Annotated in this window: 55 protein-coding genes (1 of these 55 cut by a window edge); 34 read left to right on the forward strand and 21 right to left on the reverse strand. The window is 37.8% G+C overall.

The features are described from left to right. Positions 1-139: 139 nt before the first annotated feature. Both asnB and KO495_RS03495 read right to left on the reverse strand, forming a co-directional pair. Complete coding sequence (gene asnB, locus KO495_RS03490; protein ID WP_215979008.1) at positions 140-1,804, reverse strand: asparagine synthase B; 1,665 nt, start codon at positions 1,802-1,804, stop codon at positions 140-142. Between the two features lie 420 nt (positions 1,805-2,224). After that, entirely contained in the window at positions 2,225-2,902 is a 678-nt protein-coding gene (locus KO495_RS03495) for an MOSC domain-containing protein (protein WP_354668359.1), read from the reverse strand. Between the two features lie 129 nt (positions 2,903-3,031). Between KO495_RS03495 and KO495_RS03500 the strand changes: the two genes are divergently transcribed. Genes KO495_RS03500 through KO495_RS03510 form a run of 3 tightly spaced genes read left to right on the forward strand, consistent with a single transcriptional unit; the run spans position 3,032 to position 4,068 of the window. After that, the gene (locus KO495_RS03500; protein ID WP_215979009.1) at positions 3,032-3,304 is read left to right on the forward strand and encodes a hypothetical protein; all 273 of its coding nucleotides are present in this window, start codon (positions 3,032-3,034) and stop codon (positions 3,302-3,304) included. A gap of 44 nt (positions 3,305-3,348) precedes the next feature. Beyond that, entirely contained in the window at positions 3,349-3,720 is a 372-nt protein-coding gene (locus KO495_RS03505; protein WP_215979010.1) for a DUF2750 domain-containing protein, read from the forward strand. A 21-nt stretch (positions 3,721-3,741) separates the two neighbouring features. Then, the gene (locus tag KO495_RS03510) at positions 3,742-4,068 is read left to right on the forward strand and encodes a hypothetical protein (protein ID WP_215979011.1); all 327 of its coding nucleotides are present in this window, start codon (positions 3,742-3,744) and stop codon (positions 4,066-4,068) included. 131 nt (positions 4,069-4,199) lie between these two features. Here the strand turns inward: KO495_RS03510 and KO495_RS03515 are convergent, their stop codons facing one another. Beyond that, a complete protein-coding gene (locus KO495_RS03515; RefSeq protein ID WP_215979012.1) occupies positions 4,200-5,048 on the reverse strand; it encodes a PEP-CTERM sorting domain-containing protein in 849 nt (282 codons plus the stop codon). Between the two features lie 547 nt (positions 5,049-5,595). On the opposite strand from KO495_RS03515, the gene purE reads away from it, so the two are divergent. The 3 genes from purE to hppD all read left to right on the forward strand — a co-directional run bounded on the left by purE (position 5,596) and on the right by hppD (position 8,713). After that, complete coding sequence (gene purE, locus KO495_RS03520) at positions 5,596-6,087, forward strand: 5-(carboxyamino)imidazole ribonucleotide mutase (protein WP_215979013.1); 492 nt, start codon at positions 5,596-5,598, stop codon at positions 6,085-6,087. Beyond that, positions 6,087-7,196, forward strand: coding sequence for a 5-(carboxyamino)imidazole ribonucleotide synthase (locus KO495_RS03525; protein WP_215979014.1), 1,110 nt, complete (start codon positions 6,087-6,089; stop codon positions 7,194-7,196). Before purE ends, KO495_RS03525 begins: the two co-directional genes overlap by 1 nt. A gap of 461 nt (positions 7,197-7,657) precedes the next feature. Next, positions 7,658-8,713, forward strand: coding sequence for a 4-hydroxyphenylpyruvate dioxygenase (gene hppD / locus KO495_RS03530; RefSeq protein WP_215979015.1), 1,056 nt, complete (start codon positions 7,658-7,660; stop codon positions 8,711-8,713). A 110-nt stretch (positions 8,714-8,823) separates the two neighbouring features. On the opposite strand, the gene can is transcribed toward hppD, so the two are convergent. Further along, a complete protein-coding gene (gene can, locus KO495_RS03535; protein ID WP_215979016.1) occupies positions 8,824-9,423 on the reverse strand; it encodes a carbonate dehydratase in 600 nt (199 codons plus the stop codon). A gap of 197 nt (positions 9,424-9,620) precedes the next feature. On the opposite strand from can, the gene ppiC reads away from it, so the two are divergent. Next, positions 9,621-9,899 (forward strand): peptidylprolyl isomerase PpiC, encoded by a 279-nt coding sequence (gene ppiC / locus KO495_RS03540; RefSeq protein ID WP_215979017.1) that lies wholly within the window; start codon positions 9,621-9,623, stop codon positions 9,897-9,899. Between the two features lie 33 nt (positions 9,900-9,932). On the opposite strand, the gene KO495_RS03545 is transcribed toward ppiC, so the two are convergent. After that, positions 9,933-10,100: a DUF2897 family protein gene (locus KO495_RS03545; protein ID WP_215979018.1), complete on the reverse strand. Its 168-nt coding sequence runs from the start codon at positions 10,098-10,100 to the stop codon at positions 9,933-9,935. A 389-nt stretch (positions 10,101-10,489) separates the two neighbouring features. Between KO495_RS03545 and KO495_RS03550 the strand changes: the two genes are divergently transcribed. After that, on the forward strand, positions 10,490-12,037 hold the full coding sequence (locus tag KO495_RS03550) for a methyl-accepting chemotaxis protein (protein ID WP_215979019.1): 1,548 nt from the start codon (positions 10,490-10,492) through the stop codon (positions 12,035-12,037). Positions 12,038-12,187: 150 nt separating this feature from the next. Here the strand turns inward: KO495_RS03550 and KO495_RS03555 are convergent, their stop codons facing one another. After that, positions 12,188-12,817: a PilZ domain-containing protein gene (locus KO495_RS03555; protein WP_215979020.1), complete on the reverse strand. Its 630-nt coding sequence runs from the start codon at positions 12,815-12,817 to the stop codon at positions 12,188-12,190. 218 nt (positions 12,818-13,035) lie between these two features. On the opposite strand from KO495_RS03555, the gene KO495_RS03560 reads away from it, so the two are divergent. From KO495_RS03560 to KO495_RS03575, 4 genes are all read left to right on the forward strand, one after another. Further along, the gene (locus tag KO495_RS03560; RefSeq protein ID WP_215979021.1) at positions 13,036-14,379 is read left to right on the forward strand and encodes a lipoprotein-releasing ABC transporter permease subunit; all 1,344 of its coding nucleotides are present in this window, start codon (positions 13,036-13,038) and stop codon (positions 14,377-14,379) included. A 127-nt stretch (positions 14,380-14,506) separates the two neighbouring features. Next, positions 14,507-15,253 carry a lipoprotein-releasing ABC transporter ATP-binding protein LolD gene (gene lolD, locus KO495_RS03565; protein ID WP_215979022.1) on the forward strand — a complete coding sequence of 249 codons (747 nt, stop codon included), beginning with the start codon at positions 14,507-14,509 and terminating at the stop codon, positions 15,251-15,253. After that, positions 15,246-16,517 (forward strand): lipoprotein-releasing ABC transporter permease subunit LolE, encoded by a 1,272-nt coding sequence (gene lolE, locus KO495_RS03570; RefSeq protein WP_215979023.1) that lies wholly within the window; start codon positions 15,246-15,248, stop codon positions 16,515-16,517. Before lolD ends, lolE begins: the two co-directional genes overlap by 8 nt. A 607-nt stretch (positions 16,518-17,124) precedes the next feature. Further along, positions 17,125-17,592, forward strand: a complete 468-nt coding sequence (locus KO495_RS03575; protein ID WP_252738783.1) for a GNAT family N-acetyltransferase — start codon at positions 17,125-17,127, stop codon at positions 17,590-17,592. A gap of 99 nt (positions 17,593-17,691) precedes the next feature. Here the strand turns inward: KO495_RS03575 and KO495_RS03580 are convergent, their stop codons facing one another. Together KO495_RS03580 and KO495_RS03585 are read right to left on the reverse strand one after the other, a co-directional pair. After that, positions 17,692-19,140, reverse strand: a complete 1,449-nt coding sequence (locus KO495_RS03580; protein WP_215979024.1) for a M20/M25/M40 family metallo-hydrolase — start codon at positions 19,138-19,140, stop codon at positions 17,692-17,694. Between the two features lie 85 nt (positions 19,141-19,225). After that, positions 19,226-19,759 carry a YaeQ family protein gene (locus KO495_RS03585; RefSeq protein ID WP_215979025.1) on the reverse strand — a complete coding sequence of 178 codons (534 nt, stop codon included), beginning with the start codon at positions 19,757-19,759 and terminating at the stop codon, positions 19,226-19,228. Between the two features lie 175 nt (positions 19,760-19,934). Here KO495_RS03585 and KO495_RS03590 point away from each other — a divergent pair, with 175 nt between their 5' ends. Continuing rightward, positions 19,935-21,056, forward strand: coding sequence for an alanine--glyoxylate aminotransferase family protein (locus tag KO495_RS03590; protein WP_215979026.1), 1,122 nt, complete (start codon positions 19,935-19,937; stop codon positions 21,054-21,056). A gap of 108 nt (positions 21,057-21,164) precedes the next feature. Here the strand turns inward: KO495_RS03590 and KO495_RS03595 are convergent, their stop codons facing one another. Continuing rightward, positions 21,165-21,584, reverse strand: coding sequence for a VOC family protein (locus tag KO495_RS03595; protein WP_215979027.1), 420 nt, complete (start codon positions 21,582-21,584; stop codon positions 21,165-21,167). A gap of 525 nt (positions 21,585-22,109) precedes the next feature. On the opposite strand from KO495_RS03595, the gene napE reads away from it, so the two are divergent. From napE to KO495_RS03625, 6 genes are all read left to right on the forward strand, one after another. Beyond that, the gene (gene napE / locus KO495_RS03600) at positions 22,110-22,271 is read left to right on the forward strand and encodes a periplasmic nitrate reductase, NapE protein (protein WP_215979028.1); all 162 of its coding nucleotides are present in this window, start codon (positions 22,110-22,112) and stop codon (positions 22,269-22,271) included. Positions 22,272-22,274: 3 nt separating this feature from the next. Continuing rightward, entirely contained in the window at positions 22,275-22,913 is a 639-nt protein-coding gene (locus KO495_RS03605) for a ferredoxin-type protein NapF (protein WP_215979029.1), read from the forward strand. A 67-nt stretch (positions 22,914-22,980) separates the two neighbouring features. Next, complete coding sequence (locus KO495_RS03610) at positions 22,981-23,253, forward strand: chaperone NapD (RefSeq protein WP_215979030.1); 273 nt, start codon at positions 22,981-22,983, stop codon at positions 23,251-23,253. 158 nt (positions 23,254-23,411) lie between these two features. After that, positions 23,412-25,910, forward strand: coding sequence for a nitrate reductase catalytic subunit NapA (gene napA, locus KO495_RS03615; protein WP_215979031.1), 2,499 nt, complete (start codon positions 23,412-23,414; stop codon positions 25,908-25,910). Between the two features lie 9 nt (positions 25,911-25,919). Continuing rightward, positions 25,920-26,423 (forward strand): nitrate reductase cytochrome c-type subunit, encoded by a 504-nt coding sequence (locus KO495_RS03620; protein WP_215979032.1) that lies wholly within the window; start codon positions 25,920-25,922, stop codon positions 26,421-26,423. An 8-nt stretch (positions 26,424-26,431) separates the two neighbouring features. Next, positions 26,432-27,019 carry a cytochrome c3 family protein gene (locus KO495_RS03625; RefSeq protein WP_215979033.1) on the forward strand — a complete coding sequence of 196 codons (588 nt, stop codon included), beginning with the start codon at positions 26,432-26,434 and terminating at the stop codon, positions 27,017-27,019. A gap of 91 nt (positions 27,020-27,110) precedes the next feature. Here the strand turns inward: KO495_RS03625 and KO495_RS03630 are convergent, their stop codons facing one another. From KO495_RS03630 to KO495_RS03670, 9 genes are all read right to left on the reverse strand, one after another. Next, entirely contained in the window at positions 27,111-27,560 is a 450-nt protein-coding gene (locus tag KO495_RS03630) for a GNAT family N-acetyltransferase (protein ID WP_215979034.1), read from the reverse strand. A gap of 5 nt (positions 27,561-27,565) precedes the next feature. After that, positions 27,566-28,225: an endonuclease III gene (gene nth / locus KO495_RS03635; protein WP_215979035.1), complete on the reverse strand. Its 660-nt coding sequence runs from the start codon at positions 28,223-28,225 to the stop codon at positions 27,566-27,568. Positions 28,226-28,272: 47 nt separating this feature from the next. Next, positions 28,273-28,974, reverse strand: a complete 702-nt coding sequence (locus KO495_RS03640; RefSeq protein ID WP_215979073.1) for an electron transport complex subunit E — start codon at positions 28,972-28,974, stop codon at positions 28,273-28,275. A 94-nt stretch (positions 28,975-29,068) separates the two neighbouring features. Next, a complete protein-coding gene (rsxG, locus tag KO495_RS03645; RefSeq protein ID WP_215979036.1) occupies positions 29,069-29,818 on the reverse strand; it encodes an electron transport complex subunit RsxG in 750 nt (249 codons plus the stop codon). Between the two features lie 7 nt (positions 29,819-29,825). Next, complete coding sequence (rsxD, locus tag KO495_RS03650; RefSeq protein WP_215979037.1) at positions 29,826-30,881, reverse strand: electron transport complex subunit RsxD; 1,056 nt, start codon at positions 30,879-30,881, stop codon at positions 29,826-29,828. A gap of 3 nt (positions 30,882-30,884) precedes the next feature. Then, the gene (rsxC, locus tag KO495_RS03655; RefSeq protein WP_215979038.1) at positions 30,885-33,212 is read right to left on the reverse strand and encodes an electron transport complex subunit RsxC; all 2,328 of its coding nucleotides are present in this window, start codon (positions 33,210-33,212) and stop codon (positions 30,885-30,887) included. Between the two features lie 9 nt (positions 33,213-33,221). Further along, complete coding sequence (gene rsxB, locus KO495_RS03660; protein WP_215979039.1) at positions 33,222-33,776, reverse strand: electron transport complex subunit RsxB; 555 nt, start codon at positions 33,774-33,776, stop codon at positions 33,222-33,224. A 1-nt stretch (position 33,777) separates the two neighbouring features. Continuing rightward, the gene (rsxA, locus tag KO495_RS03665) at positions 33,778-34,359 is read right to left on the reverse strand and encodes an electron transport complex subunit RsxA (RefSeq protein ID WP_215979040.1); all 582 of its coding nucleotides are present in this window, start codon (positions 34,357-34,359) and stop codon (positions 33,778-33,780) included. A gap of 172 nt (positions 34,360-34,531) precedes the next feature. After that, positions 34,532-36,460 (reverse strand): GGDEF domain-containing protein, encoded by a 1,929-nt coding sequence (locus tag KO495_RS03670; protein WP_215979041.1) that lies wholly within the window; start codon positions 36,458-36,460, stop codon positions 34,532-34,534. A gap of 602 nt (positions 36,461-37,062) precedes the next feature. Here KO495_RS03670 and rimP point away from each other — a divergent pair. The 9 genes from rimP to KO495_RS03715 all read left to right on the forward strand — a co-directional run bounded on the left by rimP (position 37,063) and on the right by KO495_RS03715 (position 48,849). Then, on the forward strand, positions 37,063-37,518 hold the full coding sequence (gene rimP / locus KO495_RS03675; RefSeq protein ID WP_215979042.1) for a ribosome maturation factor RimP: 456 nt from the start codon (positions 37,063-37,065) through the stop codon (positions 37,516-37,518). 21 nt (positions 37,519-37,539) lie between these two features. Beyond that, positions 37,540-39,036 (forward strand): transcription termination factor NusA, encoded by a 1,497-nt coding sequence (gene nusA / locus KO495_RS03680; RefSeq protein WP_215979043.1) that lies wholly within the window; start codon positions 37,540-37,542, stop codon positions 39,034-39,036. Between the two features lie 21 nt (positions 39,037-39,057). Continuing rightward, positions 39,058-41,739 (forward strand): translation initiation factor IF-2, encoded by a 2,682-nt coding sequence (gene infB / locus KO495_RS03685; protein WP_215979044.1) that lies wholly within the window; start codon positions 39,058-39,060, stop codon positions 41,737-41,739. Positions 41,740-41,890: 151 nt separating this feature from the next. Next, on the forward strand, positions 41,891-42,295 hold the full coding sequence (gene rbfA, locus KO495_RS03690) for a 30S ribosome-binding factor RbfA (RefSeq protein WP_215979045.1): 405 nt from the start codon (positions 41,891-41,893) through the stop codon (positions 42,293-42,295). A 3-nt stretch (positions 42,296-42,298) separates the two neighbouring features. Continuing rightward, positions 42,299-43,246 carry a tRNA pseudouridine(55) synthase TruB gene (truB, locus tag KO495_RS03695; RefSeq protein WP_215979046.1) on the forward strand — a complete coding sequence of 316 codons (948 nt, stop codon included), beginning with the start codon at positions 42,299-42,301 and terminating at the stop codon, positions 43,244-43,246. Between the two features lie 220 nt (positions 43,247-43,466). Beyond that, positions 43,467-43,736, forward strand: coding sequence for a 30S ribosomal protein S15 (rpsO, locus tag KO495_RS03700; RefSeq protein ID WP_215979047.1), 270 nt, complete (start codon positions 43,467-43,469; stop codon positions 43,734-43,736). Positions 43,737-44,107: 371 nt separating this feature from the next. Continuing rightward, positions 44,108-46,225: a polyribonucleotide nucleotidyltransferase gene (gene pnp, locus KO495_RS03705; protein WP_215979048.1), complete on the forward strand. Its 2,118-nt coding sequence runs from the start codon at positions 44,108-44,110 to the stop codon at positions 46,223-46,225. A gap of 107 nt (positions 46,226-46,332) precedes the next feature. Next, positions 46,333-47,268, forward strand: a complete 936-nt coding sequence (gene nlpI / locus KO495_RS03710) for a lipoprotein NlpI (RefSeq protein ID WP_215979049.1) — start codon at positions 46,333-46,335, stop codon at positions 47,266-47,268. Positions 47,269-47,319: 51 nt separating this feature from the next. Then, positions 47,320-48,849 carry a hypothetical protein gene (locus tag KO495_RS03715; RefSeq protein WP_215979050.1) on the forward strand — a complete coding sequence of 510 codons (1,530 nt, stop codon included), beginning with the start codon at positions 47,320-47,322 and terminating at the stop codon, positions 48,847-48,849. Between the two features lie 26 nt (positions 48,850-48,875). On the opposite strand, the gene KO495_RS03720 is transcribed toward KO495_RS03715, so the two are convergent. After that, positions 48,876-49,169: a hypothetical protein gene (locus KO495_RS03720; RefSeq protein ID WP_215979051.1), complete on the reverse strand. Its 294-nt coding sequence runs from the start codon at positions 49,167-49,169 to the stop codon at positions 48,876-48,878. Positions 49,170-49,362: 193 nt separating this feature from the next. Here KO495_RS03720 and KO495_RS03725 point away from each other — a divergent pair, with 193 nt between their 5' ends. After that, a complete protein-coding gene (locus KO495_RS03725; RefSeq protein ID WP_215979052.1) occupies positions 49,363-51,057 on the forward strand; it encodes a SufS family cysteine desulfurase in 1,695 nt (564 codons plus the stop codon). 47 nt (positions 51,058-51,104) lie between these two features. Here the strand turns inward: KO495_RS03725 and tcdA are convergent, their stop codons facing one another. Beyond that, positions 51,105-51,914 carry a tRNA cyclic N6-threonylcarbamoyladenosine(37) synthase TcdA gene (gene tcdA, locus KO495_RS03730; RefSeq protein ID WP_215979053.1) on the reverse strand — a complete coding sequence of 270 codons (810 nt, stop codon included), beginning with the start codon at positions 51,912-51,914 and terminating at the stop codon, positions 51,105-51,107. Between the two features lie 298 nt (positions 51,915-52,212). After that, a complete protein-coding gene (locus KO495_RS03735; protein ID WP_215979054.1) occupies positions 52,213-53,499 on the reverse strand; it encodes a citrate synthase in 1,287 nt (428 codons plus the stop codon). Between the two features lie 547 nt (positions 53,500-54,046). Here KO495_RS03735 and sdhC point away from each other — a divergent pair. The 5 genes from sdhC to KO495_RS03760 all read left to right on the forward strand — a co-directional run. After that, positions 54,047-54,421: a succinate dehydrogenase, cytochrome b556 subunit gene (sdhC, locus tag KO495_RS03740; protein WP_215979055.1), complete on the forward strand. Its 375-nt coding sequence runs from the start codon at positions 54,047-54,049 to the stop codon at positions 54,419-54,421. Further along, on the forward strand, positions 54,415-54,762 hold the full coding sequence (sdhD, locus tag KO495_RS03745) for a succinate dehydrogenase, hydrophobic membrane anchor protein (protein ID WP_215979056.1): 348 nt from the start codon (positions 54,415-54,417) through the stop codon (positions 54,760-54,762). The genes sdhC and sdhD overlap by 7 nt, the downstream gene beginning before the upstream one ends. Beyond that, a complete protein-coding gene (gene sdhA, locus KO495_RS03750; protein ID WP_215979057.1) occupies positions 54,763-56,529 on the forward strand; it encodes a succinate dehydrogenase flavoprotein subunit in 1,767 nt (588 codons plus the stop codon). Positions 56,530-56,540: 11 nt separating this feature from the next. Continuing rightward, positions 56,541-57,248, forward strand: coding sequence for a succinate dehydrogenase iron-sulfur subunit (locus tag KO495_RS03755; RefSeq protein ID WP_215979058.1), 708 nt, complete (start codon positions 56,541-56,543; stop codon positions 57,246-57,248). A gap of 184 nt (positions 57,249-57,432) precedes the next feature. Beyond that, positions 57,433-57,671, forward strand: partial view of a 2-oxoglutarate dehydrogenase E1 component gene (locus KO495_RS03760; RefSeq protein ID WP_215979059.1) — the beginning only. 2,566 nt of this gene lie beyond the right edge of the window; 239 of the gene's 2,805 nt are visible here — the first part of the coding sequence; it begins with the start codon at positions 57,433-57,435; its stop codon lies beyond the right edge, outside the window.

Consider the following 57,671-nt stretch of genomic DNA (forward strand, 5'->3'; position numbering starts at 1 on the left):
AAGAAGTTAGGAAAAGTAACTGCTAGAGAAACATTTATTAAGCCGAGCTCAGGTTAATTAAGCTAAAATTGAGTTGAAAAAAAACCACTACGTAATGAAGTAGTGGTTTCTATATTTGATTTATAACTGAAATTAAGTATTAGTAACTTTCGTTATGAACACTTAATACTGCACGGCCTGAAGGGTCAGCGTTATTTTGGAAACTTTCGTCCCATGCAAGTGCTTCTTGGGTACTACAAGCAACTGATTTTCCGCCAATCACACAATCTGCAGCAGAAGGCACAGGGAATTTTTCTTCAAAAATACAACGGTAGAAATAAGCTTCTTTACTATCTGGAGTATTTACAGGGAATCTAAATTCTGCACTTTCAAGTTGTTGATCGGTAACTTGTGATTCAACATGCGCTTTTAAACCGTCAATCCATGAGTAACCAACACCATCAGAAAACTGCTCTTTTTGACGCCATAAGATTTCTTTTGGTAAATAGCCTTCAAACGACTCACGTAAAATCGCTTTTTCCATTTTACCATTACCGCACATTTTATCTTCAGGGTTGATGCGCATCGCAACATCCATAAAGTTTTTATCTAAAAATGGTACGCGTGCTTCAATACCCCACGCCGACATAGATTTATTGGCACGTAAACAGTCAAACTTATGTAATCGGTCTAATTTACGGTTAAGCTCTTCATGAAACTCTTGCGCGTTTGGCGCTTTATGGAAGTATAAGTAACCACCAAAAATTTCATCTGCGCCTTCACCTGAAAGTACCATTTTAATGCCCATTGCCTTAATTTTTCGCGCCATTAAGTACATTGGGGTAGAAGCACGGATGGTTGTTACATCATACGTTTCTAAGTGATAAATCACTTCTTTTAATGCATCAATACCTTCTTGCTCGGTAAAAATAACACTGTGATGAATAGTGCCAATACTATCTGCAACCGTTTGTGCTGCAATTAAATCAGGCGAGCCAGCAAGACCACAAGCAAAAGAGTGCACTTTTGGCCACCAGGCTTCGGCTAAGTCATTATCTTCAATACGACGTGCGGCAAACTTTTGGGTAATAGCTGAAATTAATGATGAGTCTAAACCGCCTGAAAGCAATACACCATAAGGAACGTCAGTCATTAAGTGGCTTTTTACTGACTCTTCTAACGCTTCGCGAATTTTAGTGGTGCTGGTAGTATTATCTTTAATAGCACCATACTCTTGCCAGTTACGTTTGTAATAACGTTGTAATTCACCAACACGGCTGTCTAAAATATGCCCAGGAGGAAATTCGCTTACCGTTTTACAAATAGGCATTAACGCTTTCATTTCAGAGGCAACATAAAAGTTACCATCGCTATCATAGCCTGTATATAAAGGAATAATGCCAATATGATCGCGGGCAATTAAATAGCTGTTATCTGTTTCGTTATATAGAATAAACGCGAACATGCCTTGTAGCTTATCAACAAACTCAACACCAAACTCTTCATAAAGCGGTAAAATAACTTCGCAATCTGATGCGGTTTGAAAGCTGTAATCAACGTTCAAGCCTTTAGCTAAGGTTTTATGGTTATAAATTTCACCATTAACCGCTAAAACATGGGTTTTGTTTTCATTGTATAGAGGCTGTGCACCGTGCTCGGTATCAACAATCGAAAGACGCTCATGAACTAAAATAGCGTTATCGTTATTGTAAATGCCAGACCAATCTGGACCGCGGTGACGTAAAAGACGTGAACATTCTAACGCTGAAGGACGAAGTGCATCAGCACTTGTTTTTATATCTAATATACCAAAGATCGAACACATTGAAGCGCTACTCCTTTAATTTTAATTGGGTTTAACTCAATATGAGTTAATTGAATTTTTATGCAGGAAATTATTGCTATGAAGGGTATTATCTTGCTTTAACCTGATTTATTCACTTACTTCAATTGAAAATCAATCAAAAATACGAATAAATATGCAATAGAGTCACTTTGACAGTTTTGAAATAAAAAGCAATAGCAAAAACTAAAGTTTTTACACTAAATATTAATTTGACGTTTTTTAGGGTACTTCTAAGGCCATTATTTGGCTAGTAATTCGTAACAGCTTTTCTCGTTGCTTAGATAAAAAGGTGTAATAACTAAACTCGATATTTTGGTTGTTAGCTTGCTTTAAGGCAATGGCATGCGACAGATGTTTTTTACGGTGATACCTGCCAAGTTAGCTCAAGCTCATATTCAACTATTCGCCCTGCAATCGAAATTGCCAACTTTCAACCACCTTGTTGGTCAGTCGCGCAGCCACTTTATTTTGCCAGCTGGCAGAAAGTGTTTGTTGTTGACTTAACTTTTCTAAGCCTTTTTGATTAAGAGGATCACCGAAGAAAATCTTGCATACCTCATCAACAGTCATAGGGTTATTCACGCGCTTTATCAAAATCAAGGGGTCATTAACACTGACAATACCAGGGGTAACCACTCTATATAACCAGCCGCAGCGATGGTTCTCTTGCATTTTTTCTGAGAATCTCTCAATGCCCCAACGTTTATTGAGCTTAAAGCAAGGGGAGCGAGGTTGGCTTACTTCAATAACGGCATCCCCCCATTGATATTGGTCACCTAAACATACTGATTGCTCTGTCATACCGAAAGTACTGATATTCTCTCCCATTCCTGGCGCTTGCCAATTAATGGTATTACCGTAAATCTCTCGCCAATAAACATAATGCTCAGCAGGATATTGATGTAAAGCACGCTCTAAGCCGCCGTGGTGAGTTTTATCTGCACACTCATCACCAGCTAACCCTGTGAACGATAAATAAAGTGGCGTTAATGCGGCTTGTTTATTTATAGCGCTTTGCATATTGTAACATTGACTGACTACGCCACAATAAAGTGCATTAATTGAATGTGATAACACAATAGTCCTTCATATAAATAGAGTACTCAAACAAGCTTGTAAAATTGTTATAAGTTTAACAATCGTAAAGCTAATATCGTATAATCAACAATATACCGTGACCTTTATAAGTTTAACAACAGACATTTTATGAATAAAAATATATTACCTCCGTTTATTGGTGTTTTCGCAAGCTGGTTAGTTATTTGGCAGTTACATCGCTATTTATTAGTTGATAATTGCTTAGATATAAGGGGAAGTTTTCAATATAGTACAGGACAATGTTTACTTGATAATGGCGTTGTGCAGAGCGATGGTTTAACCTCCGTAATGCTAGTGACCTATTTTGCGGTAGGTTTTATTGTGGCGTTATTTGTCGCTACATGTGTTCGTAAACTTATTGCTTCTCGCGGTGATAAATAGCGTATAATTGTTGAATAAATTTTAAGAGTCTATTGAGTGTAAGTATGAGTGATATAAATAACAGTACAGAAACAATGAATGCGTTTTTACAACAAGTAAAGCCAACGCAAGTTTTTTGGGCGCTACAAGATAAAGCCAGTGAAGATTGGGTGGTATTAGACTCACCTAGTTTTGAAAATACTGATGTCATGCCATTATGGTCGACAGCAAACTTAGCTCAAGAGCATTGTATTGAAGAATGGTCTGACTACGTGCCTTGTGAAATTTCGGTGGCAGAGTGGTTAGAGTTTTGGGTTGAAGACTTAAATGAAGACGGGGTAATTGTTGGCGTTAATTGGCAAGGTGATGAGCAATACCTTGAAATGGAACTAGCAGAGTTTACCCAAGGGCTTGCGAGCATCGAGTCTTTTAAATAACGCGTAATACAAGGGAGTATCATGAACCAAAATATACAACAATTGGCTGAAGAGGTCGCTAAAGCTAATGATGCTTTTTACGCTAAATATCAGCATGTAGATACTTTGATGGGAATTATGGATAAAACACTCCGTCAACAGGGGATATCGGCTGATGCTATTACCATTGACTGTGTTGCGTTAGATAAAAAAATTGTTTTATTAGTTCATGATAATCAACCCGAAGTGGTTGATGTTGCATTAGGAAATAAAGCAGGAGAGATATTTTCTTCGTCTAAATATGAAAGGGAGCAGCTTGATATAGCTACTATTTTAGCGATTATGCAAACTAATTTTATTAACGCGTAGCCGCTCTTTTTCATACTTTATATTTTACTCTATACCGTTAATTTCAAAATGAAAACGCCGTTCATTGATGTCCATGAACGGCGTTTTTAACCCGTTACAGTCCTGTAACTTTCTACTTGTAGCATCACTATTTAATGATGAGTACGTTTTATACGCATTAAGCCAAGTAAAGCTAAGCCAAACATTGCAATAGTTGCTGGCTCTGGAATATTACGGCTTTGTAAACCAACAACAATATTATCAAATTCACCGGCAACACCAGTACTGGTTACCATGAATGAGTCAAAAGCAAAATCTTCAAACTTAATATTAATATATAAGTTTGATTCTAGGCCATTTTGATTACCTGGTGTACCTCCGCTTTGAGCAAGTAATGTTGAACCCAGTAAAGTTTCACTGGTGTTTGTACTTGAATCAAAAAAGGTAAAATTATTATAAGCATCAATAGAGCCCCAATAAAAACCTAAATAATCAATTTTATCACCACCGGTTAAAAAGCCTCTATAGTCAACAGTTACCGTATTACCTGTACCTTCACCAGGGGTAAAACCAAAACATGTTTTATCGCCAATAGTGGCGTGATTCCCTCCTGGAGGAGCACCTACACCGTGATCGTTACTTGTTCCGTCACCTTTAACACCTAAATTACCGGTAACACTGATTGAGCCAGAAGAGTTTACTCCACAACCTGCGGAGACTGCGTTTCCAATTTCATCTAACCCGCTCCAGTTAAAGCTTTTATCTTGGGGGAAGCCTTCAAAGCCGATCATTTTCGTGGCGGCATCAAAAGTTTCTATTAAGTATCCATTGGTTGGATCGATTTTGTTCGAGGCATCTACAAACGAGCTAGTTAAACCTGAGCCGTCTGTTGCCACTTGTCCACCGGTTGTAATGATTAAACCAGCGACTCCTTGATTCGCTGCTAACAGCAACGTTGTCCCTAATAGTGCTGATAAATATTTATTTTTTAGAAAAGCCATATCTATTCCTTAAAAGTATCAAACATATAGGTCATTACCAATAATGCATATACTATTCCTAAAAGTAATTAGTCACGAAAAACAAGCTATTAGTGACTTATGAGAATAGGGCTACCTTCTCGAGTGTAAAATAAACTGACAGCCTGATTGTTGAATAAAGCTGTCTGGCGTCAGCGTAAAGCAGAGCAATAATGTTAATATTGTTAGTTGCTGTTTTAAGTGTTTTATTGGCTATATGACAAGAAAGAAAGCTGCTATAATATCGCCTTGTTTTTTTGAACGCTTCAGTAAAATTTATTCTTTAACTGCTTTTAAATAAGCTATTCATTACTGAAACGTATAAAAATCAACGTGTTTATTGATAATATTTATCAGTATAATACTGCTATATTATTGGCTCATTAGTTTTTATTTAATATGAGTTCTTGCTATTTAATGAATATATTACCGATACAGTAAGTGAGCGTTAAATAGTTTTCCTGTAAATGTAACCGTTGATGCACCAATTTATACGTCATAACTCAATGACTAACGAGGTAATTAAAATATGAGTCAAGTAAATAAAAAAATGAAAGTTGCAATTATCATGGGGTCTCAATCAGATTGGCCTGTTATGGAAAATGCAACGACTGTGCTTAATGCTTTAGATATTCCTTATAAAGCTATGGTTGTTTCTGCACACCGTACACCAAAAAGACTTGTAGAGTTTGCCGAAAATGCAGAAAACGAATATAGCTTAATTATTGCTGGCGCAGGTGGCGCAGCTCACTTACCGGGCATGGCAGCATCAATGACTTGGTTACCCGTTATTGGCGTACCAGTAATGAGTAAAGCACTTAAAGGAATGGACAGCTTATTATCTATTGTACAAATGCCAAAAGGTGTTGCCGTGGCAACACAAGCAATTGGTGAAGCTGGTGCATTCAACGCAGGCCTTATTGCTGCACAAATGTTAGCGATGGGTAATGAAGATTTACAAGTAAAATTAAAAGCATGGCGTCAAGCACAAACAGATAGCGTAGCATGGGAGACAGTGTAATGCGCATTGCTATTGTGGGATGCGGCCAACTGTCTAGAATGATGGCGCTTGCAGGTATTCCATTTGGTATTGAATTTAGCTTTATCAACGATAGTGACAATGACGACACTCGTTGTGTTGACGGTTTAGGCTCTGTTGTGAAGTTAAGTGATTACTGGCAAGTTGGCCAAGATGCACAAGCATTATTTGATGCATTAGGAAAGCCCGATACAGTTTCTGTTGAAAAAGAGCAACTCGATATCCAAATATTACAAGCGTTAGCACCTTATACGCGTGTTAATCCATGTGTTGATGCTGTATTGGCTTGTCAGCACCGTAATAAAGAAAAATCACTATTAGCACGCTTAGGTATCCCTTCTTCACCATCACTTTATTGTGTTAGTGCCAAAGAAGCGATGGAGAAGCTTAAACTTCCTATGGTGGCTAAATCATGTAGTGATGGTTATGACGGTAAAAACCAATGGGTATTAAAAACACCCGCAGACGTTGAGCATTTTGATAGTTTAAACATGCAAGATTATATTATTGAAGCATGGATAAAATTTGAAAGAGAAGTGTCGATCGTTTCGGCCCGCGGTTTAAACGGTGCTATTATGCATTATGACATTACAGAAAATGAACACCAAAATGGCATATTGAAAAAATCCATTGCACCAGCTGCTAATGTGAGCGCAGCGTTAACGAAAAAAGCGCAATCGTACATGGAAAGCCTGTTAACTGAACTTGATTATGTTGGCGTTATGGCGATGGAATGTTTTGTACTCAATGATGAGTTAATCATTAATGAGTTAGCGCCACGTGTTCATAATAGTGGTCATTGGACTCAAATAGGCAGTGTTACCTGTCAGTTTGAAAACCATGTTAGAGCGCTTGCTGGCATTGAGTTAGGTAGCACACAAATACTCGGTAGTGTTGGTATGCTTAACTTAATTGGCACCGATATTCCTTCAGTTAATGAAATGTCACAAGCACTATGCGGCAACTCAAAGCTATATTGGTATAATAAAGTACCGCGCCCAGGGAGAAAGTTAGGTCACATTAACTTTTTAGCTGCAGACGCTGAAACACTAAGCCAAGCTATGCAACCGTTAGCTAAAGTAGTTTTATAAAAATACCATCGTTATTACATTAATAGCGGATTGAATGGGTAAGATAACAACGCACTGTTGTTATCTTACCCATTTTTTATGTCTGTTCCTTTCACCTGAGGGGCTTTTTATTTTTACTTTTTAATTTTTAATTTTTAATTCCCTAAACTCGATTTACAGAAGCCATTTCAATAAATTTCTATTTCCTATACAAGAGCTGACGATAAATTTTTAGCAACGAATTATCGTGACATTTTCTTATTCGTTTGTGTCTCATCATAGCCTGTAAAATATTTGTTACATCAAATTTTCAACCACTGTTTAGCTTAGACTAGTTTACGTTATTATTTAGCCAATATTATTGTACATAATTTTTTACGTCTGCGTTTTTAGCCTTATTCTGCTTAGCCTTTCGTTAAAGTGAATTCAACTAGATAATGGATTTATTACAACAACAACACGTTGACAGAAGAGAGATTATAATGACGGATAGTAAAAACCCTTTACAGCTTTGTGGTATTGAATTTACTGAATACGCTAGCCCAGATTCAGATTTTATGGAAAAAGCCTTTTATGGTTTTGGTTTTTCTAAAACTAAAAAATTCAAAGGTCGTGACATTGATTACTTCAATCAAAACGATATTCACTTTTTATTAAATAAAGAGAAAGCGGGTTTTTCAAAAGAGTTTGCTAAAAGTCATGGACCTGCTATTTGTTCAATGGGCTGGCGCGTTAAAGATGCTGAATTTGCATTTAATGAAGCGGTAAAGCGCGGTGCCAAATCGGCAGAGAATGAACCAAATAAACTGCCATATCCAGCTATTTTTGGTATTGGTGACAGCTTAATTTACTTTGTAGATAACTTTGCTGATATTGGTAAAAACAAAGGTTTAATTTACGAAGATGACTTTGAAGCACATGCTGAGCCAGTAATTAATGAAGACAAAGGCTTTTTAGCCGTAGATCACATGACCAATAATGTACATCAAGGTACTATGCATAAGTGGGCTGACTTCTATAAAGAAGTATTTGGTTTTACTGAAGTACGTTACTTTGACATTAAAGGTGTTAAAACCGCCTTGATTTCTTATGCGTTACAATCACCATGTGGCAAATTCTGTATTCCAATCAATGAAGGTAAGGGCAGTAAAGATAATCAAATTGATGAATACCTAGACGAGTATAACGGCCCAGGTGTTCAGCATTTAGCTTTCCTTACCGATGATTTAGTTGCTTCGTTAGATAAAATTGACCGTTCAATTATCGACACCTTGAATATCGTACCAGAATATTACGATGAAATTTTTGACCGCGTACCTTGGGTTAAAGAAGACAAAGATAAAATTCGTGAGCACCAAATATTAATTGATAGCCAAAGTGAAAACTCGTATTTATTACAAATATTTACGAAGAATTTATTTGGTCCTATTTTTATTGAAATGATTCAGCGTGTAGATGATCAAGGCTTTGGTGAAGGTAACTTCTCAACATTGTTTAAGTCGATTGAGTTAAATCAAATGGAGCGTGGCGTTTTATAGTTTGCCGTAGCCATTGTTTAATGTGTTAATAAAAAACCAGCATAATTGCTGGTTTTTTATTAATTTTTAATTCGCTTAAGTCTCTGCTAAAAAACTATGTATTTATAGTTTTACTTACCGTTAGATGATACTTTCAAGTCCTTTAATATGCCATCGTGTAAGTTATACACGACACCATGAACGGTAATATCTTGATTTGCACGCCATGCATTTTGTAAGGTCATGGTATTACTGACATTAGCAACTTGCTCAATAACATTTAGCTCACACAAGCGATCGACACGCTCTTTCTCGTCGGTTACCGCATCCATCTCTTGTTTATGAAAACGATAAACATCTTGTAAGTGACGTAGCCAGTTATCAATAAGGCCGTAGCTTTTGTCGTTAAGTGAAGCAATAACCCCGCCACAACCGTAATGGCCACAAACAATAATATGTTGTACTTTTAATATATCAACAGCAAATTGAATAACCGATAAACAATTAAGATCCGTATGAATCACTTGATTAGCTATATTGCGGTGTACAAATACCTCACCAGGTTGCATACCTAATAAATCATTAGCTGGCACACGGGAGTCTGAGCAGCCAATCCATAAATATTTAGGGGATTGTTGTTTGGACAGGTTTTCAAAAAAATCTGGGTTATCTTCCGTGATTTGTGCAGCCCATTTTTTATTGTTTTCAAATAAATGAGAAATATTGGTCATGTATGATTATACCTATACTAATGCCGAAGGAGGGGTAAGCCGTTAATTTACGCCATAGTAATGCGAAGTAAGTCATAAGTAAAAGTAATATTCGTACTAAGCGTAATCGTAGTATACTTACTAATAGTATAGTGTTGGCTGTGCCATCATCGATACTTATTAATTTTCAAGTTTTCAGGTTCAGTAAAGAGGAATATATGGCTACGGCGTGCGCATTACATATTTTAGTAAAAACAGAGAAACAAGCCTTAGCTTTAAAAGCGCAACTTGATGGCGGTGCTGACTTCTCGACATTAGCAAAGAAACACTCCACCTGCCCATCTAAAAAAAAGGGCGGTGATTTAGGTGAATTTCGTCGTGGTCAAATGGTAAAAGCTTTTGATGACGTTGTATTTAAAAAGCCAATACTTAAAGTACACGGACCGGTAAAAACAAAATTTGGTTTTCATTTAATTAAAACTATTTATCGTAATTAAATGACTAGCAGCTATGTAATTATTGATAGCTGCTTATTGTTCTTTTTTCTCTTCTTTATCTAGCATTTCATTACGCTTCTTAATGTCGGCTAATTGCTCTCGCGTTAAATTAAATTTTTTAGCCGATTTTCTAATTAAGAAAATCCCGCCAAGAATGCTGCCAAATATGAGTACTGTGATTATAATTTCTACGTATGACATAAACCCTCTGTTTATTTATGATCTGTTTGGTAATATAAAACTATTTTTATATTTTATATGCTAAAATTTCTTTTTTAAATTAGTGCGTTAGTATGTGTTCTTTGTAATAAGTATCTAACGATGCTTTCAACGAGAAATGTTTGTTTAACAATGCTTCTAAGTTATTTATTATATGTTATTAGTTGCTTATTAAATATATAACAAAGCAATTTTTCAATTGTGGTTATTAGGTTAAGCCTAATATAAAAATACTTTTTTAGGTTGTTTTTTAGTGCTCAATAGATATTTTTTTTAATAAAAACTCTTTCCTAGACTACACTTAGCTTCAACACCTATTTTTCATTAATTATTATCTTTTATACATTACCATTATGGGAGAGTAAGGCACTATGGCACGGAATAATCAAACATTAATAGATGAGGAAGTCTCGTTTTCTGAAAATGAACAGCTTATTTCGGTTACTGATACTCGCGGTGTTATTCTTTACGCGAATGAAAATTTTTGTCGGGTTGCAGGTTACACTCAGGAAGAGCTTTATCATAAAAATCATAATATTGTCCGTCATCCAGACATGCCTAAAGCCGCTTTTAAAGATTTGTGGGAAGAATTGAAAGCAGGAAATCATTGGCAAGGTATGGTGAAAAACCGTTGTAAAGATGGCCGTTATTATTGGGTTAGCGCTTATGTTACGCCAATGTTTGAAAATGGTGTCCTAAAAGGTTATCAGTCAGTGCGAGTTAAACCATCACAAGCATTAAAGAAAAAAGCAGAAGAAACCTATAAAGCATTAAACAATAATCAAAAGTCGATATCTGAAGCACAGAAGAATGTGATTAAAAAGTCTATTTCTTTTGCATCACTCCTTTTCATTATAACGAGTGCCTTTTTAATGGCAGGTGCTTTTTGGGGGGCAGCAACATTACTGGCAGTTGTTGTTTTATATTTATCATTATTTGATGAATTAGTGGTATTGCCTCGTTACGTAAATAAACAAAAACAAAAATATACTAGTATTTGTCGTCATGTCTATACGGACGGTGGCGCTCAGTCTGTACTTGAGTTTCAAGAAATTCTTTATCAAGCGCGCATTAGAACTATTTTGGGGAGAATGGATGATTCGTTGAGTGTTATTTCTAATGTTATTAGTAATCTAGGGCAGGCTATTATAGATACAAATGACAAAATGAATAACCAAAACCATGAAACTACGCAAATAGCGACGTCTATGAATGAAATGTCGACAACGATTGCCGATGTTAGTGAAAATGTTGTGCAAACCGCCGATAGAGTAGAGCAAATATATCAACAATGTGCGACTTCAAAGACGTTAATTTCTAGTTCAGTCAATGATATTTCAACGTTGCAAAATGATGTCACATCAGCCCATGATTTGGCCGAAGAGTTAGTAAATATTGTTGCTTCAATTAATGCGCAAATGACAGAAATACAGGGTATTGCTGATCAAACTAATTTACTGGCGTTAAATGCGGCAATTGAGGCTGCGCGTGCCGGTGAACAAGGTAGAGGGTTTGCTGTTGTCGCTGATGAAGTGAGAGCGTTAAGTGGAAGAACGCATAGCGTATCTGAAGGTATTAAAGACTCTGTGCATCAAGTAACCGCAAAACTTGCCGATGTTTCTGGGTTAATGCAAGGCAATATTAAAACCAGTCAAGGTTGCGTTGACTCAGGTGAAGCTGCTCATAATTCAGCGGAAGAGATATTTCAGCAGATGTTGTCTATTTCTGATTTAACTACGCAAGTCTCTACCGCATCGGAAGAACAAAGTGTGGTCGCTGAAGAAATTAACCGTAATGTTCAGCGTGTTGCTGAATTAGCACAGGAGTTAGTCGACTCAGATATACTTTCAACAAATATCGCTGCGTTAAATAAAGAGTCGGGTCAATTAACCGAATTGTCGAATACATTTACTCGTTAGTTGATGATATAAAACCAACGAAGGGTATACCTAAATTTATATGGATTTAAAACTTTGTTTAAATGAAAGCCTGCAAAACTCTGTTGCAGGCTTTTTTATTGATTTATATAGCTTTTGTTAAGATTTCCCTATGTTCATTGTGGCATTCTGTTAGTTACTACGCTCTTGGTTTCTGTGTTGAGCTAATTTTTGTAATTGCTTAGCTTGTTCATGTAAACTGATACGTACTAATGCTTCTCGGTCTTCTTCTCGAATGAAATGAAAAATTGCCTTGTGCTGGTAAGAGCTCTCTGCTGTATTTTCTTGGGCTGCACTGTCATCCGTTTCACTTGCCTCAATGACTTCTGCATAACAGTATAACGCGCAGTTATTATCTAAAAGGAAAAGTTTAACCTCTAACATTTGACCAATAGCAAAACATGCTGTTGCATTAAACTTTATACCACCACCACCAAATTCTATGCCTTGATACCTGTATTGCTCTTTATCTTGCTGACTGAGTATATAGGTGACCAATAGGTCAATTTTTTTTGCTTGTAGGTTTAAAAAATCAACCAGTTGAGCACTCACGCTGTTTAACGCTTGTAAAGGGCGTAAAGCACTTTGGTCAACCGTTGTTACATCGCTTGCTAACTTAAAAGGGGTTGGCATATTACTAAGAAAGTCATCAAAACTACTTACATCGGTTGTTAGCGGGTGAATGTTTAGCGTGAAGTTGTGCGCTATGGCGAAAAACTCGTGGTATTGCGCTAATTTTTGCTCAAGTGTTTTAGTGTTCATAGGTTAATTATTAGCTCAGAGTAAAAGGATACTGCCGCTCAAACCTGTGCCAGCAGTTATAACTATAGAGTGACTACAATAAAATAAAAGTAGTGAATTAATAGCGAATTTAAAATATATCACTTAATGATATCTTACACTAATTAACTCAAAAAAATGTAGTTGATATGGTATGCTGCTTTATCTTATTTATTCGCGAATAAACTTAATTAACCTCAATGTTTCAACCTATTAGTATCTTTATTGGGCTTCGCTATAGCCGAAGCCGTAGTCGAACCGGCTTTGTTTCTTTTATTACCTTCTTTTCTATTGTTGGTATTTTATTAGGTGTTACTTCATTAATTACCGTGGTATCGGTGATGAACGGCTTTGAAGGAGAACTTAAGAAGCGCATTTTAGGCATAGTGCCTCACGTTGTTATTAATGATGTTGATAAAGTACAGTCATTTTATGCTGCCAATGAAAATAATACTCAAGCCAAAGCGTTATCAAACACTTCGCCATCATGGCAACCCTTAAGACAAGGCTTATTAGAGTTCCCTCATGTGCTACACGTTAGTCCATTCCTTGAAAGTGAAGCCTTAATTCAGTCTCCATCAGGGTTACAAGGTGTATTAATGCAAGGCATTGAACCTATTTATGAGCAAAATAATATCATTAATCAAGATATGGTTATTGGCTCACTCAACAGTTTAAGCGATCAGCCTTACACCATTGTTGTTGGGCAATCATTAGCGCGGCAACTTAAAGTGACTTTAGGTGATGAAGTTAGGTTAGTTTTGCCAAATAAGAGCGTTTTTACGCCAATGGGTCGTATACCAGTACAGCGTGTTTTTACCATTGGAGGTATTTTTAATGTCGGTTCACAAGTTGATGAAAGCATGGTTTATGTTAGTAATAAATATGGCGCTAAACTGCTAAGGCGTAAGGGCGACGGTATTGATAAACTGCGCTTATATTTAGACGATGCCTTTCATGCTAATACGGTCGTAAAACAGTTATTACTTGCGCAGCAGGCACCAAATAATAAACAGACACCAGTCATGCCACAACACCACCTAGCGAACACTTTGCCGCAAGAAATAACCTTTAGCGTATGGAGTGAAAGCCAAGGTGTATTATTTTCTGCGGTGAATATGGAAAAAAACATGATGTGGCTAATGTTAAGTTTAATTGTTGCTGTGGCAGCATTTAATATAGTTTCAGCGCTTGTGATGGTGGTTATTGATAAGCAGGGTGAAATAGCAATATTACAAACATTAGGCTTTACCCGCGCAGGTGTGGTTAAAATATTTATTACACAAGGTATGGTGAATGGTTTATGGGGTATTATTCTCGGCAGTGTTTTTGGGGTATTACTGACGCTGAATTTAAATAGCATTATTACAATGCTTGGCGTTAATTTATTAGGTGTTGGCGTGCAACATTTACCCGTAGAGTTAGTTTTAAGTGATGTGTTTACTATTGTTTTATCTGCACTGGCGATGAGCTTTATTGCAACACTATATCCTGCTTATAAAGCATCAACCACGCTACCTGCTGAAGTGTTGCGTAATGAATAGTTACTTTGTGAATGGTTATTTAATGAGTAATTATCATACTCCACCCAGTAAGAACAAAGTACCATTGTGCTTACTTATGCCATTATTAAGTTGTTCTCCGTTATTGTTACCCGTTAAGGTTTAAAAAATGAGTAAAGTATTACGTTGTTGCCAGTTAACTAAGTCGTATAAACAAGGCGATATTGAAACTAAAGTGTTAGATAACTTAGCCTTAGAGGTTGAAAAAGGTGAGTTACTCGCTATCGTTGGTAGCTCAGGTTGCGGTAAAAGTACTTTTTTACACCTTGCTGGCGCACTTGATGTGCCTAGCTCAGGGCAAGTATTGATTAATGATATTAATATTCATCAATTGTCAGATAAAGAACGGGCAAAATTTAGAAATCAACACATTGGCTTTATTTACCAATTTCATCATTTAATGATGGAGTTTAGTGCGTTAGAGAATGTTGCTATGCCGCTATTAATCCGTGGTGACAAACCCAAAAAAGCACAACAAGCTGCTAGCCAAATGTTAGCGCAGGTAGGGCTGGCACATCGTGAGCAACATCGCCCATCACAACTGTCAGGTGGTGAACGGCAACGTGTTGCTATTGCTAGGGCTTTAGTTACACAACCTTCATTAATTTTGGCGGATGAGCCTACCGGTAATTTAGACAGTGAAACTGCAGAACAAATCTATCAACTAATACGCAAATTAAATCATGAGATTGGTACGAGTTTTGTTGTAGTAACCCATGATCTAGCTTTAGCAAAGCGCATGGACCGACAAGTAACATTAAGCCATGGCAGTTTGGCTGTGAGTGATGACAAAAGTGTCCTTAGTGATGTTATCAAAACTACTAGTGTCTCTGGAGATAGTTCAGTCAATGTTTAACTCGTTAAGTTTGTTTTTAGGCTGGCGATATATTCGTAGTCGCCATGGCAATGGCTTTTCTGCATTTATTTCTGCCTCGTCAACGATTGGAATTGCTTTAGGGGTAATGGTTCTTATTGTGGTGCTAAGTGCGATGAATGGCTTTGAGCGAGAATTATCACAAAAGCTATTGTCGATAGTACCTCATGCTGAGTTGGTTAGTGTAAATAAACCCATTAATAACTGGCCGAAGAGTATTAAATCGTTACAAAATCAAGAGCACATTATTAGTGCCGCCCCAGTGATTAAGATGACAGGAATGCTACAACATGACTTACACCTAAAAGCGATTGAACTCCGTGGTGTTAATACCTTATTAGAGACACAAGTGTCGAGTATTGAGGATTATATTGTTGCAGGGGATTGGCATGGACTGAGCGATAACCAAGCATATGTGTCCAATACAATAGTCTTAGGTAGCGGCGTTGCTAAAAAGCTTAATGTTACTGTAGGCGATAGTATACAGCTATTATTACCTGCGCCTAAACAAGCTAATGATGTAAAGCAGGTATTTACCGCACCAGTTACAAAAACCGTGACAGTCGTTGCTATTTTTAAGTTTGGCGGCACTATTGATGAAGCATTAGCATATATTTCGTTAGAGCAAGCGAGTGCATTAATGGGCTACCAAGAAGGGCAAGCACAAGGGATCCGTTTACGTGTTGACGATGTTTTTGAAGCGCCAGCAATTGCACGTAGTGTTGCCTATAACTTTAACCATTATGTTTATATAAACGACTGGACCCGAACCCAAGGACACATATTTAATGATATTCAACTAGTGCGACTCGTAATGTTCATTGTACTGATTTTGGTGATTGCTGTTGCCAGCTTTAATATTGTTTCGACACTGATTATGGCAGTGAATGAAAGAAAAGGGGATATTGCTATTCTAAAAACCATGGGGGCAAGTGCGCCAGTGATAATGTTTTCTTTTATCATTCAAGGCTTGTTCAATGGCATACTTGGTTCATTAGTCGGTGGTGCTTTAGGTGTTTACCTTGCTTTAAACCTAACTGATTTAATCTCCTCTATTGAGAACTTCTTTGGAACAACTTTCCTTTCAGGTGATGTTTATTTTATTAATCACTTACCAAGTGTATTGCACCTGTCAGATGTTTATATCACTATGTTAACAGCATTGATAATGAGTTTTTTGGCTACTATATACCCTGCATGGCGAGCAACAAAAGTTGAACCTGCGCAAGTGTTAGGGCAGCTATAAATGAGATAAGGATTAAAAAGATTTTTATTTCATTTGTTACTTTGTTTTGAATAAATTGAAGACAAAAAAAAGCCCGCAAAATATGCGGGCTAACTTAAAAATAAGTTATAGAAGGAAGTTAAATTTCCAAAGAACATGTCAGAGAGAATAAATAGTAAGCTATAAATTCAAGTAATCTTGTTAGTAATTTCTCTATGGGAGTTAAGAAATTATTGCGCTAACTCAGAAAACAAAGCTATCTTAATAATTAAGTACCAGCTTCACAAACTAAAAAAAATATACTTTCGCATTAGAAAAACTAATGTAACTTTTTTAATGTTTCTTTGTTTGTGGTGGCTAAATAACTATTCATAAATAATTATTAATTACGAGTATTTAAGCAAAATAGAGGCATATTTATTTTTAGTTGAACAATTGTGCCATGATGATTTACTTATTAAGTAAAAAAATTATTTTCATATTATCAATTGTTTTTACTTTTATTGTGTGATTTTTGAATTAAATGTTGTTTTTTAACTCGAATTTAAAAGAAAATGACATTATTATTTTTTAGTTATTGTTAAATGTTCTAATCACCTGTTTCCCCAATAAGTATTATTATCGAAAAATGAAGTTTACCGTAAGCTTTAGAAAAGCGACCCATGATGACATTGATTTTTTATTATCGTTAAGAAAACGATCAATGACTAAGCACTTACTTGTTGCTGGCATTAAAATGACTAATGACCAACATATGGAGCGAATTAAAGAATTCTATGCTCAAAGCCATATTATTTTAGTTGATCGCAAGCCGGTCGGTTTATTAAAGCTTGGGGTGGTTGCATTAAATGATATGGAGAAAAGTTTACACATTCGACAGTTGCAAATTATGCCAGCATTTCAAGGGAAGGGAATAGGTAGTGCGGCATTAGATGTGGTGAAAAAGCGCGCGCTGCAATTATGTTTACCGATCACCTTAAATGTTTTATTGAAAAACCCCGCGAGAGCGCTATATCTTCGCCATGGCTTCCAAGTGGTCAGTCAGAATAAATTAGAATATCAACTGCGTTGCTCACTTGAAGTCATCGCCGCGTAAAAATACACTGACGATAGCTTTAAGTGATAAATTAAGATAATAAATGCTAGCTAAGCTGTGAACATTTTAGCTAGCAATGGCAGAGTAAAACCCTTACTTTTAAAAAATAAGTCCTTTGCCTTTAACTAGATTAGTATCTATACGGCTTGGTGTGATTTTTCCGGTTACTAAAGGCGTTGTTGCCGTAGCCAAGGTTTTTATAACTTGCTGCATAGAGTTTAAATCAAGGCTATTAATATCATCGGTTACTTGATGATAATGCTGGTCTTTGTCAAGTTGGGTGCTACTAAAGCTATGCGCTGGTACACCTAACCTAGCTAAAGTTGCATTATCAGAGCGGTAAAATAGGTTTTGCTCTGGGTAAGGGTCGGCATAAATCTCCTTACTCTGTTCTTTTAAGGCTATATTTAACTGCTCGCCTAAGGTTGAACGCTCCATTCCTGTCATCCAAACAGTACCAGCACCGAATTTAGCCGGCTTACCGATCATTTCAATGTTAATCATTGCGGTAATATCGCTCGGGTTAAGTTGAGCGGAGAAATATTTAGAGCCAAAGCCGCCAATTTCCTCGGCGCTAAACGCAGCAAACATTAATGTTCTTTCATTGTTATTTACTTGCTTGAAATGGTTGGCTAAATTAATAATAGCTGATACGCCAGAAGCATCATCATCTGCGCCATTATATATCTGCTGTCCCATACTTTGATGTGAGCTTTCGTCGCTGTGATTGCTTTTATGCTCATCAGGGCTAATACCGCCTAAATGATCATAATGAGCCGAATAAAGTACAATTTCATCAGGTAATGACTTACCTGGTAAGACACCAATCACGTTACTAATTTTAGTCGTGTTGACGTTAGTTGTTCCACTGATAGATAAGCTGTTTATCGTGGTGGTATCGGTTACTGCACCAACAATTATGCCACCGCTAGTGCTTTCGTTTTCATTAATAAGTTTGTTGAGCCCACGTGCAAAATAAGCTTGGTAGCGCTTAAAGGTTTTTTCATGACTAGGGTCTACTAATACTAAATGCTGACCTCCTTGTTGATTAATATTGCCTAAAATCGTTCGCAGGTTATCGTCTTTTTTAATGACGTGAATGGTAAGGTTGGCGGTATTTTCATTCCAAGTAAAGTCACTAACGGTACTTGCCATAGTTAATACATCAGCGCTAAGTGTGTTGTTATTGATGACAACGGTTAAAGATGCAGGTGTTATTGATTTTATTTGGTAATATTGTTGGAAATTATCGGTATTGTTTGCTGGCACTAAACCAACTTGCTGATAACGCTGAGCGATATATTGCGCTGCTTTTTCAATATCTTTTGAAAAGTTACCACGGCCATTAAGCTCGTCGCTCGCTAAATACGTAACGTCTTTAGTAATTTGGGTAAGGTTAATGGTGTTATCTAACGAGGTTTCTGTCGCTTGAAGTGCTTGAGTTTGCTTATCGCTTTTCTCTTCGTTAACACAGCCAGTTAATGAAATACTAAGCGCTATCGCTAAAGACAAACGTTTTATATTATTATTGTTAAATGAAGGTGACATAAATGGGCCTTTATTTGATTTCAGGTTAGTTTAGGTAAACGCGCTATAGTACACATAACTCTTTTGAGTGAAAAGCTTAGCGACTTTATTGTAATTTAATTGTTTCAACCAGTACGGTTTCATCGCCTGAAGAAAGCCATAATTGACCGTCTTGTATACTGCATTGAAATTCCATGGTACGACTTAGTAGTTTAACTAACGCATCACAAGTTTCAGCAGTGAACTGTTCAATGCTTAAACGATCAAATTTTTTCAGATTGCTTTGTGCTTGCCCCCACCATGTTGAGGCGCTTGCTCCATAACAATAGAGTTTGACTTGCTTAGCTTGATTTGATGCCTTTTTTAAACGCTTTTCATCAAGCTGACCTAGCTCAATCCACAGCGCTATTTCATCACTGTAATTTACTTGCTTAATGGCGGCTTCATCTTCATCACTTAATCCTTTGCCAAATTGTAGATCTGGGTGTGCATTTAAAATGTACGCGATTAATCTTACCATTAAGCGTTGCTCGGTTTCAGATGGATGCTGAGCAATGGTTAACTGAATACTGTCGTAATAATTACGATCCATATCGGCTAAGTCAATGTTTGCTTTGTATATCGTTGCTTTAAGTGCCATGAGTTTTTTAATAGAAGGTGTTTATAATTGGCAATAGTAGCAGTTAGTCTGCCGCTTGCCATTACATTTATCAAATGAATAGCTAGGATAAGAGTAATTTATTTAGTTTATAAACAGCTCAATGCTAGAGTGGATGTTACTATGATTATTTATTGTTAAATATTTTGAGGATTATATGTCTATTTCATCTTTTTTCCCGCCACAACGTACTTTAATGGGGCCTGGTCCGTCAGATGTTAATCCTCGGGTTTTATCCGCACTCGCACGACCCACAGTAGGGCATTTAGATCCAACCTTTATTGGTATGATGGATGAAGTTAAAACGTTGATTCAGTATGCCTTTCAAACAAAAAACACTTACACCATGGCAATTTCTGCGCCTGGCTCTGCGGGAATGGAAGCGTGTTTTGTTAATTTATTGACCCCGAACGATACTGTCGTTGTCTGTAAAAATGGTGTTTTTGGTGCACGCATGGTTGAAAATGTTACGCGTATTGGCGCTAAAGCAATTGTTATTGAGGGCGAGTGGGGCAGGGCTGTTAATCCACAGCAGCTCGAAGATACTTTAAAACAAAACCCTCAAGCGAGCGTTGTTGCTTTTGTGCATGCTGAAACCTCAACTGGCGCACTTTCTGATGCTCAAGCTCTATGTAGTATTGCTAAACAGTATGATTGTTTAACGATTGTTGATGCTGTTACTTCATTAGCAGGTGTTGAATTACGTGTTGATGATTGGGGAATTGATGCTGTTTATTCAGGCAGTCAAAAATGTTTATCGTGTGTGCCTGGCTTGTCACCAATCAGTTTTAGTGAGCAGGCAGCAGAGCTGATTAAAAAACGTAATGCGCCCGTTCAAAGTTGGTTTTTAGATCAATCGTTAGTAATGGACTATTGGTCAGGTCAAGGTAAGCGTAGTTACCATCATACCGCGCCAGTAAACTCTCTTTATGCCTTACATGAGTCGTTAGTAATATTACAAAATGAAGGGTTAGAACAAAGCTGGCAACGTCACCGTACTATGCATAATAAATTAGCGGGTGGTTTAGAACAGTTAGGTATTAATTTTATAGTACCTAAAGAGGAGCGTTTACCACAGCTAAACGCAGTATATATTCCTGAAGGTGTTGATGATGCTGCGGTGAGACATACATTATTAAATGATTATAATTTAGAAATAGGAGCTGGTCTTGGTGCTTTTGCGGGTAAAGCATGGCGTATCGGTTTAATGGGTTATGCTGCGCGTAATGAGAATGTAACCTTGTGCTTAGCGGCACTAAAAGATACCTTACCTGCATAATACCTAATCTTCTGCACTTAAATACTGTTCAAATAATTAAAACTATATACACGCACTATGTATAAATAAATGTAGTGCGTGTATTGTTAACAAATTATTAGCTTGGCTTTACCAAGTGCCAATATTCTCCATTTCGGCCCAAGGTGATTGAACAGGCAGCGCCCCGCCTTTTTGTAGCAGTTCAATTGAGATCCCGTCAGGAGACTTAATAAATGCCATGTAGCCACAACGTGGTGGTCTATTAATAACGACACCCTCATCTTGTAGCTTTTGGCAAAGCTGATAAATATCATCTACTTGAAATGCTAAATGACCAAAGCTTCTACCCGTTGGATATTCTTCTGCAGAATCCCAATTGTAGGTAAGCTCAACTTCTGGTGCACCTATTTCTGTTGCTAAATACACTAGCGTAAACTTTCCGTCAGGATACTCACTGCGTTTAGTTTCAATAAGACCGAGTTTATTAATATAAAAATCAAGAGAGGCATCTAAATCTTTCACTCTCACCATAGCATGTAAAAATTTCATTGTTTTTCCTTACGTAGGACAGAAGACAGGGGCTGCTGCCAATTAATCGCACTATTCTTATTTAAAAGAGAGGTAAAAATACACGTTAAAGTTAGCTAATTAATTGCAGCACTAACCCTCGTTGCTTTATAACAATAATTGACTTTTTTCGCTAGCGTTAGTAGATACATTTGAAGGAGTAATAGTAAGTTATGCTCGTATCTAACAAACTATAGAGTTACCTATTATAATTCTCTATTTATTAGTTGAGCTGTGATAGCGACATAGCAGCCTAATAAAAAGGTGAAAAATAAGAAGAAAAACTTTATTTTGTGTTATTTTTTGCTTAGATTATAGACACACTTAAATAAGTCCTGAATAAATGTTAAATAAGTGTGCCTTATATAATATGTATTGATCTAGGTCAACAAACAGAAACAGACAACAAACTAGTATTAGCTTCATTATTTTGATTTTAAATACTGTTACTGTAAGTACGGTGTTTATAAATATAGCTTATCTCATCATAAACCGTAGAGAGCCAATATGAATAAAGCAATATCACCTGAGCAACAGCAAAAACATGAACGAAATACCTTTATCTTTTTAGCGGTATTTTTAGCACCTATTTTATCCGTTATTATTGTCGCAGGCTTTGGCTTTGCGGTGTGGATCTCTCAAATATTCTTAGGTCCTCCGAGCGCATAATCGTTGTTCTCTTTTAAAAGAAACAAGTCAGATAAGCCTGAACGTTTGGTTGATCCTGCTCGGCGTCGTTTATTTAAAGGGCGTGTAAAAACCGAGTCAGTATTACGGCTACCTTGGGCTATTAATGATAAAGCCTTTACAGAGAGTTGCACTCAATGTGGCGATTGCATTGATGCGTGCGAAACAAACATTATTGTTAAAGATGAATTTGGCTTTCCTAAAGTTGATTTTACATTAGGCGAATGTACTTTTTGTGATTTGTGCATAACTCATTGCCAACAGCCATTATTTGTTAGTAGCTTTGCTCAGCAAGAGAGTTTACCTGCACAACTCAATAGCCAGCCACAGCATATAAACCCTTTGGTCACTCGTATTCATGATCCACAAATAGCAAGTACTGCTATTGAACCGCACAGAGATAAACCTTGGCCGGCAACGTTAGAGATAACCGATAAATGTTTAGCTAAAAACAATATTTATTGTCAAAGCTGCCGTGATGAATGTGAGCCTAACGCCATAAAGTTTGTTTATCTCAATTCAAGTATTCCAGAGCCTACTATTAACGAAACTGATTGTACTCAGTGTGGTGCTTGTATCTCAATCTGTCCACAAGAGTCATTGGTGTTGGATTTTAACGTATGATTTTTATACAGAACACATACTGTGTAGTGAATATTATAAACACAGTGAATTAAGACGAAGAGGGAATATGACAGACAATATAAATACGCCCACCGATGAATATCATGTTGCAAGCTTAGTTGCTTATTGTATGCAAGATCAAATAGGCGAAGTAACCCAAGCCATTAATGCTATTGAAGGGGCTGAAATTCATGCAACCAGTGTGGAAGGAAAAATTGTCCTAACTTTAGAGGGAGAGAGCCATAAAACTATTGGTAAAAAAATGGACCAATTAAGAATACATCAAGGGTTAATTAATTTATCTCCTGTTTATCATCAAGTTCTTGATGAAGGTCAATAAAAAATACTGGTAAAGGCATAAACTAGGATTAAATTTAACGTTAACACTACTGTGAACTTAACTGTAAGCGCCAATAATTTATAAAAATAATAGTGGCTTGGAAATTTATCAAGCTAAAACCATTAAATTGAATCGAAGAGCAAAGGAAAGGTGACCCAATGACCATTAATCGCCGAGAGTTTATTAAAGCTAATGCCGTTGCCGCGGCGGCGGCTGTCGCAGGTGTATCTGTACCTGCGATGGCATCAAATTTCATTACCAGTTCAGACCTTACTAAGCTGAAATGGGACAAAGCCCCGTGTCGTTTTTGTGGTACTGGTTGTAGCGTTAATGTCGGTGTAATGGATGGCAAGGTTGTTGCGACTCACGGTGATATCAAGTCGCCCGTGAATAAAGGCCTTAACTGTGTTAAGGGCTACTTTCTTTCTAAAATAATGTATGGGAAAGATAGACTTACCACACCTTTATTACGTATGACTAATGGGAAATACGATAAAGAAGGTGAGTTTACACCCATTACTTGGGAGCAAGCATTTAATGTTATGGCTGAAAAAGCCAAAGACGCTTTACAAAAAAACGGTCCGGAAGCATTAGGTATGTTTGGGTCTGGACAGTGGACAGTGCAAGAAGGCTATGCTGCGGTTAAGTTAATGAAAGCAGGCTTTAGAACAAATAATATTGACCCAAATGCACGCCACTGTATGGCATCGGCGGTTGGCGGCTTTATGCGTACCTTTGGTATTGATGAGCCTATGGGATGCTACGATGATTTAGAGGCGGCAGATGCATTTGTATTATGGGGTTCTAATATGGCAGAAATGCACCCTATTTTATGGACTCGTTTAACCGATCGTCGTTTAAGTGCACCACATGTAAAAGTGGCCGTTTTATCGACTTTTGAACATCGTAGCTTTGATTTAGCTGATAATGGTATGGTATTTACGCCGCAAACCGATTTAGCTATTTTAAATTATATTGCCAATTATATTATTGAAACCGGTCGTGTAAATAAAGATTTTGTGAATAAACACACTAACTTTAAGTTAGGTGAAACTGATATTGGTTACGGTTTACGCCCTGAACACCCTTTAGAGCAAAAAGCTAAAAACAATGGTAAAACTGCGGGCAGCTCAACATCGATTAGTTTTGATGAATACGCGAAATTTGTTAGCACCTATACCGCAGAATATACGGCTAAGTTATCAGGTGTACCCGAACATAAATTGAAAGCGCTTGCTGAGCTCTATGCAGACCCTAAAATTAAAGTAACATCATTTTGGACGATGGGCTTTAACCAACATACTCGTGGAGTGTGGGCTAATAACTTAGTTTATAACATTCACTTGTTAACAGGAAAAATATCCACGCCAGGTAACAGTCCATTTTCATTAACGGGTCAGCCTTCAGCTTGTGGTACCGCACGTGAAGTTGGTACATTCTCTCACCGTTTACCAGCTGATATGGTTGTAGCAAACCCTAAGCACCGTGCAACCGCTGAAAAAATTTGGAACCTACCTGAAGGCACTGTGCCTGCTAAACCAGGTTATCATGCTGCACTGCAAAATCGTATGTTGAAAGATGGCAAATTAAATTTCTATTGGGTGCAATGTAATAACAATATGCAAGCAGCAGCTAATATTAACGAAGAAGGCTATCCTGGTTATCGTAACCCGAAAAACTTTATAGTTGTTTCTGATCCATACCCAACGGTAACAGCACAAGCGGCAGATTTGATTTTACCGGCAGCTATGTGGGTAGAAAAAGAAGGGGTTTATGGTAATGCCGAACGTCGAACACAATCTTGGTATCAAATGGTAGAAGCGCCAGAAGGGGCTAAGTCTGATTTATGGCAGTTAGTTGAATTTTCAAAACGCTTCAATATTGAAGAGGTTTGGTCAGAAGAGTTAATTGCTAAAAAACCAGAAGTACGAGGTAAAACATTATTTGATGTGCTTTACAAAGAATCATCTGTTGGTAAATTTTCATTAGATGAAATCCCAGAAGATAGATTAAACCATGAATCACGTGAATTTGGTTTTTATATTCAAAAAGGTTTATTTGAAGAGTACGCTAGTTTTGGTCGAGGTCATGCTCACGATTTAGCGCCGTATGACAGATATCATCAGGAGCGCGGCTTACGTTGGCCTGTTGTTGATGGTAAAGAAACACAATGGCGCTTTAAAGAAGGTACAGACCCATACGCTAAAGCGGGCAGTGGTTGGGATTTTTATGGTCACAAAGACGGTCGCGCGGTTATTTTTGCTCTACCTTATGAGCCACCAGCTGAATCTCCAGATGAAGAATACGACTTATGGTTATCTACAGGCCGTGTATTAGAACATTGGCACTCTGGCTCAATGACACAGCGTGTTCCTGAGCTTTATAAAGCAATGCCTGATGCTTTGGTTTATATGCACCCTGATGATGCTAAAGCACGTAATATGCGCCGAGGAGATTTAGTGAAATTAATTTCTCGCCGCGGTGAAGTGCAAACTCGTGTTGAAACGCGTGGCCGTAATAAACCGCCTAAAGGTTTAGTATATATGCCTTGGTTTGATGCTAGCCGTTTAGTAAATAAAGTTACTTTAGATGCTACCGACCCGTTATCTAAGCAAACGGATTTCAAAAAATGTGCTATTAAAATTGTGAAAGTGTAGGAGTCTGTTATGAAAAAATTTAACTTAATAACCATGAGTAGTTTATTAATAATGACTTTGGCGCCGTTATTTTATGTAAGCACAGCGATAAGTGCAGATAAAGATACCATAAATACTGTGGCAACATTACGAGATCACACTAAGGTTGATGAACAAAAAACACCCAATACAATACCTCAAGTGATGAACAAGGATATAAAACAAACTCGTAACTATCCTATGCAACCGCCGGTTATCCCCCATACAACGCGCAGTTATGAGGTGAATACAAATAGTAATAAGTGTATGTCGTGTCACTCACGTCATCGCACTGAAAAATCACAAGCACCTATGGTAAGTGTTACTCATTATATGGATCGCGACGGTAACTTCTTAGCTGAGGTGTCGCCACGTCGTTATTTCTGTAACCAATGTCATGTCACGCAAGTTGATGCTAAGCCGTTAGTTGAAAATACTTTTACTGATATGCATAGCTTAATGAAAAATAAAGTTACTTCAGCTGAGAAAGATTAGGAGCACTAATGAAAAAATTATTTCTAATTGGTTGGCGCACCTTAAAAAAACCTAGCGCTTATTATAGTTTAGGTACTTTAGTAGTTGGAGGCTTCATCGCAGGTATTATTTTTTGGGGTGGTTTTAACACCGCTTTAGAAGTGACAAATACGGAAGAGTTTTGTATCTCTTGTCATGAAATGGAAAATAATGTTTATGAAGAGCTCAAAACGACCATTCACTTTACCAATCGATCTGGAGTACGTGCAACATGCCCTGATTGTCATGTTCCACATAATTGGACTGATAAAATAGCCCGTAAAATGAAAGCTTCAAAAGAGGTATGGGGTGCTATTTTTGGTACTATTAATACGCGAGAGAAGTTTTTAGTGCATCGTAGACGGTTAGCTGAAAACGAATGGGAGCGCTTAAAAGCCAACGACTCATTAGAGTGTCGTAATTGTCATAATTTTGATTATATGGATTTTACCGAGCAAAGTGAACGTGCAGCAGTACAACACTCTGGTGCTCTAGCATCAGGTGAAAAAACTTGTATTGACTGCCATAAAGGTATTGCGCATCATTTACCTGATATGAAAGGCGTCGAAGGCTGGTAAAATAGCATTCACATTATGATTAAAAACCTAACATTGTTAGGTTTTTTTTTGCTCATTATTTGCCGCGCTATTTCACTAGCCTACACTCGGGTTATAAACCTAATACAAGAGCAACTAAACAAGGCTGCGTTTTTAAATATGTTTGATAACGAGTATAAACAGCAGGGCTTAATTTTAATTTCATCTCTTTTTCACATACTTGAATCATATTTTCGCTTAAATATAAGGGCGCGAGTATTGGCTGTGTAAAGCAAACCAATGGTTGGTGACTATTCTGTACATGTTGAAGTAATAAACGCGCAATACCTTGGCGCTGATGTGATTTAGCGACAACTAAGCCATGTAAAAAGTATTGTTCATTGGTAGGTGTTAATTGAGAAATAATAACGCAAGCAATAATCACATTTTCACTTTTGATTAAGTAAGCTTGATCCAATCCGATAAACCGTGCTGAATACTGCTGGGATTTATAAAAGCGTAATATCGCTTTTTTATCGGACTTTAGCGCTTTGGTAATGCTTAAATCGTTAATGTAGCTCACTTGTGCTATTCAGTTTTCTCTTTGAAATCACATAAATCTTCAATAATACACGAGCCACATTTCGGTTTACGCGCCGTACAAGTATAGCGACCATGTAAAATAAACCAGTGGTGTAAATTGAACATAAATTCTTTTTTATTGGGGGTGTTTTTTATGATGGCTTGTTCGGTTTGTTCAACGGTTTTCCCTTTGGCATAGCCTGTACGATTAGCTAGTCGTTGTATGTGGGTATCAACAGCGAGAAAATAGTTACCTTCATTATCTTTGAGCCAACCAAAGGCAGTATTAAGTACTACGTTTGCGGTTTTACGGCCGACGCCAGGAAGCGCTTCTAAAGCGGCTCTATTTTCAGGTACTTCACCGCCGTGTAAGTCGACTAACATTTGGCAGGTTTTTATGGTGTTTTGCGCTTTGGTGTTAAATAAGCCTATCGTTTTTATATACGACTTTAATCCATCTAAACCTAAGTCGAGAATGGCTTGTGGTGTATTAGCAACAGGGTAGAGCTTGTCTGTTGCTTTATTAACACCAACATCTGTTGCTTGTGCAGAAAGTAGTACAGCAATCAATAACTCAAAGGGAGTGCTGAAGTTCAGTTCTGTTGTTGGTGTTGGGTTATCATCGCGCAAGCGAGTTAGCATTTCTACACGGGTATTTCTATTCATAATATTGTTATTGGCTCTCTATCAAATCAGCGTTATTTATATCACTATTAAGAATCAAAATTAACACGTACTCGTTCAATGGTGCCGTCATGGGTATTAACTTGCGCTTTTTTCATTTTTGCATCGATAGCATTTTTAATGGCAATTAAAAAGCCCATCGCAATAAAAGCCCCTGGAGGTAAAATGGCGAGTAAGAATTGGCTATCAAACTGCATAACTTCAATACGCAAACTACTCGCCCAATCACCTAACAGTAAATGCGCGCCATCAAATAATGTTCCTTGTCCTAAAATCTCCCTTATTGCCCCTAAAACAACCAACACTAAAGCAAAGCCAATACCCATCATAAAGCCATCAAAAGCCGCTTGTTTTATTGGATTTTTAGAGGCGTAGGCTTCTGCTCGACCAATAATGGCGCAGTTAGTGACAATGAGCGGTAGAAAAATCCCTAAAGATTGGTAAAGACCGAAGGTATATGCATTCATCAGTAATTGTACACAGGTGACAAAGGCAGCAATAATTAGTACAAAAATTGGAATACGTATTTCTTTTGGTACCCAGTGACGTATAGCCGATACGGTTACATTGGAGCAAATGAGTACTAATAGTGTTGCTAGCCCTAAACCTAGTGCATTAGCGACTGTGCCGGTAACGGCAAGTAAAGGACATAAGCCTAATAACTGTACTAAGCCTGGGTTGTTTTTCCATAAGCCTTGAATAGCTAATTCTTTATATTCAGCATTAAGCATTGCTTTTTTTTCACTACTTTGACTTGCATTAGCCGTATCATCATTGATAGCGGTTTCATTAATTGCTTGAGCAGAGGCATTATTGTTGGGAGTTTTAGTGCTCATTAGTCACCTCTGTATTTTGGGCATTGCCATGGGAAGTGTTTTCTACGTTACTTGTTTTTTCAATATTACCTGATGGTGAGGCTAGTTTGCAGGTATTAGGCTGCGTCAGTAAGCTCTGCTGATTATTTTTAAAGTAGCTGAGCGTATTTTTAATACCATGTACTACGGCTCGTGGTGTAATTGTTGCGCCAGTAAATTGGTCAAACATACCGCCGTCTTTAACGACGCTCCAGCGCTTATCATCATTAGATATTAAGGTTTTACCATTAAATTTAGTGATCCAGTCATGTTTGGCTATTTCTATTTTATCGCCTAGTCCAGGTGTTTCTTGATGTTTTAATATGCGAACACCGCTAATCGTGGCATCAATATTAATACCGACAATAAAGTCAATATTACCGTTATAGCCATTCGGCGCAGTGCTGGTCATTGCTAAGGCTACAATTTTATTATTTTTGCGAGCAACATATGCTGTTTTGACATCGTTAGTGCCCAGGAAAGGTGAACTTACGCTAATACAGTCGTTTGCTATGTCGTTATCGTAACGTGATGGTTCAATAATCGCATGTAGTGTATTAAGGAGTTGCTGTTGCTCTTGGGCTTTAATTTTATCTTGGGTAAGTTCATTTACCAGCGCAACTAGACCCGTACAAGCAATAGCAAATAACGTTAATATTTTGCTGTTGTTAGACACGGCTACTGTAGTTGCTGAAACAGTTTTTGTTTTTTTATTTGACATAGTAGCGTTATCCTTTGGTATGACCATAGGTGCGAGGTCGTGTGTATTGGTCAATTAAAGGGGCAGCCATGTTACATAATAAAATAGCAAAGGCGACGCCGTCAGGGTAACCACCAAAAGTTCTAATTAAATAAACGAGTAAGCCAGCCAATAAGCCGACAATAATACGGCCTTTGATGCTGGTTGCGCCAGTTACAGGATCAGTCAGAATAAAAAATGCGCCAATCATCGTGGCCCCCGAGAGCCAATGAAACATTGTTGATGGGCTACTATCTGGGTTGATGCTGTAAGCAATAAATGAACAGATAAATATTCCTGCTAAAAAGCTGACAGGCGTTTGCCAAGGAATCATTTTTTTAATGATTAAGTAAATACCGCCGATGACAAATCCAGCGTTAATCCATTCCCAACCTAGCGCAAAGTTATCGCCAAATACATTTGCTGTCATGCTCTCATAAACGGTTAAACCAAGCGTTGTGTTGGTTTTTAATGTATCAAGTGGCGTTGCCATGGTGATGCCATCAATACCTGTACGTATTTGCTCAACTGAATAGCCCTCTAAGGTAAAGCCTGTGAAAATAGCGGAAAGTGTATTAGATAAATTAAGCTCAATATTAAGTAAGCTTAACGGCGGTTGCCATGTGGTCATTTGAAGAGGAAATGAAATAAGTAAAACGACATAACCTGTCATCGCAGGGTTAAAAGGGTTATGGCCCAAACCACCGTATAGTTGTTTAGCAATACCAATAGCAAAAATAACACCGATAACGGTAATCCACCATGGCGCTAGAGCAGGTAAGCATATACCTAGTAATACTGCGGTGAGTATGGCACTTCCGTCAAAAAGCTCTTTGCTTATGGGCTTGTTACGTAACGCTAAAATAGTAAACTCACACAGCAAGGCGGTAAGTATTGCTAAACCAATATGTATTAAGTTTCCCCAACCAAAAAAGTACCACTGAGCGAAAATGCCGGGAATTGCGGCATAAATAACGTGTCGCATCAGTTGTGATGTTTCGCTCTGAATGTGGTTATGTGGCGAGCTTGCTATCCAAAAGGCCATAAATTATGTTAACTCTTTTTGTGTATTGTTATTAGCGTTGTTACTGGTATTTTCGTTAGCCGATTTAGCTAATTTTTTCGCTTTTGCTTTAGCAATCGCAGCGGCTATTTTTGCTTTCTTATCATCAGCTTGATTTTGAGTCTTATTGCTGGAGTCAGTATTACTTGGGTCAGTATTACTTGAGCCGATGTTGTCGCTAATATTTGGCTCATGACTCGGCTTTATTGCCGCTTTTTTTTCTGATTTAGTTAAAGTCGTGTTATTAGCGTCAACGTCAGCATTCCCCGATGTAACTTCTAAATCAGTAGATTGATTTGCTTGAGTTGACTTGGCTAATTTCTTCGCTTTTGCCTTAGCGATTGCTGCAGCTATTTTCGCTTTTTTATCGTCTGCTTGACTATTATCCGATTGAGTAGCAGGGATCGGTGCTTCTGTTGACGCTTCATCGGTTGATTGAGTTATTGATGGCGCACTTTTAGCTTCTTTTTTCGCTTTTGCTTTGGCAATTTCAGCAGCAATCTTTGCTTTCTTATCATCAGGCTTTGAGGCAACACTTTTTGTATTGTCAGCGGTTGACTCAATCGCACTGTCTTGAGGTGGTTTATCCTCGGTAGTGTTTGCATTATTGCCACGGTCCTTCGTTTGATTTTTCTGCTCTCGCTTGGCTTTAGCACGGGCGATCGCGGCAGCAACTTGCGATTTTTGCGTATTATCTTCAACGTTGTTTTCACTTTTGCTACTCTCTGGAGCAGCGGCCGTTGTTGTTCCTGCTTTTTTGGCTTTAACACGTGCTAAAGCAGCAGCTACAGCAGATTTAGCATTCGCAGCTTCTGGCGTTGCTTTATTCATTGCCGCTTTTCGAGCCGCTGCAGCTTTTTTCTGTTTTTCTTCTCGGGCTATTTTTTCTTTTTCAAGTCTTAACTTTCTTGCTTCAAAGCGTACTTTGGCTTTTTCAGCCTTAATATCAAGAATCTGCTGCTGACGTATTTCTGCTTTAGCTATACGGTAATACTGTACTAAAGGAATTTGGCTTGGGCATACATAAGCACAAGCGCCACAATCTATACAGTCACGTAAATTAAGCTTCTCTAACTGCGGATAGTCTTTTGCTTTGGCACTCCATTGCAGCTCTTGTGGTAATAATTGACTAGGGCAAACTACCGCACACTCGCCACAGCGAATGCATTCAACTTCCTTACTTTGGCGGTCAAATGCGCTAGGCATTTCCTGCTTGCTGGGAATTAAAATACAATTACTGGTTTTAATAATAGGTACTTGCTCAGACAATACACCAAAGCCCATCATAGGGCCGCCCATAATAACCGGTTGTTTACCGCTTTCTAATGGTTGTGCTGAAAATTGACTGAGCAAAAAGTCAATGGTAGTGCCTAATAGAACCCAAGCATTTTGCGGCGTATCTAAAGCTTGTCCAGTTACGGTAACAACACGCTCAATTAGCGGTGTATCATTTATTACCGCTTGACTAATCGCAAAACAAGTAGCGACATTTTGCATAATAATACCGCAATTTATGGGAAGGCTACCGCTAGGTACTTCTTTGCCAGTTAATACTTTTATTAACTGCTTCTCGCCACCTGTAGGGTACTTGGTTGGTACCACACAAACATGAATATGTGCTAAGCCCTTTGTTGCTATCTCCATTGCTTTAATGGCGTTTGGTTTGTTATCTTCAATGGCAATCAAGATGTTTTTTGGTGCTATTACTTGTTTTAGTATATTAATACCATCAACTATTGCCTGACTTTGCTCAGTCATCAATAAATCATCGGCTGTTATATAAGGCTCACACTCAGCGCCATTAATAATGAGGAAATCAATATTAGCCGCTGAGTTTGTTTTTATGTGCGTAGGAAAGCCCGCACCGCCCATACCGGAAATGCCGGCATCAGCAATTTTTTTAATTATTTCACTTGAGGAAAGCTGCTGGTAATCTTGATTTTTATTACGCTTTATCCAAGTATCTTTACCGTCAACATCGATAAATAAGCACAGCTCACTTAAGCCTGAAGGGTGAGCAATAACAGATTTTTTAATGGCCGTGATTATACCGCTGGTTGGAGCATGTATCGGCAATGCCATAGGATTAGACGCTAACGTTAAAGGCTGACCTTTGAGTACTTTGTCACCCACGTTAACGAGTAAATCACCTTCACCACCAATATGTTGCTGTAACGGCACAATAAGCTGCTTTGGTAAAGGTAGTGTTCTAATGGCTTTAGTTGCGGTTAATGCTTTTTGTTCAGGTGGATGAATGCCGCCATGAAATGACCAAAATTTTCCAGAGGTGATTCGTTCAAGAATAGATTGCACGCTGATCTCCTAATCTATTTGTTTGACGGGGATACTATTGATATCCCATTGCCAATTTTGCGTCGTCTCAGGGATAACACGCATTTCTATACAATCTACGGGGCAGGGAGCAACACATAAGTCACAACCCGTACACTCATCAATAATAATGGTATGCATTTGTTTGGCTGCGCCAATAATGGCATCAACAGGGCAGGCTTGAATACATTTAGTACAACCAATACAGTCTTCTTCAATAATGAAGGCAACTTTAGGGCGGTTATCTTGCTCATGACTTTCATCAAGCGGTTGTACTTCAACCCCCATTAAATCGGCAATTTTTTTAATGGTATCTTCACCACCCGGAGCACACTTATTAATGGCTTCACCGTCAGCTACTGCTTGTGCATAGGGTTTACAACCAGGGTAACCACATTGTCCACATTGTGTTTGTGGTAAAAGTGCGTCGAGTTGATCAACAATAGGATCCGCTTCTACTTTAAAACGAATGGAGGCAAAACCAAGAAGTGCACCGAATAATGCTGCTATAACGCCAACAACAGCAATGGCGATAAGAATACTCATGTTAAATTTTTACCAAACCAGAAAAGCCCATAAAGGCGAGTGACATTAAACCAGCAGTAATCATTGCAATAGCCGCGCCTTTAAAAGGAGAAGGAACATCGGCATTCGCTAATTTTTCACGCATTGCTGAAAACATAACTAAAACTAAAGAAAAGCCTGCTGCGGCGCCAAAACCATAAACAATAGACTCAAAAAAGCTATGTTGTAACCTTAGGTTAAGTAGTGCAACCCCTAATACGGCACAGTTAGTGGTTATTAAGGGTAAAAATATACCTAATAAACGGTATAAGTTTGCGCTGGTTTTATGTACTACCATTTCTGTAAATTGTACGACAACGGCAATCACTAAAATAAAACTAATGGTTGTTAAGTATTCTAAGTTCAGCGGAATTAATAAATAGGCAGTCACCAAGTAGCTTAATAAAGAGGCGATGGTCATCACGAACATAGTTGCAAATGACATGCCGATAGCTGTTTCGGTGCGTGAAGATACACCCATAAATGGACAAAGGCCGAGAAACTGTACCAAGACAAAGTTATTAACAAGTACAGTACCAACAAGTAGTAGTAGATAATCAGTCATTTACTTCAAAGGTCATTAAGTTGGTGAATAATATGGGCGACATTATCCTTTGTTATGACTGATTTAACAACACACTAAGTAAAGGCTTTTCATATTTTTTATAGGTAATGTTGTTGTGATAAATAGGTTAAAATAAATAATACATTTTAACCTATTATTTTTTGATGATTATTTATTCTAACGGCGTTGGTTTTCCAACATAGAAACCTTGGCAACCATCAATAAATAGTTTTTCTAAAGTGTGCTTTTCTTCTTGACTCTCAACACTTTCAGCTAAAACATTAATACCTAAGCGATGTGCTAAATCAACCATTAAACGTAAAAAGTATTGGTTGTTTTTATCATCGTCAATATCATGGGTATAAGAGCTATCCATTTTGATGTAATCGGGGGTTAAATCTCTAAAAAATTTAAATGAGGTCATGCCTAACCCAAAGCGCTCAACAGTTACCCGAGAACCAACACGGTGTAACATATCGACAAAACGTTTACTATTTTTTATATTTTGCTGTAACCCCACTTCCGTTATTTCAAACACTAAACGCGGAGCTGCCAGTGGCTCACGTAATAATTTACGCTCTAACCAAATCATAAAATGCTCATCATTTATACTACGAGCGCTAATATTTATACCAAAACTCTGATCTAACATGTTTTTATCAATAATTTCTGATATTACGGTATCAATAATTAATTTATCAACGGCAATGATTTTATCAAGTTTTTCGGCCATAGCGATAAAAGAAGCGGTGGGTAACATGTCATCATGTATATTAAGAAAACGAGCTAACACTTCACCATAGACTTTACTATTACGACCACTAGGTTGTATTGGCTGTAATAATAGTCGTATGCGTTGTCCTTCAATGACACTATCAATTTCCTGACGCCAATTTTGATTGCCATGATTAGTGTTATCGTTAGTGAATATTCCCGAATCTTTTTGAGAGAACCATGCGTTTGTTTGGTGTGTTTGCGCAACGCTAACACCCGTATCTGCTAGCGCTAAGAGCTCGCCTAATGGTTTACTTTTATCAAAAAACACTAAGCCAGTAAAAGCGACAGATTCAAGATCGCTAATTTGTTGGTATTCATTAAACTTGGTTGTGAGCAGTGTTGCGTATTCTTCTGCTGCTTTAAGCTGTTCATTAGGTAGAATAGTGGCAAAGTCAGAGCTGTTTAATCTAAAGAGCTTACCTAATGGGTGAGAAACAAGGGCATTTTTCATGATTTTAGCTACTTTGCTAATATAATCATCGCCTGCGTTATAACCTTGTACTTGGTTAATTGTTTGTAATTCAGAACAACGGGTAATAAGTAATACACCAAACTTAACAGGGCTTTCTTTTACCACTTGCTCTTCATAGAATTGCACAAACATATTGCGATTATCCAAACCCGTTAAACTATCTTGATTTGCTTTGGTCTCTAACATTGAATGGTTTTGTAACTGTGCGGTCATTAATGACTTTATTTCAGCGATGCCTTTCTGCAATGCTGGTATTTTTAGTAAAATATTATTTTTCGTGTCGGTGGTTAGTGCATCATTAGTATTTAAGGTTGATAAGTCATGCTTGATTTGGTCGCTGATAATGTTAAATAATTTGGTTTGAATAACATATTGGCGCCAAGTACTAATTAAAACAAATGAAACTGTTAATAGTGTTAAAGCGATAGCAATATTTATTAATAAGGTAAGTTGTTCTTGGTTATTGATTTGATAAGTAATAATAACTCTTTGTTTTTGTAATAATAGCGTTAAATTTTTTTCTTTTGGTATGTAGATAGTAGCTTTCTTTATGCTATTTGGATCACTATATGAAAAAAGTTCAGTATTTTTATGTTTAATCTTTAAGGATAAAAAGGGAGTTGTTTGTCTTAATAAATTTCCAAGTTCATTTGCAAAATCTATAGAAATAGGCTGTTCTTCATTTAATTGAAGGCTCATCACATGAGAAATATTTTGAATGACACGTTCTTGTTGTTTATCGTCAATACTAACAAAAGTTGGCAAAAAGTAAAACGCGATAACTGCAACAGTACCGAGAAAAACCAATGCTAAAAAGATGTTATTAATTAGTAACCTAGAAAATTTATGCATGATGAAATTGAATGCTCCATTTAAACACTATCAAAATTTATACTTGCATAACTTAACTATCGCTTACCTAGAATCCCCCATGATAAATAATAGGGTTGCTCATAGAACTACATACGCGATAAAACAGTTGAATAGTACGCAATTTATACACATTATAGTAACTATACTAACATATTGTAAAATAGATATTAATTTATGAATATTGCTTTTCATAATTTAACCTTCATTTCAGGTTAAATACCTTCCTCGATATAACTTAAGCTGCTTGCACTTCTATATGCTTAGATATATAATCATGCCAAATTAATTTTAGCAAAACATCACTGGGTAGTTATTACAAAGTACTTGTTACAGGTAATAGTTATAGTTTTGCTTATATCTCAATTAATAACCAGAGTTAATAATTTTTATAATTAGTAACTTTAGGGCTGACAGTGAAATAAGCCCCGAATTGGGGTTTTTTTGTTTATTTAGTTTGTATTTTATACTATTTAAACAAATTACAGCAAAAATACGCTGGGCTATATGCCCTTTTTTTATATCTAAATTTTTATATTTATTAATAGTTTAAATGAAAATATAAAAATAATAGGAGAAAACGATTGGCTAAATTTGAACAAAAACTTACTGACATGTTAAGACCCGCGGTTGAAGAAACAGGTAAGTCTTTATTAGGCGTTGAATTTATCAGTGCGGGTAATAATTCCATTTTACGTTTGTTTATTGACCACGAAAATGGCATTGATGTAGATGATTGTGCAGAAGTTAGTCGTCAAGTTAGCGCTATTCTCGATGTAGAAGACCCTATTAGTAGTGAATACAATCTTGAAGTTTCTTCACCAGGTGTAGATAAACCGCTATTCGAAAAAGCACATTTTGAAGCGGTAATCGGTGAAACTGTCAATGTTAAATTATCGATGCCATTAAATGGCCGTCGTAAGTTTAAAGGCCCATTAGTGGCCATTGAAAATGATACCTTAATAATAGAAGTTGATAGCATAGATTATGAAATTGTTATCAGTAACGTAGACAAAGCAAACCTTGTCGCTAAATTTTAAAATAATTAAAGGCTAAGTAGCATGAGTAAGGAAATATTACTGGTTGTTGATGCTGTTTCAAATGAAAAGGCACTCCCTCGAGAAAGTATCTTTGAAGCGATGGAAACTGCTTTAGAGACAGCCACCAAGAAAAAATATGAAGGCGATATTGTGGTACGTGTTTCAATTGACCGTATTAGCGGTGAATTCGACACTTTCCGTCGTTGGTTAGTTGTTGATGATACTGTTGAAGCAATGGAAAACCCATATGCCGAAATTAGTTTAGCTGCTGCTCAATATGATAACCCTGAGTTAAATCCAGGTGATTATATGGAAGAGCAAATTGAATCAGTTAAATTTGACCGTGTAACAACACAAACTGCAAAACAAGTTATCGTACAAAAAATTCGTGAAGCAGAGCGCGGATTAATTGTTGATGCATATCAAGATCAATTAGGTGAAATTGTTACTGGTGTTGTTAAAAAAGCAAGCCGTGATAGTGTTATTATTGACTTAGGTAATAATGCCGAAGCAATTATTTACCGCGATGATATGTTACCACGCGAAACTTTTCGTCCAGGCGATCGTGTTCGTGGCTTATTATATGAAATTAAACCAGAAGCACGTGGCGCACAATTATTTGTCAGCCGTACTAAACCAGAAATGTTAGTTGAACTTTTCCGCGTTGAAGTACCTGAAATTGGCGAAGAAATGCTTGAGATTAAAGGCGCAGCTCGCGATCCTGGTTCACGCGCTAAAATTGCAGTGAAAAGCAATGACAAACGCATTGACCCTGTGGGTGCTTGTGTTGGTATGCGAGGTTCACGTGTACAGGCCGTATCAAGTGAGTTAGGCGGTGAACGTGTAGATATCGTGTTATATGATGATAATGTTGCACAATACGTGATTAACGCAATGGCTCCAGCTGAAGTTGCTTCAATTATTGTTGATGAAGACAAAGGCACGATGGATATTGCTGTTGAAGAAGGCAACTTAGCGATGGCCATTGGCCGTAGCGGTCAAAACATTCGTTTAGCAAGCCAATTAACGGGTTGGGAACTAAACGTAATGACGGTTGCTGACATGAAAGAGAAGCACCAAGCAGAAAATGATAAAGTATTAAACTTATTCATTGAGAAACTAGATCTTGATGAAGACTTCGCAACATTATTAGCGGAAGAAGGTTTTACTTCACTAGAAGAAATCGCTTATGTTCCAACGGCTGAAATGCTAGAAATTGACGGCTTGACTGAAGAAGTCATCGAAGAGCTACGTGAACGTGCTAAAGAAGCGTTAACAACACAAGCGTTAGCAAGTGAAGAAACATTAGAAGGTGCAGAGCCAGCTGATGACTTATTAAACCTTGAAGGTTTAGACCGTCATTTAGCTTATGTTTTAGCAAGTCGTGGTGTTCGTACGCTAGAAGACTTAGCTGAGCAAGGTGTTGATGAAATAAGCGATATTGAAGAATTAGATGAAGCCAAAGCGGGTGAGCTAATTATGGCAGCGCGTAATATTTGTTGGTTTAACGAAGAATAATAACACCGGAGAATTATATATATGGCAGAAATAACTGTAGCAGAACTTGCCAACGAGATCGGCACACCGGTGGAACGTTTAGTAAGTCAGTTAGCTGACTCTGGCGTGAATAAATCGGCTACCGACTCTATATCGCAAGATGAAAAAGAGGCCTTATTAGGTCACTTGAAAAAACAACATGGTGATGACTCTGAGTCTAAACCCAATAAATTAACGCTTAACCGTAAAACCAAGTCTACGTTGACTATGGGTCACGGCAGCAAAGCAAAATCGGTTAATGTAGAAGTACGTAAAAAACGCACTTATGTTAAACGTAGCGATGTTGAAGAGCAAAAGCTAGCCGAAGAAGCGGCGGCAGCTGAAGCGAAAGCTAAAGCAGAGGCCGAAGCATTAGCGCAAGCAAAAGCAGAAGCAGCAGCAAAAGAAGCTGAAAATGCACGAGCAGCCGCAGCGGCAAAAGCAGAAGCAGAAGCAGAGCGTAAAGCCGCAGCAAAAGCAGAAGCAGCAGCGAAAGCTAAACAAGCAGCAGTAGAGAAGGCAAAAGTTATCGAAAAAGCACCAATTAAAGTTGAAGAAAGCGAAGAAGCGAAAAAACTTCGTTTAATTCAAGAAAAAGAATTAGCCGCCAAAGCAGAAGCCGAAGCAAAAGCAGCAGCAGAAGCCGCGAAAAAATTAGCGGAAGAAAATGAAGCTCGCTGGAAAGAGCAAGAAGCCGAACGTAAAGCGAAAGAAAAAGAAGTCGTACATTTAACTTCATCTAAATATGCACAAGAAGCTGAAGATAAAGTTGATGCTGCAGATGAAGGCGCTGGTCGTCGTCGCAAGAAAAAAAGTGGCAACGATAAAAGTGCTAACTTTGGTCGTAATGCTAAGGGACGTAAGCAAACCTTATCAGCGCCACAAAGTTTAAAACACGGCTTTACCAAACCGGTTGAAACGAAAGTGCAAGACATTCGCATTGGTGAAACTATTTCAGTTGCTGAATTAGCTAATAAAATGGCTAAAAAAGGCGCTGAAGTTGTTAAAGCTATGTTTAAAATGGGTGCAATGGCAACCATTAACCAAGTTATTGACCAAGAAACAGCGGCACTTGTTGCTGAAGAAATGGGCTTTGATGTTGTTTTAGTGAAAGAAAATGCGCTAGAAGAAGCAGTATTAGCTGATCGTGGTAATGCAGGTCCAGCGGGTGAAGCGGTAACACGTGCACCAGTAGTAACTATTATGGGTCACGTTGACCACGGTAAAACATCATTACTTGACCACATTCGTGAAGCAAAAGTTGCTTCAGGTGAAGCGGGCGGTATTACCCAACACATCGGTGCTTATCACGTAGAAACGGGTCATGGTATGATCACTTTCTTAGATACTCCAGGTCACGCGGCGTTTACTGCAATGCGTTCACGTGGTGCTAAAGCTACCGATATCGTTATTATCGTTGTTGCAGCCGATGATGGTGTTATGCCACAAACCATTGAAGCAATTCAACATGCTAAAGCTTCTGATGCGCCAATTATCATTGCTGTTAACAAAATGGATAAAGAGTCTGCTGACCCAGATCGTGTTAAGAGTGAATTATCACAACATGACGTTTTATCTGAAGAGTGGGGCGGAGACGTTCAATTCTGTCACGTATCAGCAAAAACTGGTTTAGGTATTGACGAGTTACTCGATTCAATATTATTACAATCAGAAGTTTTAGAGTTAACGGCTGTTGTTGATAAAATGGCAAGCGGTGTTGTTGTTGAGTCTAAGTTAGACAAAGGTCGTGGCCCTGTTGCAACGGTACTTGTTCAAGAAGGTACTTTAAACCAAGGTGACATTGTACTTTGTGGTTTAGAATACGGTCGTGTTCGTGCTATGCGTGATGAAAATGGTAAACAGATTCAATCAGCAGGCCCTTCAATTCCAGTAGAAATCCTTGGTTTAAGTGGTGTTCCACAATCAGGTGATGAAGCAACTGTTGTAAAAGATGAGAAAAAAGCACGTGAAGTTGCGCTTTATCGTCAAGGTAAATTCCGTGATGTTAAACTTGCTCGTCAACAGAAGTCTAAACTTGAAAACATGTTTGCTAACATGGCTGAAGGTGAAGTATCTGAAGTAAATGTTGTTCTTAAATCGGACGTTCAAGGCTCACTTGAAGCGATTACTGATTCATTACTGAAACTTTCAACTGATGAAGTTAAAGTGAAAATCATTGGCTCTGGTGTTGGTGGTATTACTGAAACTGACGCAACGTTAGCAGCAGCGTCTAATGCGATTGTTGTTGGTTTTAACGTTCGTGCTGATGTAGCTGCGCGTAAAGTGATTGACTCAGAAAATATTGATTTACGTTACTACAGTGTAATTTACGCCTTAATTGACGAAGTTAAAGCGGCAATGAGCGGTATGTTAGCGCCAGAGTTTAAACAAGAGATTATTGGTCTTGCTCAAGTACGTGACGTATTTAAATCACCTAAAATTGGTGCTATTGCTGGTTGTATGGTTACTGAAGGTACAATCAAACGTAGTGCGCCAATTCGTGTTTTACGTGAAAACGTAGTTATTTACGAAGGTGAACTTGAATCACTTCGTCGCTTTAAAGACGACGTTCAAGAAGTACGTAACGGTACTGAGTGTGGTATCGGTGTTAAGAACTACAATGATGTTCGCGTTGGCGATCAAATTGAAGTATTCGAAACAGTTGAAGTACAACGTACATTATAATTTTGAGTAAGGGTCATGATTTTACTGATTTAATAAGTCATGACTTTATCTTTAAATTATAAGAAATATTTTTAAATGGGGGCTTAGCCTCCATTTTTGGCTATAAAATTTGTATCAACGAAATTTATTGCCATATTATTAGGAGTATACGATGGCTAGAGAATATGCCCGTACAGACCGAGTAGGTCAACAAATCCAAAAAGAAATTGCGGTGATCTTAATGCGTGAAATTAAAGATCCCCGTTTAAGCATGACAACGGTTTCAGCGGTTGAAGTAACGCGCGACTTAGCTTATGCAAAAATTTTTGTTACTTTTATTCAAGATAGCCCAGAAGAAATAAAAGCATCGATAGAAGTATTAACCGAAGCCGAAGGCTATATCCGCTCTTTACTTGCTAAAAGATTACGTGCACGCATTATGCCGCACTTACGCTTTGTTTATGATCAATCAATGGCTGAAGGTGTTCGTATGAGCGCTCTAGTTGATCAAGCGGTTGCAAGTGATAAAAATAGTGATAATGAAGATGATATTACTGAAAGTGAGCAGGACAAATAAGGCATGGCAAAACGTAGAAAAGGCCGCGCTATTAATGGCGTATTACTCTTAGATAAACCGTATGAAATGTCATCTAACCATGCACTACAAGCGGTTAAAAGACTCTATTTTGCACAAAAAGCAGGACATACAGGCGCATTAGATCCACTTGCTACCGGTATGTTACCTATTTGTTTAGGCGAAGGTACTAAATTTTCTCAATATTTACTCGATACCGATAAAACTTATCAAGTTACCGCAAAGTTAGGGGTTCGTACCACAACCAGTGATGCCGACGGTGAAGTGGTTAGCGAGAAACCTGTGAGTGTTTCAAAGGAGCAACTTAATAGCGCCTTAGATAGCTTTCGTGGTACTACCAAGCAAGTTCCTTCAATGTACTCAGCATTAAAATATCAAGGACAGCCTTTATATAAATATGCAAGAGAAGGTATTGAAGTACCGCGTGAAGCTCGAGATATTACAGTATTTAATTTAGAACTTTTACGCTTTGAAGGTGATGAAGTCGACTTAGATATTCATGTTTCTAAAGGGACCTATATTCGCACTATTATTGATGATTTAGGTGAACTATTAGGCTGTGGGGCTCATGTTGCTGACTTACGTCGCTCAGCAGTAGGAAGCTACCCAATTGATAAAATGGTAACCTTGGCGGACCTTGAAGCCTTATTAGCCAAAGCGCAAGCCGATGAAATTTCACCATCTGTGCTACTTGACCCATTACTCTTGCCGATGCAAAGTGCTGTTGAAGGTATGCCAGCCGTTTATGTTGATGATATGTCAGCTAACTTTCTTCGTCATGGTAACCCTGTACAAGCTTATAATGCACCAAGCGAGGGAAGCGTACAGGTTTATATTGGTGACAATGAGCAAGATGATAGTGCTGAATTTATTGGCGTTGGTGTTATCGATGATGATGGTTTAGTTGCGCCGAAAAGAATTGTAGTGATTTAACCTCATTTCACACTCGGTTATGCGTGTATTTTCAACATCTTTATGGTGAAAGTAGTTGTTTGTAATTAATTATTGCACCTTAGCTGAGGTTAACCGATATTTATGTTGCTTTTTACTTAATGGCTGCTAGAATACGCGCTCTTTCATTGGGCTGAATTAGTGTTTGGCTTGATGGTATTAAATAACTCAGCATGCTGAGTTTACACACTAAGGATAAATTATGTCTTTAAATGCTACACAAAAAGCTGCTATCGTTGCTGAATACGCACAAGCAGAAGGCGATACAGGTTCACCAGAAGTACAAGTTGCTTTGTTATCTACACAAATCAACCACTTACAAGGTCACTTTAAAGAGCACATCCATGATCACCATTCACGTCGTGGTTTATTACGTATGGTTGCTCAACGTCGTAAATTATTAGATTACTTAAAAGGCAAAAACGTTGATCGTTACACTGCTTTAATCGCTAAATTAGGTTTACGTCGTTAATAACGATTTGAACTTTAAAAAAGGAGCCTTAGGCTCCTTTTTTTGTTTGTAATGCTATAAAAACACACAAAAAGATTACTCTGTATTGATTTAATCACATATTGAGTCTTTTAAATACGTATTAATAACGTTTTGGCGCTAGCATTCATCAGCTTAGTTAGTATAATGACCATGAAAATTTTTTAGCTAACTATTTGTTCTAGTCAGTTCATGTTAACTCAATAGAGATAGTGCACTATTTAGCATAATCTTTTCATACTACTAACCAATCCAAACTGTATAATTTTTTGTTCGACTTAATGTCTTGCACATCTAAGTGAATAAATAATTGTACAGATTGGTAAAATATAAATTTAAGGAAAATTAATTAGATGTTAAATCCAATTACTAAAAAATTTCAGTTCGGTAAGCATACCGTAACGTTAGAAACCGGTGCTATTGCACGTCAAGCAAGTGCGGCTGTTATGGCAAGCATGGACGATACCTCTGTATTAGTATCAGTTGTTGCTAAGAAAGAAGCCGTTGCTGGTCAAGACTTTTTCCCACTTACGGTTAACTACCAAGAACGTAGCTATGCTGCGGGTAAAATCCCTGGTAGTTTCTTCAAACGTGAAGGTCGTCCTTCAGAAGAAGAAACATTAATTGCACGTTTAATTGACCGTCCAATTCGTCCATTATTCCCAGAAGGTTTCACCAACGAAGTTCAAGTGATTATCACCGTTGTTTCAGTAAACCCTGAAATTTCACCAGATATTATTTCATTAATTGGTACTTCAGCTGCGTTAGCTATCTCAGGTGCACCATTTAATGGTCCTGTTGGTGCTGCACGTGTTGGTTATGTTGATGGTCAATACCTTCTTAATCCATTACAGTCTGAACTACCAACAAGTCAATTAGACTTAGTTGTTTCTGGTACAGATTCAGCGGTATTAATGGTTGAGTCAGAAGCTGATGTATTATCTGAAGAAGTAATGCTTGGCGCTGTTGTTTATGGCCACGAGCAAATGCAAGTTGCTGTTTCTGCCATTAACGAATTTAAAGCAGAAGTTAACACACCGGTATGGGAGTGGTCTGCACCCGTTAAAAATGCTGAGCTAGTTGCAAAAATTGCTGAGCTTTCAGAAGCACAAGTAAACGAAGCTTACCAAATTACAGAAAAAGCAGTTCGTTACGAAAAAGTAGCTGAAATCCGTAATTCAGTGGTTGAAGCGTTATTAGCAGAAGACGCTGAACTTAACGTGCAAGAAGCAAAAGATTTATTCCACGATTTAGAAAAAACTGTTGTACGTGGTCGTATCACACAAGGTAGCCCTCGTATCGATGGTCGTGATCCTGAATCAATTCGTGCATTAGATGTAATGACAGGTGTTTTACCTCGTACTCACGGCTCTGCTGTATTTACACGTGGTGAAACGCAAGCATTAGTAACAGCAACGTTAGGCACACAACGTGATGCACAACGTCTTGATACAATTATGGGTGAGAAAACTGATGCATTTATGCTTCATTATAACTTCCCTCCATACTGTGTTGGTGAAACTGGCTTTGTTGGTAGCCCTAAACGTCGCGAAATCGGCCACGGCCGTTTAGCAAAACGCGGTATGTTAGCTGTTATGCCTACTATTGAAGAATTCCCGTACGCTGTACGTGTTGTATCTGAAATTACTGAGTCTAACGGTTCATCGTCAATGGCTTCTGTTTGTGGTACGTCATTAGCACTTATGGATGCTGGTGTTCCTATTAAAGCCTCTGTTGCAGGTATTGCGATGGGTCTAGTTAAAGAAGGCGAAAACTTTGTTGTTCTTTCTGACATTTTAGGTGATGAAGATCACTTAGGTGACATGGACTTTAAAGTTGCAGGTACTACCGGCGGTATTACTGCGTTACAAATGGATATCAAGATTGAAGGTATCACACAAGAAATCATGCAAATTGCTTTAAACCAAGCAAAAGCTGCACGTACTCACATTTTATCTGTAATGGATGATGCTATTGCGGGCCACAGAGAAGAAATCTCTGAGTTTGCACCACGTATTCATACGATCAAAGTAAGCCAAGATAAAATCCGTGACATTATCGGTAAAGGTGGCGCAACTATTCGTCAACTTACTGAAGAGACGGGTACAACAATTGAAATTGATGATGATGGTACCGTTAAAATTGCGGCAACATCAGGCGAGCAAGCACAAGATGCGATCGACCGTATTAAATCATTAACGGCTGAAATTGAAGTAGGTACGCTTTACACAGGTAAAGTTGTGCGTATCGTTGATTTTGGTGCTTTTGTTAACGTTCTTCCTGGTAAAGACGGTTTAGTACATATTTCACAAATTTCTGACGAACGTGTAAATAACGTTGCTGATGTATTATCAGAAGGTCAAGAAGTGAAAGTTAAGGTACTAGAAGTTGACCGTCAAGGCCGTGTTCGTTTAAGTATCAAAGAAGCAATGGAAAAGCCAGCGACTGAAGAAGCTCCAGCCGCTGAATAATTGCTATCGTTAATTATTATTTATAATAATGTTTTAAAAGGAGCCTTTTGGCTCCTTTTTTGTTTATAATAATCAGGTTATTACTTATTTATTTTTAAGGCATTTTTGTGCATTCTTCTATTAAAAACGCAATATTACCATTACTGATCAGTGCTTGTTTGTTAACACAAGGCTGCACTGTGCTTAGCCATGATGATAACTCTAGTTCAGTAATGATGAATCAATTAGTGATTGCGGAGCCATTACCTATTAGTTATAAAAGTGAAATCGCGATAGCACGATTATCAGAAGTACTCGAACGCGTAAAAATAAGTGACGAGCAACGCGCTGAGCTTTTTTATGACCGCGGTGTATTGTATGACAGTGTTGGTTTACGCTCTTTAGCACGTATAGATTTCTCTCATGCGCTACAGCTTAAACCAGATTTAGTGGATGCTTATAACTTTCTAGGAATTCATCTAACACAAGTACAAGAGTTTTCTCAGGCTTATGAACAGTTCGACTCGGCTTTAGAGCTAGATCCTGAACATGAATATGCTTATCTTAATCGCGGTATTGCGCTTTATTATGGAGCGCGTCCTGAATTAGCTGCTGCCGATTTTAAAGCATTTCATCATCAGCAAAAAGATGATCCGTATCGCCTTCTTTGGCTTTATTTAACTGAATATGAAGTAGATGATATTGCTGCAAAATCAGCCTTAGAACGAAGAGCTGAGTTAGTTGATGAGCGCACTTGGGCAAAGCAAGTGATTTATCTATATTTAGGTGATATATCACAACAGACCTTTATCAGCAATTTAACTCGCAATGTTACCTCATCAAAGCAATTAACCGATCGATTGTGTGAAGCTTATTTTTATTTAGGAAAATACAATCAAATGCGTGGTTTTTCTAATGCAGCAGCCAACTTTTTTAAGTTATCGTTAAGCACTAATGTGTATGAGTTTGTAGAGCACAGGTATGCTAAATTAGAATTAGACTTAATGCGTACACTTGCAGCACAAGAGCAAATTACTGAAATTGACGAGGCAGCAAAGCTTTAACATATGGCCAAACAAAAAGCGGTGTTTTTCTGTCTAATAACAATGAGCTTGATGATGTTAATATCATCAAGCTCATTTTTTTTATCGCCTTATTTAACAAAAAAAATCATGCAAGGGGAGGCCAATCATAAGCAGTTTAATTTTGCTCTACAACGAAACAATACTGCGGCCTTAGCGCTTGAAATTAACAAGCATAGAGAAGGCAGCTCCCAATGGCTATTTTTTAAAATGGCACTGGCACACCAACAAGCTCAAACAGCTTATGAACTTGCTACTTGGTATGATAATCAATATTTAAATGTGATCGCTGAACAGCGTTTATCTTCTAAATACTTACAAGAAGCAAAAAAGTGGTACCAACAAGCTATAAGGCTGGGATCTGAAATTGCCAAAGTCTCATTTGCGCGTTTATATCAACAGCAAGGGCGTTTAAATTTAGCACGTTCGCAATTATCCCAAGTAAACTCAAGTGCAGGACTTGATATTGAGTTAGGCTCGCTTTTAGTTTCCATCGATTTAGCACTTGAAACGGGTAATATTAAGCTTGTTGAATCGCTTATCGTACAAAAAATTCCATTATTGTTACTAACGCCAGAGGGGCGTAAACTCCTTGCCGACATACAGCGATATAAGACTTTAAATGTTGGCTCACATGTTAGTGAAAAGGTTGCTAACTTGTTTACTTCTGTTGCTACTCCTACTATGGCACGCAGTTTGTTGCAGCCACCAAATACCTCATGTACAACTAGCCTACAGCTATTTGCTAGTAGTTTAGCAAACCTTAAACATCTTGATGCATTAATAGAACAATTTATATCAACACCTTTAGCAAGCTTTGTATGTTTACCACCACCACGATATGTAGCTCGCCAAAGCCTTTCATGCCACAATAATAAAAAATCTGCACTTTTGTGTGATGAAAGCACTTGGCGAGAACTTGCGGCGACAATTACTACCCGACATATTGGCTATATGAGTAATGAAGGTGGGGCAAATGTGCATTTTGGAATCTTATATTTTGATCGCCATGATAGTGTTGACGTTTTTACTCATGAGCTAAGTCATTTGCTTGGCTTTATTGACGAGTACCCGTTGTCTACAAATCATTCAACTTGCCAACAAACGCAAGCATCAAAATTTTCACATAACTTAAGCGTATTAGCGCGTAACTACCAAGGCAGGCAAGCGGATATTCGTCGTCAAATATTGCAGGAACTACCGTGGTCAAATGCGATCAAACCGTCGACACCTATCTTGCATCAACGTGATCATAATAGTGATAACTGGCTTTTAGGAACGCCCAAATCTCATCGACACGAGGTTGGAGTTTTTGCGGCACAAAGTTGTAAAAAATCCAAATTAGCTAAAGCTAATAATTTTTCTGCCTTTAAAGCAACAGCTCAAAGTACTCATTTAGAATACTCTGTCGAACAACTATCACTTTTATATTTACAGCAACTAAACTTAGCACCAGAAAAATTTTTAATGCCTAGCTTTCATTACAATATCGCCTTAGCCTTATATCAGCAAGGAGAAGAAGAACAAGCACTATATTGGTTAGAACAAGCGAAATTATGGTAATAACTCATTAGGCTGAGTGTTGCCGATCATAGCCTAAGTTTGCTTGGCTCTGTTTCTCTACTTGCATGATAACGTAAAGTGACTGGCCTGGGTGGCATTGCAATTTTATTCATACGCTTTCTGTCTAGCAAATTAGTCACCGGTGCTTTTGTTGTTATCTTGGCCGTTGGCCAGTAACTAAAGCGCCCTATATACTGTATTTCTTCAAGTGCTTTTTTACGCTGTTTGATTAATAATTTTTTTCTTTGTGTGAGCTTTCTATCTAAGAGTCTATTAACGGTGCTAGTGTGAATTTTACGATACCAAGAGAGTATAAACATAAAAACTGCCTTATAAAAACACTGTACTAGTTATAGCGCAATTTATGTGTAATTGCGCTAATTAGTTACAGTGATTGTGGTTATTTTATTGGCTCAAAGTAACTTTAAGAATAAAAACAAAGACAAGCATCAATAATAAATTACGTTATAATAGCGCTCTATTTATTGTAATGTTATATGAGTTATCAGAGTTATGTCGCCGTTTTTTCCGTTACGTTTTCGTCAACAATTTCCTCTATTGAACCAGCGTGAACATACTACTAGCGCAAGCGACATTATTTATTTCGATAATGCAGCAACTACACAAAAATCGCAGCAAGTGATTACTGCTCAACAGCACTATTACCTCAATAATAATGCTAACGTACATAGGGCGTCTCACCAGTTGAGCGCTAAAGCAACCTTTGATTTTGAGCAAACGAGACTGGCTGTGCAGCAATTTATCAAAGCTAAGTACCTTGAAGAAATTATTTGGACGAAAGGTGCTAGTGAAAGTATTAATTTAGTTGCACAAAGCTTAGGGCGTAATTTACTTAAACCAGGTGATGAAATAGTGCTATCGGCAAGTGAGCACCATGCCAATATTGTGCCTTGGCAAATACTTGCAGAGCAAACGGGTGCTGTCATTAAAGTTCTGCCGATTAACGAGCAAGGTATTATTAACATTACCAACCTTGAGAGTATTATTACCACGAAAACTAAAATAGTTGCATGCGCACATATCTCTAATGTTTTAGGGCGGATAAATCCAATAGAGAAAATTATTGCTAGAGCTCGAGCAGTTAATGCCATTAGCTTAATTGACGGGGCGCAAGCAATTGCACATTTGCCGGTTAATGTTCAAGCACTTGGTTGTGATTTCTATGTTTTTTCAGCACATAAAATGTACGGACCAACAGGGGTTGGCGTACTCTATGGCCGTAAGGCACTACTTGAAAGTATGTCGCCTTACCAAGGTGGCGGGGAAATGATCAAATCGGTGAGCTTTAATAAACCAACCATTTTTAATGATTTACCGTTCAAGTTTGAAGCCGGCACACCTAATATTTCAGGCATTATTGCTTTTAAAGCTGCGATTACTCTCATGCAAACAGCGTTTACTAACGATATTCATAGTTATGAGCAGCAATTAGCAAGCTATTGTTATCAAGCGCTTGCTCAAATATCGCAAGTTGAGTTTATCGTACAAGGTCAGCCTGATATTGCGCTAATTGCATTTTCAATTAAAGATCATCATAACCATGATATTGCCAGTGCGCTTGACAGTTATAATATAGCGCTGCGCTCTGGTCATCATTGTGCAATGCCATTAATGGAGCTGTTAGCGATTAATGGCTGTTTGCGCGTATCATTAGCACCATACAATACCTTAGCAGAAATAGACTATTTTATTCGTTGTTTAAAGGAGATTGTGACTACACAAACTGATGCGCATATTGAAATCAATACAGAGATAAAAACTAAAGAAACAGAGCTTAAGGAAAATGGTCTTGAAAGTATTGATAATATCCTAAAAAAATTCTCAAAGTCGAAAGGTTGGGATAGTTTGCATCGTGAAATTATGTTGTTGGGCAAAAAATTACCGCGCTTACCAAGCTCGCAACGTAATGAGCAAAGTCTAATTGCTGGTTGTGAAAGTTTAGCTTGGTTAACGGTAGAGCAAGATAGGCAAGGGCATTTTCATTTTTTTGCGGATAGTGACGCAAAAGTTATTCGTGGCTTATTAATGATAGTATTAGCAATATTTAATAATAAAACAACGGCAGAAATACAACAGGTAAATATTAATAATATATTCGATGAACTTGGTTTACTACATCACCTAAGTCCTTCTCGAGGTAATGGCTTATTAGCGATTGTAGCTAAAATTAAACAATTAACAGAATAACGTAATAGAGCATTAGCGCTTTTGATAAAGCGATAACGCCTTTAACGTTAACCTTTCTTAATCAATAATTTATCAATAACACGTGCAACCGCAAAAAATGCAAAAGTGGCGGTAACATGACTGGTTGCCCCAAAGCCAGTGCGACAATCTAATCGCATTGAGCTAGCTTCAGCGTTTTTATCGGGTTTTGTCAAACAAACTTCACCATTACTTTCAGGAGCCGAGCTTGGATAACGAAGCTGCTCTGTTGAAAATACCGCATCAATGGCAAACTTTGTTCGTTTAGCATCACTTCGGGGAAAGTTAAACTCACGGCGTAATTGATTTTTAACTTTAGCGAGTAATGGGTCTTGATAAGTTTTACTTAAATCGGTTACTGAAATTTTACTTGGGTCTATCTGGCCGCCAGCGCCACCAATGGTAATAATAGGCTTTTTATAGCGCTTACAATAAGCAATTAAACGAGTTTTAATATTAACGGAGTCAATAGCATCGATGACATAGTCAAAGGCGTTAGACATTAATTCACTTAAATTATCTTCAGTGACAAAATCTTCAATAATATTCACCTGACAATCTGGATTAATTTGTCGAATACGCTCAGCCATTACTTCAACTTTACTGTGCCCAATGGTGTTGTTTAATGCATGCAGTTGCCGATTAATATTTGAAATACACACATCATCAAGATCGATAAGGGTGATTTGACCAATACCATTACGCGCTAATGATTCAGCAACCCATGAGCCTACACCACCAATACCAATAACGCAGCAGTGAGCTTGCTCGATAATACGGGCACCTTGTTCACCATAAAGGCGGGCAATGCCACCAAATCTTAAAGAGTAATCAGACATATTTTTGAATAACTTGAGTTGATAATAATGAATAACACGGTATTGCACCGTAAATTTTCGCCATTATAACGATTAACAACAGAGATATAAATTAAATTTAAGAGCCATTGTTTATGTGAAAAAAGTAACAAATATTATTTTAGGGATTATTTTATGAATGAATGTGACAGTTAATATTTTATTGTTGAATAATGGCTATCTATGTTGGTTATGCAAACTCGCGATTATTGCTTATATTTATTAAATAACAACCATAAAAAAAGCAGCTTACGCTGCTTTTTCAAAGACTAATTCGCTATTATCTTTCGCTAATAGGAACAAATTCACGATTAATGTCGCCAGTATATTTTTGACGAGGACGACCAATTTTTTGACCAGGCTGAGATAACATTTCATCCCAGTGAGCAATCCAACCAACGGTACGAGACATAGCAAAAATTACAGTGAACATGCTTGTTGGGATGCCAATAGCTTTTAAGATAATACCTGAGTAGAAATCTACATTAGGGTAAAGTTTTTTCTCAATGAAGTATGGGTCTTCAAGCGCTACTTTCTCTAATGCCATAGCAACATCAAGTAGTGGATCTTTAATACCCAACTCTTTTAGTACTTCATGACACGTTTCACGCATAACCGTTGCGCGAGGATCAAAGTTTTTATAAACACGATGACCAAAGCCCATTAAACGGAACGGGTCGTTCTTATCTTTTGCTTTGGCAACAAATTCATCAACACGGTCTAAGCTACCGATCTTTTCAAGCATGGTTAAACAAGCTTCGTTAGCACCACCGTGTGCTGGACCCCATAATGAGGCAACACCGGCTGCAATACATGCATAAGGGTTAGCACCTGAAGAGCCAGCTAAACGTACTGTTGACGTTGAAGCATTTTGTTCATGATCAGCATGTAATGTAAATATTCTATCCATTGCATTGGCAATAGTAGGGCTTACTACATACTCTTCTGCTGGTACAGAGAACATCATGTGTAAAAAGTTTTCTGCATAACTTAAGTCATTACGCGGATAAACGAAAGGTTGACCAACACTATATTTATAAGCCATCGCTGAAATAGTTGGCATTTTAGCAATTAAACGATGTGCACTACGTTTGCGTTGTGCAGGGTCGGTAATATCTAAGTCACTGTGATAAAAAGATGACATAGCACCAACAACACCACAAACCATCGCCATTGGATGCGCATCTGGTAAGAAGCCATGGAAGAAATGCACAAGCTTTTCATGAACCATAGTATGTGTAGTGATTGTGGTTTTAAATTCGTCGTATTCAGCTTGAGTTGGTGCTTGACCGTTTAATAAGATGTAACAAACTTCAAGGTAGTCAGCTTGTTTAGCAAGGGTATCAATTGGATAACCGCGATGCTGAAGAATACCTTTGCCGCCATCAATAAAGGTGATTGCTGATTCACAAGATGCCGTAGCTAAAAAGCCCGGATCATAGGTGAAATAGCCATTACTACCTAAAGTTCTAATATCAATTACGTCAGTACCAGCAGTACCTTTTAAAATTGGAAATTCTCCAATTTCTTTGCCATCAATACTCAGAGAGGCTTTTGAGTCAGCCATAATGTTCTTCCCCTATTAATTATAATTTGTAATTCATTTACTAGCTATAAGTCAGATATTCCTACACTCCCAAGTATAGGATAGAGAATAGTATAGCTAGCTTTGGATGTTTCTTGGGTTTTTAAACTGCCGACATTCTACCCTGAAATGTATTTGGAATGTAAGAGTAATTATACTAAAGTTTAACACAGTTCGATCTTTAGGTTAAAAAAACAGCATTTAATTTTAGTCATAAGGAAAATTGTAATTAACCGTTATCGACTATATAATCTCTACGTTCTGTAGCTATTTCAAAAATAGATAAGCGATTGTATTTTCTTTGTCTATATTTAAAACTTAATACAAAGTCTAACTAGAATAGAACTATAAAGTTGGTTAGACTTGTGTGCGAATTGGTGCACTGCGTATAAAGTCAATAATGGGTAGTTACCGTTCACTTCGGGAATTATTTTTGTTTGTTTTGATTGTTATTAGCCTAATTAACAAAGATAATTCATGAGTAACAATAATAAAAGTTGAAGGCTTTCGGGCTCTTTAGGCAATAATTGTGAAAAAACAACGTCCTGTAAACATAGATCTAACTACAATAAAGATGCACCCAGCGGCAAAGGCCTCTATTCTTCACCGTATTTCCGGTATGATAATGGTGTTTGCTATCGGTATCCTATTGTGGACCTTATCAATCTCTCTTTCCTCTGCTGAAGGATTTGCACAAATTCAAGGTTACCTTGATGGCATCTTCTTTAAGTTTATTATTTTTGGCTGTCTTTCTGCTTTAACTTACCACTTATTAGCGGGTGTTCGTCACTTGTTTATGGATTTAGGTAAATTTGAAGAGTTAAGTTCTGGCAATGCTACCGCGAAGTTAGTGATCTTTCTTTGGTTAGTAGTATCAGCAGTAATAGGAGTTTGGTTATGGTAAACGTCGTCGCATCTGTAGGCCGAAACGGCGTACATGATTTTATTCTGCTAAGAGCTAGTGCCATCATTCTTGCACTATATACCTTATTATTAGCTGGATTTTTTGTTGTAACACCGAGTGTTACTTTTGATGTATGGCAGAGCTTTTTTGCTTGTACCATTGTAAAAGTAGCAACAATTTTTGCGTTATTAGCACTACTTACGCACGCCCGCATTGGGGTATGGCAAGTGTTATCTGATTACGTGAAATCTGCATTTTTACGTGCAGCATTACAATTTGTATTTTCAGCGACTTTATTAGCCTACTTAGTATTTGGCTTATTAATTGTGTGGGGTGTATAAGTGAGCGTTCCAATTAGAGAATTTGACGCCATTGTTATTGGCGCAGGTGGCGCGGGTATGCGTGCTGCATTAGCAATTTCAGAATCAGGTAAATCGTGTGCCTTGATTTCTAAAGTATTTCCAACTCGTTCTCATACAGTATCTGCACAGGGTGGTATTACCGTTGCATTAGGTAATGCTCATGAAGATCATTGGGAACAACACATGTACGATACCGTTAAAGGCAGCGATTATATCGGTGATCAAGACGCTATTGAATATATGTGTAAGACGGGCCCTGAGTCTATTATTGAATTAGAGAAAATGGGTTTACCATTCTCTCGTACCGAAGAGGGCAAAATTTATCAACGTCCTTTCGGTGGACAATCTAAAAACTTTGGTGGTGAACAAGCCGCGCGTACTGCCGCTGCAGCCGACCGTACAGGTCACGCGTTACTCCATTGTTTATATCAACAAAACGTAAAAAACAAAACTAACGTATACAGCGAATGGTATGCTTTAGACCTAGTTAAAAATAGTGATGGTGCGGTTGTTGGTGCAACGGCTATTTGTATTGAAACAGGTGAAATTGTTTATTTTAAAGCGCGCGCAACGGTATTAGCTACTGGCGGTGCTGGTCGTATTTTCGCATCAACGACTAATGCTCATATTAACACCGGTGACGGTGTTGGTATGTCACTACGTGCTGGCATTCAAATGCAAGACATGGAAATGTGGCAGTTCCACCCAACAGGTATTGCTGGTGCTGGTGTATTAGTTACCGAAGGTTGTCGTGGTGAAGGTGGTTACCTTCTGAATAAAGATGGTGAACGCTTCATGGAGCGTTATGCGCCAAATGCTAAAGATTTAGCGGGTCGTGATGTTGTTGCTCGTTCAATGATGACTGAAATTCGTGAAGGTCGCGGCTGTGACGGTCCTTGGGGTCCACATATCAAGCTTAAGTTAGATCACTTAGGTAAAGAAACCTTAGAAAAACGTTTACCAGGTGTTTGTGATTTATCAAGAACATTTGCTCACGTTGATCCAGTTCAAGAGCCAATTCCTGTTATTCCAACCTGTCACTACCAAATGGGTGGTGTACCTTGTAATGTTAATGGTCAAGCAATTAATATTGCAGCAGACGGCACAGAAACTATTGTTGATGGCTTATTTGCTGTTGGTGAAATCGCTTGTGTATCAGTACATGGTGCTAACCGTTTAGGCGGTAACTCGTTACTTGATTTAGTGGTATTTGGTCGTGCAGCAGGTAATTTCTTAGGTCAATACCTTAATGAAACACAGTCAGGTGTTGATGCCTCAGAATCTGACTTAGAAGCTGCTTTAGCACGTACACAGCGTTGGGAATCTTCTACGTCAGGTGAAGACCCTGTTCAAATTCGTAAAGATTTACAACAATGTATGCAACTTAACTTCTCAGTATTCCGTGAAGGCGAAGCCATGGCGCAAGGCATGAAAGAGCTAACGGAAATTCGTGAACGTTTACAAAATGCACGTTTAGACGATAAATCATCAGAGTTTAATACTCAACGCATTGAGTGTTTAGAACTAGACAACTTAATGGAAACTGCTTTTTGTTCAGCAAAAGCGGCAAACTTCCGTACAGAATCTCGAGGTGCACATGCACGTCAAGACTTTACTGAACGTGATGATGATAATTGGCTATGTCACTCAATCTACTCTCCTAATACAGAAGAGATGACAAAACGTGATGTTAATATGAAACCCATTCACCGTGAAGCTTTCCCACCGAAAGCCCGCGTATACTAAGGAGCATTGCAATGAAACAGGTATTTTCAATTTACCGTTATAACCCAGACGTTGATAATGCGCCTTACATGAAAGACTACGAGTTAGAAGTGCCAGATGGCTCTGATCTTATGGTACTTGATGCGCTTATTCTTCTTAAAGAACAAGACTCTACGTTATCGTTCCGTCGTTCATGTCGTGAAGGTGTTTGTGGCTCAGACGGCTTAAATATGAATGGTAAAAATGGTTTAGCATGTATTACACCTTTATCAGAATTAAAGGCGAGTAAAATTGTTTTACGTCCTTTACCTGGTTTACCGGTAGTACGTGACTTGATTATTGATATGACACAATTTTATCAACAATATGAAAAAATTAAGCCATACTTGATCAACGATGCTCAACCTGCAGCTCGTGAAAATATACAATCTATTGAAGATCGTGAAAAATTAGATGGTCTTTATGAGTGTATTTTATGTGCTTGTTGTTCAACATCTTGTCCATCTTTTTGGTGGAATCCAGATAAGTTCATTGGCCCAGCTGGTTTATTACATGCGTATCGCTTCTTAATTGATAGTCGTGATACCGCAACAGAAGAACGTTTAGATGGCTTACAAGATGCTTACAGCGTATTTCGCTGTCATGGCATTATGAACTGTGTTGATGTTTGTCCAAAAGGGCTAAACCCAACTAAAGCTATTGGTCATATTAAATCAATGTTACTAAATCGCGCTGTTTAGTAACAATTAACTAGACTAAATAGTGCTTTAGTCTAGTTTACTTGATTAAATTATATGACAGAATAAACAGAGTATTTACTTTATAGTAGCTACTCTGTTATTTTATTTTTTAGGGTAATCGTTTGGTATATTTATCAAACAATTATATTTTTTAATTGCTTCAACCCAGCATAGGAACAGGGCAATGCCAGAAGGTGTAATGAAGGCTTGGTTAGAGTCTTCCCATTTAAACGGTGGCAACATCGCTTATATTGAAGAATTGTACGAATCATACCTAGATAATTCAGCCTCTGTATCAGCAGAATGGCAAGAAATTTTTAGTCAACTTCCTAAAGTAGAAGGTAGTGAAGTGGAATACCGCCACTCCGCTATTCGTGACGAGTTTAAGGTGCTAGCTAAACAGCAAAGTAAACAAGTTATTAT

Source organism: Colwellia sp. D2M02 (assembly GCF_018860755.1).
Lineage (GTDB): Bacteria > Pseudomonadota > Gammaproteobacteria > Enterobacterales > Alteromonadaceae > Colwellia > Colwellia asteriadis.

What these genes read in the sequence shown, in the direction of transcription:
- asnB (WP_215979008.1), bottom strand. Translation starts at nt 1,804, where the DNA reads ATGTGTTCGATCTTTGGTATATTAGATATAAAAACAAGTGCTGATGCA.
- KO495_RS03500 (WP_215979009.1), top strand. Translation starts at nt 3,032, where the DNA reads ATGAATAAAAATATATTACCTCCGTTTATTGGTGTTTTCGCAAGCTGG.
- KO495_RS03505 (WP_215979010.1), top strand. Translation starts at nt 3,349, where the DNA reads ATGAGTGATATAAATAACAGTACAGAAACAATGAATGCGTTTTTACAA.
- KO495_RS03510 (WP_215979011.1), top strand. Translation starts at nt 3,742, where the DNA reads ATGAACCAAAATATACAACAATTGGCTGAAGAGGTCGCTAAAGCTAAT.
- KO495_RS03515 (WP_215979012.1), bottom strand. Translation starts at nt 5,048, where the DNA reads ATGGCTTTTCTAAAAAATAAATATTTATCAGCACTATTAGGGACAACG.
- purE (WP_215979013.1), top strand. Translation starts at nt 5,596, where the DNA reads ATGAGTCAAGTAAATAAAAAAATGAAAGTTGCAATTATCATGGGGTCT.
- KO495_RS03525 (WP_215979014.1), top strand. Translation starts at nt 6,087, where the DNA reads ATGCGCATTGCTATTGTGGGATGCGGCCAACTGTCTAGAATGATGGCG.
- hppD (WP_215979015.1), top strand. Translation starts at nt 7,658, where the DNA reads ATGACGGATAGTAAAAACCCTTTACAGCTTTGTGGTATTGAATTTACT.
- can (WP_215979016.1), bottom strand. Translation starts at nt 9,423, where the DNA reads ATGACCAATATTTCTCATTTATTTGAAAACAATAAAAAATGGGCTGCA.
- ppiC (WP_215979017.1), top strand. Translation starts at nt 9,621, where the DNA reads ATGGCTACGGCGTGCGCATTACATATTTTAGTAAAAACAGAGAAACAA.
- KO495_RS03545 (WP_215979018.1), bottom strand. Translation starts at nt 10,100, where the DNA reads ATGTCATACGTAGAAATTATAATCACAGTACTCATATTTGGCAGCATT.
- KO495_RS03550 (WP_215979019.1), top strand. Translation starts at nt 10,490, where the DNA reads ATGGCACGGAATAATCAAACATTAATAGATGAGGAAGTCTCGTTTTCT.
- KO495_RS03555 (WP_215979020.1), bottom strand. Translation starts at nt 12,817, where the DNA reads ATGAACACTAAAACACTTGAGCAAAAATTAGCGCAATACCACGAGTTT.
- KO495_RS03560 (WP_215979021.1), top strand. Translation starts at nt 13,036, where the DNA reads ATGTTTCAACCTATTAGTATCTTTATTGGGCTTCGCTATAGCCGAAGC.
- lolD (WP_215979022.1), top strand. Translation starts at nt 14,507, where the DNA reads ATGAGTAAAGTATTACGTTGTTGCCAGTTAACTAAGTCGTATAAACAA.
- lolE (WP_215979023.1), top strand. Translation starts at nt 15,246, where the DNA reads ATGTTTAACTCGTTAAGTTTGTTTTTAGGCTGGCGATATATTCGTAGT.
- KO495_RS03575 (WP_252738783.1), top strand. Translation starts at nt 17,125, where the DNA reads ATGAAGTTTACCGTAAGCTTTAGAAAAGCGACCCATGATGACATTGAT.
- KO495_RS03580 (WP_215979024.1), bottom strand. Translation starts at nt 19,140, where the DNA reads ATGTCACCTTCATTTAACAATAATAATATAAAACGTTTGTCTTTAGCG.
- KO495_RS03585 (WP_215979025.1), bottom strand. Translation starts at nt 19,759, where the DNA reads ATGGCACTTAAAGCAACGATATACAAAGCAAACATTGACTTAGCCGAT.
- KO495_RS03590 (WP_215979026.1), top strand. Translation starts at nt 19,935, where the DNA reads ATGTCTATTTCATCTTTTTTCCCGCCACAACGTACTTTAATGGGGCCT.
- KO495_RS03595 (WP_215979027.1), bottom strand. Translation starts at nt 21,584, where the DNA reads ATGAAATTTTTACATGCTATGGTGAGAGTGAAAGATTTAGATGCCTCT.
- napE (WP_215979028.1), top strand. Translation starts at nt 22,110, where the DNA reads ATGAATAAAGCAATATCACCTGAGCAACAGCAAAAACATGAACGAAAT.
- KO495_RS03610 (WP_215979030.1), top strand. Translation starts at nt 22,981, where the DNA reads ATGACAGACAATATAAATACGCCCACCGATGAATATCATGTTGCAAGC.
- napA (WP_215979031.1), top strand. Translation starts at nt 23,412, where the DNA reads ATGACCATTAATCGCCGAGAGTTTATTAAAGCTAATGCCGTTGCCGCG.
- KO495_RS03620 (WP_215979032.1), top strand. Translation starts at nt 25,920, where the DNA reads ATGAAAAAATTTAACTTAATAACCATGAGTAGTTTATTAATAATGACT.
- KO495_RS03625 (WP_215979033.1), top strand. Translation starts at nt 26,432, where the DNA reads ATGAAAAAATTATTTCTAATTGGTTGGCGCACCTTAAAAAAACCTAGC.
- nth (WP_215979035.1), bottom strand. Translation starts at nt 28,225, where the DNA reads ATGAATAGAAATACCCGTGTAGAAATGCTAACTCGCTTGCGCGATGAT.
- KO495_RS03640 (WP_215979073.1), bottom strand. Translation starts at nt 28,974, where the DNA reads ATGCTTAATGCTGAATATAAAGAATTAGCTATTCAAGGCTTATGGAAA.
- rsxG (WP_215979036.1), bottom strand. Translation starts at nt 29,818, where the DNA reads ATGTCAAATAAAAAAACAAAAACTGTTTCAGCAACTACAGTAGCCGTG.
- rsxD (WP_215979037.1), bottom strand. Translation starts at nt 30,881, where the DNA reads ATGGCCTTTTGGATAGCAAGCTCGCCACATAACCACATTCAGAGCGAA.
- rsxB (WP_215979039.1), bottom strand. Translation starts at nt 33,776, where the DNA reads ATGAGTATTCTTATCGCCATTGCTGTTGTTGGCGTTATAGCAGCATTA.
- rsxA (WP_215979040.1), bottom strand. Translation starts at nt 34,359, where the DNA reads ATGACTGATTATCTACTACTACTTGTTGGTACTGTACTTGTTAATAAC.
- KO495_RS03670 (WP_215979041.1), bottom strand. Translation starts at nt 36,460, where the DNA reads ATGCATAAATTTTCTAGGTTACTAATTAATAACATCTTTTTAGCATTG.
- nusA (WP_215979043.1), top strand. Translation starts at nt 37,540, where the DNA reads ATGAGTAAGGAAATATTACTGGTTGTTGATGCTGTTTCAAATGAAAAG.
- infB (WP_215979044.1), top strand. Translation starts at nt 39,058, where the DNA reads ATGGCAGAAATAACTGTAGCAGAACTTGCCAACGAGATCGGCACACCG.
- rbfA (WP_215979045.1), top strand. Translation starts at nt 41,891, where the DNA reads ATGGCTAGAGAATATGCCCGTACAGACCGAGTAGGTCAACAAATCCAA.
- truB (WP_215979046.1), top strand. Translation starts at nt 42,299, where the DNA reads ATGGCAAAACGTAGAAAAGGCCGCGCTATTAATGGCGTATTACTCTTA.
- rpsO (WP_215979047.1), top strand. Translation starts at nt 43,467, where the DNA reads ATGTCTTTAAATGCTACACAAAAAGCTGCTATCGTTGCTGAATACGCA.
- pnp (WP_215979048.1), top strand. Translation starts at nt 44,108, where the DNA reads ATGTTAAATCCAATTACTAAAAAATTTCAGTTCGGTAAGCATACCGTA.
- KO495_RS03715 (WP_215979050.1), top strand. Translation starts at nt 47,320, where the DNA reads ATGATGTTAATATCATCAAGCTCATTTTTTTTATCGCCTTATTTAACA.
- KO495_RS03720 (WP_215979051.1), bottom strand. Translation starts at nt 49,169, where the DNA reads ATGTTTATACTCTCTTGGTATCGTAAAATTCACACTAGCACCGTTAAT.
- KO495_RS03725 (WP_215979052.1), top strand. Translation starts at nt 49,363, where the DNA reads ATGTCGCCGTTTTTTCCGTTACGTTTTCGTCAACAATTTCCTCTATTG.
- tcdA (WP_215979053.1), bottom strand. Translation starts at nt 51,914, where the DNA reads ATGTCTGATTACTCTTTAAGATTTGGTGGCATTGCCCGCCTTTATGGT.
- KO495_RS03735 (WP_215979054.1), bottom strand. Translation starts at nt 53,499, where the DNA reads ATGGCTGACTCAAAAGCCTCTCTGAGTATTGATGGCAAAGAAATTGGA.
- sdhD (WP_215979056.1), top strand. Translation starts at nt 54,415, where the DNA reads ATGGTAAACGTCGTCGCATCTGTAGGCCGAAACGGCGTACATGATTTT.
- KO495_RS03755 (WP_215979058.1), top strand. Translation starts at nt 56,541, where the DNA reads ATGAAACAGGTATTTTCAATTTACCGTTATAACCCAGACGTTGATAAT.